The organism is Hydrosulfovibrio ferrireducens (assembly GCF_046883345.1).
Classification (GTDB): domain Bacteria; phylum Desulfobacterota; class Desulfobulbia; order Desulfobulbales; family Desulfurivibrionaceae; genus Thiovibrio; species Thiovibrio ferrireducens.
Genome location: NZ_JALKCW010000024.1, coordinates 1 through 45961 on the forward strand (window position 1 = coordinate 1; position 45961 = coordinate 45961).

Genomic DNA, 45961 nt, shown 5'->3' on the forward strand with positions numbered 1-45961 from the left:
ACTCTAAGATGTTCCCCACACCCGTGGGGATGAACCGGTGCAGCAAGGGTATGACCGCCTGGAGAAAGCATGTTCCCCACACCCGTGGGGATGAACCGCTCTCTGCGGAGTTGGGGCATCGGGTGGAGCGATGTTCCCCACACCCGTGGGGATGAACCGGGACCAGGATGGGGGCGCGGACCTTCAATGATATGTTCCCCACACCCGTGGGGATGAACCGACGCCAGGGGATCGGAGGGAGGCTTGAGCCATATGTTCCCCACACCCGTGGGGATGAACCGGACATGCGCGAAAAGGGCCACAAGGTCGAAGGATGTTCCCCACACCCGTGGGGATGAACCGGCTCAGTTTCTAGCTCAAACCACCAATTAGCAATGTTCCCCACACCCGTGGGGATGAACCGCTATGGTTGATGATATCTATCTCCAGCAGTACAATGTTCCCCACACCCGTGGGGATGAACCGGCATTGTCACGGGAAAAATGCCAGATATATCAATGTTCCCCACACCCGTGGGGATGAACCGCCTGGAGAAATCCATGCTTGTGTGGGCGTATCATGTTCCCCACACCCGTGGGGATGAACCGCGGGGGGGCTTGGTAACACTTAACGCCAAGGCATGTTCCCCACACCCGTGGGGATGAACCGCAAATATCGGTAAGTGAGTTTGGGGAAGAAATATGTTCCCCACACCCGTGGGGATGAACCGATCACTATAGAGGATTACGACAGCGGAACCGTATGTTCCCCACACCCGTGGGGATGAACCGATAGCTGAATATCGCGGTTAGCCTCAATTGACATGTTCCCCACACCCGTGGGGATGAACCGTTTGCCACGGACCAACAGATACACCGGGAACAATGTTCCCCACACCCGTGGGGATGAACCTGGGCGCCGGTGGTGATCTCGTTGAAGATGACCATGTTCCCCACACCCGTGGGGATGAACCGAATTTCTGACGTGCCATACTTACTTGTGGTTAATGTTCCCCACACCCGTGGGGATGAACCGGGGGATGTAGCTGGAAGCCTTAACACTGACGGATGTTCCCCACACCCGTGGGGATGAACCGTTATGGGGTTGATGCCGGTTACGCTGATAGACATGTTCCCCACACCCGTGGGGATGAACCTACGGAACCGGGCGTTGGCCATGCGATGCTCTCATGTTCCCCACACCCGTGGGGATGAACCGCCAGTATGAATCGTTCTATCCGTCCGGTTCTCATGTTCCCCACACCCGTGGGGATGAACCGAGTTCTTGCGCCAAGGAATATTATTATGGGAAATGTTCCCCACACCCGTGGGGATGAACCGAGACACTTGATACATCAAAGAAGCCGCACACCATGTTCCCCACACCCGTGGGGATGAACCGCCATGGTGGAGGTATCTGGTAGCGGTTATTGTATGTTCCCCACACCCGTGGGGATGAACCGGCCGTTTTCTTTGTTGGTGAGGAGCGATATCGATGTTCCCCACACCCGTGGGGATGAACCGATCCTGTTTGGGCTCTTCGATATTTACAGGGAATGTTCCCCACACCCGTGGGGATGAACCTGTTACCGTCCGATTCCGCTACCTGGGGGGGTAATGTTCCCCACACCCGTGGGGATGAACCGTAAACATGGATACGACACGACGATTGCTCGGAATGTTCCCCACACCCGTGGGGATGAACCGCCATTACGCGAATAACAACGTGGTCATCAACTATGTTCCCCACACCCGTGGGGATGAACCGACCAGGACGCTGTTGCGTTGGTTTTCGTCGAGATGTTCCCCACACCCGTGGGGATGAACCGGAGAAACGACCATGAAAGCATTAACCGCACAAATGTTCCCCACACCCGTGGGGATGAACCGTCGAGGTAACTATTTGGACAAATATTGAAGGGATGTTCCCCACACCCGTGGGGATGAACTGGCGGGTCTGCTCAAAAACAAGATCGGCACCCGATTGTCTCTCGTGGATTGAACCGAGCAGTACAGAGGAACAGGCAAGGTGGTGCTGCGGTAGCGGCTGGTCAAGTTGGGGCGACTACTGGACAAGGCCCGGGCGTTACTGGTGACGGCCCAAGCGAAGAACGGGATGCAGGCAGCGTGGTCACTGGTGTCGACGATGAAGTTCGACTACATCAACAAACAGGGGTACTGGAAAGCTTTTGTGGAGAAGAGATGGGGCCGTGAGGCTTCCGCAGCAACCTTGGCGCCCGGTGGCGGTTATCAGGACTGCGGCCCAACCGGAACCATCGTTTGCATAAAATAGCGCAGTTGACGGAGAGTGTCAAATGGTTGGGGCCTATCAGCAACATCAACAAGATTGACGATCGTGTGATCATCGCTGTCCTTGATCGTCTGCATGCAAAGGTTGCCAGGTTTCGTCTTTCAAGAATATATCGGCGAGGAGTTGCTGCGCTCCACCCAGTCGCCCCTCGCACAGGGGTGTGGATGAGGCCGTAAAGCCCCGCTCGGGGATCACTGAGCGCAGAGTTGCTCGAAGATATTATCCTTCATGTCGATGAGGTCGTCCGGCCCCAGATGCAGTTCCTGCAGCACCCCCTCGTTGAGTTCGCTCCATTCCTCCGGATCCCATTCGTTGTCGATGATTCGATCCATCAAGCCGATGGAATAGCCAAAGGTGTAGGCGATGAAGTCGGCGACCTTGATCAGGGCGATGAGCTTGTCCGGCACTGCTCCTTGCCCGGCGAGGTTGGAGGTGTGGTGGTGGATGATGGTCTTGCATACCGCCTCGGGCAGCGACCAGGTCTTGGCCAGCAGCCCCCCCACCACGCAATGGTCCGAACCGACCAGCGCATCTTCCTCCTGGATAATGTCGCGCTTGTGGCTGAGGGCGGCATGGGTGAAGGCCTGGTATGGCGGCGTGCGTTTGAGCAGCATCGGGATGGCGCAGTCGTGGAACAACCCGGCCATGTAGGCCATGTCCGGGGTGATGTCCTCGGCGGTCAGGATGCCGCGCATGGTTTTGGCCAGGGATTCCGCCGCCACGGCGGTGTGCAGGGAATGATCCCAGAAGATTTTATCCGTTGCGGTGCCGCCGCCCAAGGCATCCTGCAGGCAGGCGGTGAGAACCACCTTGCGGAAGTTTTCCAGCCCCATGTAGGTGAGGGCCTTGACAATGGATTCGCACTTGTTGGCCAGGCCGAAAAACGGGGAGTTGATGACGTTGATGACCTTGGCGCTTATCGAGGCGTCCTGGGTCACCAGATTGGCGATGCGCGGAAAATCGGGATGCTCGGTGCGCATTTCCTTGTTGATCTCGATGACGATGGTGGGCTGGGCCGGCAGCTTGATCTTGCTGACGATCTGCTTGGCGTGATCAAGGCGCTGGGCGTTGAAATCAATGGTGGTCAAGTGTGCGCTCCGTTGCAATTGATGGGAAAAGGCATGGGCGGGCGAGCCGATTATGTTATCTCGGCAATGGTAGCATGTTTCAAAAAGGTTACGAAGAAAAAAAATGAGCAGGGCCTAATGGCATAGGCGTCTGCAAGAGGCTCAACCGCCGTCCGGCAGGGCGGTTGCCTGGCTGTTTTTGCGGCGGCGCAGCCATTTGTACCCTTCATGGCTCAGGAGAAGGAGCACGGGAAAGGGCAGCAATATCCAGAGGTCAGAGAGCGGGACATGGGCGGTGTTGAAGACCTTTTGCACCGGGGCCACATTGAGCAGAGCCCAGACCCAAATCAGCTCGGTCGCCATGGCCCAGAGCATCAGGCGGTTGGAGAAAAACCCGAGGCTGAAGGCGGAAAATTCCCAGCTCCGCATGGTCCAGCCATTGAAGATCTGGCAGGTGACGGCGCCCAGCAGGGTCATGGTCATGGCCTGCCGGTGCAGTAACGGATCGGCAAGAACCACGGTCCCGTATTGCCAGCCATGCTGCTGCAGGAAGAAGGCAAAGGCGATCATGGCCGCCATTGCCTCGATAACACCTAATAAAAGATAGCCCCGCAGAAAAACTTCCCGATCGAGGATCTTTTCTTTCCTGCTCACCGGCGGCCGGTTCATGATGTTTTTTTCGGGCCTTTCGCTGCCCAGCGCCACGCCCGGGAGGATGTCCGTGCCGAGATCGATGGAGAGGATCTGGATCACCGAGAGCGGCAGGGGGATTTTTAGGAAGAACTGCAGGATGTAGGGCACGATCTCCGGCGCGTTGGAGGCGAGCACATAGGTGACGAACTTCTTGACGTTGAAATAGACGGTCCTCCCTTCCTCGATGGCGATGACGATGGAGGAGAAGTTGTCATCGAGCAGTACCATGTCCGCCGCCTCCTTGGCGACCTCGGAGCCGGAGATCCCCATGGCGATGCCGATGTCCGCTTTTTTGAGGGCAGGCGCATCGTTGACCCCGTCGCCGGTCATGGCCACCACCTCGCCTGCATTTTGCAGGGCCGTGGCGATGCGCAGTTTCTGGCTGCTGGCCATGCGGGCAAAGAGGACGGTTTCTTTAGCCAGGATTTCCTCCAGTTGCTCATCCCTCATCTCTTCCAGCTCCGGGCCGGTGATAACCCGGTCGTGGGTCAAGCCGATCTGGTTGGCAATGGCTGCGGCGGTGCGCGGGTTGTCGCCGGTAATCATCATGGTCCGTATGCCGGCGGTTTTGCAGGAGGCCACGGCTTCGGACACGCCATGGCGCGGCAAATCCATGATGGCAATGAGCCCCAGCAGGGTCAGGTCCTCTTCTGCCGCTTTTTTGCCGCGAGCAATGAGCAGGACGCGAAAGGCCTGGTTTTCGAAAGTGTCGGCCCGGGTCAGGGCTGCCTGCCGGTCCGCCTCGGTGAGGGGGTGCTCCGTGCCGTCACTGGCCAGGAAGGTTGTGCATTTGGGGAGCAGTGTCTCCACCGCGCCCTTGGCAAAGAGCCAGGTTGTCTCTCCCTCCTGATACACGGAGGACATCATCTTGCGCTCGCTGGTGAAGATGATTTCCTGCACTTTTTTCATCTCCGGAGCTGTAATCCCCTTTTTGCGACCGGCTGCGACAATGGCCAGCTCGGTCGGGTCGCCGCGCAGGCTCTCCTCGTCGATGCTGGCCCGGCAGTTGAGCAGTCCTGCGATGAACATGGCAACGAGGCGGTTCTCGCTGCTTTCATTCTGCTGGTCAAAGGAAAATTCGCCCGGCTCGCGGTACCCTTCTCCTGAAATGCTGATCTCCTCACCGCCCGCAAGCCAGAGCAGCTTGAGGGTCATCTCGTTTTTGGTCAGGGTGCCGGTTTTGTCCGTGCAGATGACCGTGACGCTGCCCAGCGTCTCCACCGAGTCGAGGTTTTTGATCAAGGCATTGCGCCGGGCCATGCGCTGGCTGGCCAAGGAGAGCGACAGGCTGATGGTCGGCAGCAATCCTTCCGGCACGTTGGCGACAATGAGGGCAAGGGCGAAGATCGAGGCGGTCATGATCCCCTTGCCGGAGAACAGGCCCAGGGCGAAAAAGACGCAGCCCATGCCCAGGGCAATAATCGTAAAGGTGCGGGTGATGTGGATGATCTCCCGCTGCATGGGGGTGATGGCCTTGCGCACGTTTTTGGTGAGGCTGGCGATCTTGCCGAATTCCGTGGCATTGCCCGTGGCGCTGGTCACCGCGACCCCGCTGCCGGAAAGAACGGTGGTCCCGGCAAAGACCATGTTTTTGGCGTCCAACGCCCGTTTTGCCTCGCCCGGCAGGAGATCTCGCGCCACCGGGGCTGATTCGCCGTTGAGGGAGGAGAGGTTGAGAAAGAGCGAGGTTGCCTCCAGGAGAATCCCGTCCGCCGCGACCTTGTCCCCTTCTTCCAGAAGCATGATGTCGCCGGGGACAATCTCGTGCGCCATGGCTGCAACGATCTTGCCCTCCCGGCGCAGGGAAACCTTGGTGGGCATCAGCTTGAGCAACTCCTCCATGGCCTTGTCCGCCCGGTATTCCTGCCAGAAGGTGAAGGTGGCGTTGATGATCACCGCAGCGAGGATGGCATAGCCCAGGATATCGCTGCCCTCGTTGGGGGCATAATGATCGGCGACAAAGGAGAGGATGGCGGCCACCTCCAGGACAATGGCGAAAAAATGGATGTACTGGACCAGATAGGCAAGGAGATAATTTTTTTTCGCCGCGGTTGCCAGTTCATTGGCGCCGAATTCCACGAGCCGCCGCGCCACCTGGTCGGAGGAGAGGCCGTTTTCCGAGGTTTTCAGGCGGAGGAAGAGCTCCTTTTGGTTGAGGGCGAAGAGCTGCATCATTCTCTGTCCCTGGCGTAGAAGGCGATGGTGTTGACCGGCGTGTGCCAAAAGAGCCGTTCCATGGGGTTTTCTCGGAAAAATCCGGGAAACGGGGAACCCCTCCGGCCGCCGATGATCATGAGCTGGAAATCATGGCGGGCCAGATGGTGGAGGATTTGGTCGATCTCCCTGCCGGTCAGGGCATGTTTGATGGTCAGGGGAATATCCAGGAGCTTCATGGTATTGACATAGTGGCTCAACCGGGTGTTGATCTTCTGGAACAGCATCTTGGCGGTGCGGGTATCCATGGTGGCCAGCCCGCGCCTGTCCGTGGGGTGAATGCTGTAGATCTCCGTTGCCGCGCCAAAGGCCTTGGCCAGGGAGCTGAAAAAGGCGAATTTCTGGGCGGAGAGCCGGTCCTCCCGGATGGGGAGCAGGATGTTTTCGGTGACGAAAACCGCGTTCACATGGGCGACCCGGACCACGGCCAGATTGGCGGGCAGGGACAACCGGCTCAACTTTTCGCTGAGCGAGTTCTGGAAAAACCGTTTTTTCGTTCTAATTCTGGTGCTGCAGAAGAGGGTGTCGGTTCTGTTTGCGGCAAGATATTCCCGGATGGCGTGGGTCGGTTCCCCGGTCAGGAAAACCCGTTCGGTCTTGACCCGGTAATGGGTGGCCGCCTCCTCGGCCTCTGCCATGCTCAGTTCCACCTCCTCCCTTCGGTCGGCGGGGTTGAGCACATGGAGCAGGCAGAGGGTGTAGTCAAAGAGCGCGGCGTAGCGCAGGGCATAGAGCGCCGCGACATCCGAGGAAACAAGGCCGTTCATCGCGGTAATGACTTTCATGAACGTGTTTCTCCTGGTTGTGGCCGGGGGGCTTTCCTTTGTCGCGGAAAGAGCCGGGTCGGTCATGGGGGAAAAGTACCGGGCTCGACTGGCGCCGGGCCCGGGGGAGGCTTAAGGATCAGGTCAGGGTCTGGAAGATGTTCTTCAACCCGGTGGTGATGAACTCCACGGATATGGCCGCCAAAATAAGCCCCATGATCCGGGTGATGATATTGATCCCGGTTTTGCCGAGTTTTTTGGCGATGTGGGGTGCGGCCAGCAGGGAAAGATAAATTGCCAAGCCGATGAGGAGAATGCCCGCGCTGGTAATCAGATAGGCCAAAGGTCCTTTTGCCTTGTAGGCGTAAACGATAACCGTGCTGATGGCGCCCGGCCCGGAGAGCAGGGGGATGGCCAGGGGCACCACGGCGATGGTTTCGCGGTCTGAAGTCTCCTCGGCCTCGTCGCTGGTGTGCGCGGCGCGGCTGGTCCTGGCCTGGAGCATGGAGATGGCCATGAGCAGAAGGAGGATACCGCCGCCCACCCGGAAGGAGCCGATGGAAATCCCGAAAAAACGGAGGATGAACTCGCCGCTGACCAAGGTGGTCAGGAGAATGGCCACCACGGCCACCGGAGTGATCCGGACGATTCTGGCTCGGTCTTCCAGACTGTAGCCGTCGGTGAGGCTGATATAGATGGGAATGGCGCCGATGGGGTTGACGATGGCCAAGAGGGAGATGATGAATTTTATGTGTTCTGAAAAATCGAACATGGCGCAGAACCTGGGTGGATCGGGTTTTTCAGTCTTCTCCTGCGATGGAGGAAGCCGGGAGGCTTTTTTGTATTGTATAGGGGAAAGCGGTTCAGTGCAAACAGGGAGATGGTTTTACGGGAAAAAGAGGAGCGCGGCGGGAGCTGGAAGGTTCGGCGGGAATTTGGGAAAAGATGGCGTCAGGTTAGAATGTGCATTTCTTCGGCGTCAACGAGTCGCTCCTCACCCTTGCCGGGCTCCATCATTTTTATAGAGCCCCGCAAAGATTTCGCGTAACAGCCGTTCATCGATTTTTGCCATCAACTGTTCTTCGTATTCATCTTTTTCCGGCGCATCCGGCGCCGGTTTTGCCTCGGCGAACGGTTCCGGTTGGAGATGATTTTCCGCTCCTGCCGGAGGCACGGGCATGGAGTCGATTTCGTCCTGATAGTCCCGGTTGTTTTCAATCCAGCGCTGGCAGTCGTCGTGGCTGCCGATGTAGGCAAAGATCAGCCGCCTCTCCCTCTTCAGGGCGATGAGCCGGAATCCGCAGGAAAGATCGTATTTGCGGCAATCATTGAGGCGTAGCTCGCCATGGCGGGTGCGTTTGCATTCCGCTTCCTCGTGCAGGGGATTGGTTTGCAGATCGGCGATAATCCTTTGTGCCCGTTCGGCCACGATGCGCTCATTTTTGCCGGCCTTGGCCATGGCCACCAGCCGTTTGGCAAACCTCCGGGTTTGATGAATCTCCAAGAGAATCTTTTCCATGCTCACATCCCTGCCCCGTGCAGGGCCGCACCCAGGGCGCCGGTGATGTCGGGCAGCTCCGGCACCCGCACCCGCACCCTTGGCAATCTTTTTTCGAGCAGCTCCACCATGCAGGGGTTTCGCGCCACCCCGCCGGAAAAAGCGACTGCCCCGCCATGCCCGAGCCGGGCCAGCATCCCGGCCAGACGGTCGGCCACCGAGGAGTGCACGGCCCTGGCGATTTCTTCCCGGGCAATACCCCGGTTCTTCATGGAGATCACCTCGGACTCGGCAAAGACCGTGCACATGGAGTTGATCTGCACCTCCCGGTCGGTAGCAAGCGCCGCCGCACCGAACTCCTCCAGGGTATAGGCCAGGGACGCGGCCATGATCTCCAGAAACCGCCCGGTGCCCGCGGCGCATTTGTCGTTCATCTGGAAATTGCTTACCCGGCCTGCCGCATCCAGGCTGATCACCTTGGAGTCCTGGCCGCCCACATCAACAATGGTGGCGCAGCCGGGAAACTCATGGAAGATGCCGCGGGCGTGCGCCTTGATCTCGGTGATCACCGCATCGGCGAAATGCTCGGCAGCCAGATGCCTGCCGTAGCCGGTGGCCACCACGACCTTGGCGCGGTAGTCGGCGATCATCTTCTCCGCCTGCCGGTGCGGCTCGAAGCCCGACGGCTCGATCCGGTGCTCAACCAGTCGCTCCCCGTCCCAGACCGCCATCTTGACGGTTCGGGAGCCCAGATCAACTCCGATGTACATGGTTACTCCCCGATCTGCTCAAGGAAGGCCTCGATCCTGGTCTGGAGCTGGCCGACATCCTCGGCGGAATAATCCGATTCGATGAACAGGTAGGGGATTTTCTCCCGCTCACACGCTTGGCGGATGCGGATTTCCTCGATATTGTAGGTGTGGCAAAACTGGAGGGAGTAGTTGATGATGCCCTGAGCCTTGGAGTCACGGAACTCCTTGATCACCTGGGTGATTCGCTCGTCATTGGGGGTGAAGCAGGAGCAGTCGATCTCCTTGTAACGGTCGGTGAGTGCCACGAGCATATTGTCCATGGTGGTGGCGTTCTCGTCGATAAGATCCTTGAAATAACGGGTGCCGATGCACGACTCCTCGTTGACGATCACCGCGCCCGCCCCCTCCACCAGATTGTGGATTTTCCAGTTGGGCAGGGCCATGGGGGTTCCGGCCACCATCACCCGGATGGCGTTTTTCGTTGGCACCGCCACCCCGGCCTTGATCCGTTCCTCCAGCTCGTCGCAGAGCGCGTTGACCTTTTTTGTAAAGCGCACCGGCTCGTCGTAGAAGGCGATCTGCTCGATGAGCAGGCCGTCCTTGCCGGAGATCGGCGCGGGGTTGTGATGGCGCAGGGAGTTGAGGCGCTGGAGCGCCTTGCGCTTGTTGTTCATGATCTTGACGGCGGCGGCCAGATCCGTTTCCGTAATGGTCTTGCCCGCCACTTCCTCCACCTTGGTCTTGAAATCCTTGACCTCGGCCAGCCAGAGATCGAGATCCCGCTGCCTTTTCAGTTGGGGAATCTCCATGACATAGGTGGGCACCATGGTGTCGAGGATCTCCCAGGTCTTTTTCTTGGCGTCGCAGGTGGTCTCGCCGTAGACAAAATCCACCGCCTGGAAATAGGGGCAGATCCTCCCCGCCTTGAAGCCGAAGGCGGATTTGACCATGGGGCAGATATTGCGCGGCAGGATTTTTTCCGCGTCCGGCACCGAGCCCTGGGAGCCGCCGCATAAGCCGACACAGATCCCGCCCGCCGCCAGCACGATCTCCTCGGGGATGTAGACGCAGAAGGTGCCGATCACCGGACGGCCTTCCGCCTTGGCCGCCAGCAGCTCCTTGATGCGGCCGCCGTGGATCTCGGCGATCATGTTATCGAAATAGGCCATGCCGACTGGCCGCTTCTTCTGGGAGAGATAGGTTTTCGCGTACGCCTCGCCCAGCATCAGGCGGGCCTTGTCGAAGCGGGGCACGTCCATGTCGAGGCTGGCCCACAGCTCGGGGTAGGGCTTGATTTCAAACTCGGTTGCCATGGAATAGATCCTCAATGTTTTTATTGTGTTCATGGAAGCGCCATTCGCCGGAGTCTCCCCCCGGCGAATGGCGCTTCAGAGTATGGTTACTGTGGCTACAGCAGAAACCTGACAACCAGAAAGCCGGCCACCGCGGCCGCGATGACATACGGCAACCACTTGCCGGACGGATATCCGCAGGAACAGGAACAGCTTGGCGGTTCGTTCGGATTTTTTTTCATGACAAACCTCCCTGTTCAGCAGCCGCAGGAGCCGGTGGAGCAGGAACCGCCACCGCAGCCGCCACCGCCCAGTTTTTTTTCCGAACTCACGGCAAAACCTCCGCCCCCGCTGCAACCGCAGCCCGAACTTGATTTGACGAAATCGACCTTGATGGTGCCGGTGGTGGCGAACATTCCGCTATCCACGAGAAAGGTGATGCCACCCTCCTCAAACACCTTGTCCGAGTCCTTTTTTTCGTCCAACCCAAGCCCCAGGCTTAGCCCGGCGCAACTGTTCCGCATGACCACCCGGATGGCAGAATCGAGATTGTTTTTTGTCAGATGTTCCTTGAGATTGATGATCGCTGATTCCGTTACTTCAAGCATGTTACTCCTCCTTGTGTGGGTTGAACTGACGGTAGTTTCAAACAAACAGCTCGCTCAGAGACTTGTCGCATTTGTCATGCACCAGCCCGGCAATGGCCGTTCTCGAAAAATCGCCGGTCTTCATCATCTCCCTTCCGGCGTTGATCAGTCCGGTGCGGAGCTTCCGGCCCCGCGCCGCCTCGGCGGCGGCAGCCAGGTTTCGCTGCAGTTCGGCCTGATCCCGGCCCTCGGCCTGGCCCAACGGCCCCAAGGCGCTGATTTTTTTGGTAAAAGCGGTGATGATCTTCACGAAGTTCGGTCCTTCGGCCGCCGAGGCCCAATCGATCAGGAAACGTTCCTTTTCGATGCCGAGCTTGCCCAGCATCGCATGGACCAGGGAGGCCGAGACCAGGGCGTGGTAGTTGCCGTCGATGTAGTGGCACTCGCCGGGATGGCAACCGCCGACAAAGATGCCGTCCGCGCCATGCGCCAATCCTTCCAGGGGAAAGGAGGGGTCGAGCCGGCCGGTGCACATCATGCGGATGACCCGCAGGTTGGGTGGGTACTGGTAGCGACCGACCCCGGCCGAGTCGGCGGCGGTGTAGCAGCACCAGTTGCAAAGAAAACCGAGGATCTTGGGGCTGTATTGTTCAGGCATGGTGTTCTCCGTATGCTTCGCCAAAGGCTTGGATCTGGGCCATGATGCCGTTCAGGGTAAAGCGGCCCATGTCGATGGCCATGGTGGGGCAGCGGGCCGCGCAGACCCCGCATCCCTTGCAGGAGGCGGTGAGGGTGCGTGCCTTCCGCCCCTTGTTTTCCTTGTATATCTCGATGGCCTTGTAGGGGCAGAAGGACTCGCAGGCCCCGCAGCCGATGCACAACTCCGGATCGACTTTCGAGACGATGGGCGCAGGCGTTATGGCGCCGCGCGCCAATGGCTGGCAGGCGCGTCCGGCAGCCGCCTGGGCCTGGGCGATGGTCTCGTCCATGGAGCGTGGCGAATGGGCCAAGCCGCAGACGTAGGTGCCATCCACGGGCAGGTCCACCGGCTGGAGTTTCACGTGTGCTTCGAGAAAGAACTTGTCGGCGGTGACCGGCACTTTGAGCATCCGGGCCAATTGGGTGGGGTCTTCCGGCACGATGCCCACCGAGAGCGCCAGCAGATCGGCGGCAAGCTCGACATCGTCTGAGAGCAGCGGGTCGTGGTAGCGCACCGTCACCGCGCCGGACTTGCCAACGCTCACTTCGGGTTTCTTTTCTTCGTGATAGCGGACAAAGATCACCCCGGCCTCGCGGGCGGCCCGGTAATCGTCCTCCAGAAAGCCGTAGGCCCGCATGTCCCGGTAGAGCACGGTGATGCCCAGCTCCGGCCTGAGTTTCTTGAGACGCAGGCTGTTCTTGAGCGCCTGGCCGCAGCAGACCCGGCTGCAATAGGAAAGATCCTCGCCGCGCGAGCCCACGCACTGGATCATCACCACCTGATTGGCGTTTTTGGCCAGCGGCCGGCTTCCCGCCAGTTTCTTTTCCAGCTCCAATTGGGTGACGATTTTTGGAGATTCGCCGTAATGATACTGCTTCGGCTCGTAGGGCCTGCCGCCGGTGGCCAGCACCGCGACGCCGTGGTTGACCACCACGCTGCCGTTGCCGGTGTCCAGGGTGGAGGTGAAGTTGCCCACATAGCCCGAAACCGCCACCACCGCCGCCTGGGTATGCACGGTGATCTTCGGATGCGCCTTGACCTTGGCGACCAGCTCCGCCACGGCCTTGCGCGGATCAAGGCCAAAACGGTCGGCCGTGAGCAGCATGGCCCTGCCGCCCAGGTTTTTTTCCCTCTCCACCAGAGTTACCTCGAAGCCCTGCTCCGCGATGGTCATGGCGGCGGTCATTCCGGCCAGCCCTCCGCCTACCACCAGGGCGGACGGGGTTACGGGCAACTGTTGTTCGGCAAGGGCGGTGAGGTGCGCGGCCTTGGCCACCGCCATGCGCACTGCGTCCTTGGCCTTTTCCGTGGCCGCCTCGGGCTCGTGCATGTGCACCCAGGAGCATTGGTCCCGGATATTGGCCATCTCGAAAAGGGAGCGGTTGAGCCCTGCCTCGCGCAGGGTGGCCTGGAAGAGCGGCTCGTGGGTGCGCGGGGTGCAGGCCGCCACCACCAGCCGGTTGAGTCGGTGCTTGTGGATGGTTTCCACCAGCAACCGCTGGGTATCCTGGGAACAGGAATAGAGGTTGTCGGTGGCATAGACCACATGGGGCAGGGTTTTGGCATATTCGGCAACGGAAGGCACCTTGACCACTCCGCCGATGTTGATGCCGCAATGGCAGACAAACACGCCGATGCGCACCTCCTCGCCCGCGATATCCCGCTCCTCGGGGAAGCTCGCCTTGATGGTGGCCGTGCCCCGCGCCGGGGCAAGCCGGCCCGCGCAGAGCGCAGCCGCCCCGCCCGCCTGGGTCACCGAATCCGGGATGTCCTTTGGCCCCTGAAAGGCGCCGATCACGTAGACACCGGGCCGGCTGGTGGCCAGCGGGGTGTAAGTATCGATTTGCGCAAACTGGTATCCATTGAGATGTATGCCGGCGGCCCTGGCCAAATCCTCCGCGCCCTCCGGCGCCTCCAAGCCCTGGGAGAGCACCACCAGGTCGAATTTTTCCTTGTGGTGCTTGCCATCCTCGGTGGCCCAGGTGAGCAGCAGGCCTCCACCGAAAACATCCTCCACCCGTGGCGGCCGGGAGTAGATCACCCGGAAATTTCCCTCACGCACCGCCCGCTCACGGGCCGCGTCAAAGCCCTTGCCGTGGGTGCGCACATCCATATAGAAAAGCGTGATCTCGCATTCCGGGTCATGCTCGCGGGCAAGCGTGGCCTGCTTGATCGCGTACATGCAGCAGACCGATGAGCAATAGTTGTTGCCGCAGTTCTCATCGCGGGAGCCGATGCACTGCAAAAAGGCTATCTTCTTGGGGTGCTTGCGGTCGGATATCCGTAAAATCTCGCCGCCGGTCGGGCCGGAGGCGCACATCAGCCGCTCGTGTTCGAAGGCGGTGACCACGTCCTGGAATTGCCCCAGGCCGTAGCGGACCATGACCTCGTCGCTGACCCGGCCGAAGCCGGGGGCCAGAATCACCGCGCCCACCGGAATGTCGATCACCTTTTCCGTGTCGTCGAAGCGAATGGCCTTGGCTTGACATACAGAGGCGCAGAGGCCGCAGGTATCATGGTTGAGTCTGAGGCATGCCTTGGCGTCGATATGGTAGGAGGTGGGCACGGCCTGGGCATAATCGATATGGGCCGCGTGGCTGTGCTCGAGATTCTCGTTGAAATCGTTGCCGATCTGCTTGAGGCAATAGAGGGTGCACTGGCCGCAGCCGGTGCAGATATTCTCGTCGATGTAGCGGGGCTGCTTGCGGACCGTGGCCGTGAAGTTGCCCGGCTCGCCGGTAAGAGCGACGAGTTCGGACAGGGTCAGGATCTCGATGTTGGGATCGCGCCCCGCCTCCACCAGCTTTGGCGCCAGGATGCAGAGGGAGCAGTCGTTGGTGGGAAAGGTCTTGTCCAGCCGGGCCATGACGCCGCCGATGGCGCCGGACTTTTCGACCAGATGGACCTTGAATCCGAGTTCGGTGAGATCAAGGCTGGCCTGGACGCCAGCCACCCCGCCGCCGACCACCAGAACAGAACCGACCGTCCGCGGGGCGGACGGATTGGAAACGGGGGCGTGCATAGTTCCTCCTTCACTGTACGTTGCCGGAAAATCTCATTCCGGAAATGCCGCGGCTCTCTGCAACCGGCGGCGGACAACGTCAGCGAACAAGGAGAGACTACCCGTGTTGACGCCTTGGACCGTGCGAAAGGCAGGAAGAGCCGCAATATCGTTCAGCCCGAACCGGGCCGACCGGCTTACGCCGGAGTATTGCTCAAATGTGTTGCAATATACGTTTCAAAACAGCTCTCCTTGAAAGGGGGATGGAACGTGTGAACTCCAGAACCTAGCGAAGCGCAGGCTTAAAGTCAAATCGAATATTCCGAAGAAACAGACTCCATAATATCCAATTTGTTGATGGAGCCAGCCAGGCGCGAAGAGGGGGGCCGGATATCACATTCCGGCAGCCTCTCCGGTGCTCGGCTGCGTGCCAATGGGATTTCCCCCCATTTTGTCCTGCCGCGCCTCGCAGACGGGGGCGGAAAAGACGCGGGAACTGTTTGAGGGCGAGACCTGAGTTTTTCCGCGTCCCGCCCTCGGCGAGAAGTAAGGGAAGCCCGCAGGGCCAGGACTGGTTGGGGTGCCTTTTTCTTGTTTCTTCTTTTGGGCACGCAAAAGAAGAAAGAGAACACAGCAAAAAGATACTTCTTCCCTGGAAATTCCCGGATGGATCACAAAAAAAGGGCCCCCGCTTTCGCGAGAGCCCTTGGGGTGGTCACATGTTGGAGTGGAACGTTATAGCGGTTCCACGTTGGCCGCGGCAGGGCCTTTCTGGCCGTCTACAATATCGAAGCGGACGCGTTCACCTTCCTGTAATGTTTTGAAACCGGTCTTGTTGATTGCGGAGTAATGCACAAAAACATCCTTGCCATTATCCTGTGCGATAAACCCAAAGCCCTTTGCTTCGTTAAACCACTTCACTGTGCCTTCAAACATGATAATCCTCCGTTCCTTGCTTGGAACCCTAACTTGAAACTCGCAGCATTTTCGGCATGTTAAACAAAAACACCGCACACCCATCCTCGGGTTTGTGCGGTAGACTTTTTAACAGAGCTAAAAAATACTGCACAATACCTACTGATTTTTTGATACCAAAAAGGTTTTGGAATAGCAAATAAATTATTTGGGGCCACAGGCGCCCTTTTTGAGGGCCAGCAGCAGGGTGGTATGCGCTTTGGGGACAAAGGGGGCAAGATCGTAGTCGCCGTAAGCCGCATCCAGGCGAAAACCCTGCGCGGAGAAAATCTCCAGCCATCGCGCAAAATCGTGGCCAAGAATGCGATAGGAATACTCCCAGTCTTCGTTGGGCAACTCTTTCCTGAAGCGCAGGCGGTATCGTTCCGTGATTTCCACTACGTCCGAGTGCGGCGCGGTGCTTTTCAGGATTTCCTTGATAACCTTGGAGCCGTCCTGGCAGTCGAAGATCCGGAACTGGAAGCGTTTTTTGCCTGCCAGGGAGCGGAGGTCTTGGTCCGGGATATAGAGTTGCAGCAGCAGGATGCCGTCTTCGCCAAGAAGGTGGCGGACCTGGTCCAGGCAGGAGCGCAAGGTTTCGGGGTTTGTAAGCAGGTTCAGGGTGTTGTACGGGGCAATGACCGCCGCAAAGGCGGCGCGAAAGGCCAGGGCGGCCATGTCCATGCAGGCGTAGCGCGGCGTAACGGTTGATGCGGCGCGGCCGGCAACGGCAAGCATGGGGAAGGAGAGGTCGATGCCGGTCAGTTGGTGGCCGTCCGCGGCCAGAGCCCGGCTGACCCTCCCGGTGCCGCAGCCCAGCTCCAGAATGGCGCAGGGTTGTTTTGGCAGGTGTTTGCGATAAAAGGGAAGGTCCGCGGAGAAATCTCCCAATTCCAGATCGTAGAGGGCGGTGTAGCGGGCGTGGCCGTAGATGCGGTCGGATTGGAGATCCTGGGACATGTTTTCGGCCTACAGGGCGGCCGAGCCCGGGGTGCGCGGAAAGGGGATCACCTCGCGGATATTGGCCATGCCGCTGACAAACTGGATCAACCGTTCGAACCCCAGGCCGAAACCGGCGTGGGGTACGGTGCCGTACCGCCGCAGGTCCAGGTACCAGTCATAATCTTCCTGGTTGAACCCCATCTCCGCAAGACGACTGACCAGGCGGTCGTAGCGCTCTTCCCGTTGGCTGCCGCCGATGATCTCGCCGATGCCAGGGACCAGGATGTCCATGGCGGCCACGGTGGTGTTGTCGTCATTGACCCGCATGTAGAAGGGCTTGATACTCTTGGGGTAGTCGCTGACGATCAGCGGCCGTTTGAAGAGTTCCTCGCAGAGGTAGCGTTCGTGTTCCGACTGGAGATCCGCGCCCCAGGCCACCGGGAAATTGAACTCTTTGCCGCAGGTCGTGAGCCGGTCGATGGCCTCGGTGTAGGTGATGCGGGCAAAGTCCTGCTCCAGTACCGCAGCCAGCCTGGCCTTGAGCCCCTTGTCCACGAAATTGTTGAAAAGCGCGATCTCCTCCGGGCAATGGTCCAGCACATAGCGCACCAGGTATTTGATGAACGCCTCCGCCACCTGCATGTCCTGGCTGAGGTCGCAGAAGGCCATCTCCGGCTCGACCATCCAGAACTCGGCCAGATGCCTGCTGGTGTTGGAGTTCTCCGCCCGGAAGGTGGGGCCGAAGGTGTAGACGTTGCCCAGGGCCAGGCAGTAGATCTCCGCTTCAAGCTGGCCGCTCACCGTGAGGCTCGCCTGGCGGCCGAAGAAATCCTCGCCAAAATCAGGGTGCCCATTCTTGCGGGGCACATTGTTCAGGTCCAGGGTGGTGACGGTGAACATCTCGCCCGCGCCTTCGCAGTCGCTGGTGGTGATGATCGGGGTGTGGATGTATTGAAAGCCCTGCTCCTGAAAAAACCGGTGCACCGCAAAGGAAAGGGCGCTGCGCACCCGGGCCACCGCGCCCAGGCTGTTGGTGCGCGGGCGCAGATGAGCGATCTCCCGCAAGAACTCGAAGGAATGCCGTTTCTTTTGCAGGGGATAGGTTTCCGGGTCGGCCCAGCCGTACACCTCGACCTCGGTCGCCTTGAGTTCCACCACCTGGCCCTTGGCCGGCGAGGCGGCAAGCAGGCCGCTGATCCGCACCGAGCAGCCGGTGGTGAGGCGGAGGATATCTTCCGCATACCGGGGCAGGCTCTCCTCGGCAATGACCTGGAGGTTGGCCACGCATGAGCCGTCATTGACCTCGAGAAAGGAAAAACCCTTGCTGTCGCGGCGGGTGCGGATCCAGCCTTTGATTTCCACGGATTGACCGAGGGGTTGCGTTTTGAGGATTTGGGCGATGCGGACATGGCTCATGGGATATATTGCTCCGGTGGTTAAATATGCAAGTAGATGATAGCTCTCGCGGCTGAAGCCGCTCCTACAACACCCTCACACTCCGACCTGTAGGAGCGGCTTCAGCCGCGAAAATTCTTTCGATATTTAACCACCGGAGCAATAGTCTCCGGCGGGTGCGCTGAAGAGTTGTTGAGAATTTTTCTAAGTATCGATAAATAATGGTTCTTTGCAATACATTTTTCCAGGTACAAGGAAATACATAGACTGATTCTTGCTTGAGAAAGGAGAAGGCAATGAGCGAAAAACTGTACCGTCTGGCGCCGGAACAATGCGCCCTGTTGGTGGTGGATATCCAGGAGAGGATGATGCAGGCCATCCCGGCCAGGGACGAAGTGGTGAAAAACGCGGTGCTGCTGATGAAGGCGGCCAACATCCTCCAGGTTCCGGTGCTCGCCACCACCCAGTATGCGGCGCGGATCGGCGCAATGCTTCCGGAAATTCAGGCGGAATTGGGCGGGGTTGTCCCGCTGGACAAGCTGGAATTCGGTTGTTTCGACAATGGCGCCATAGCCGAGGCAGCGAAAAAATTACCAAAAACGATCAACACCATCGTGGCCTGCGGGGTGGAAACCCATATCTGCATCTACCAGACGGTGCTGGGCGGCCTCCACCAAGGCTACCGGATGTGGGTGCCCGCCGACGGGGTGGCTTCACGGGCGGAAAAAAACTATCAGACCGGCCTTGCCCGGATCAGCGAGGTGGGCGGCATTGTCGCCAATACGGAGATGATCATCTATGAATGGCTGCACAAGGCAGGGACTCCGGCATTCAAGGCCATTTTGCCCTTTATCAAATGATCTTGCTTCTTTCCGGAAAAAACAGGTAGAACACAATAAATGGCCTTGGTTGATCGGGAATCGCAGTGCAAAGGAAAGGGCACGCCATGATGAAGCAAGAGGATTCCGATGAGGAGCGGCGTCGGGAGGAACGGGTTGCCAAAAACCTGGTTGTCCGTTTCACCAGACTCGAAGATCTCCTGTCCGATATCCCTTATCGGGATGGGCAATTGCTCGATATCAGCGGGGGCGGCCTCTGCTTTTTGACGGACGACGCGCTGTCTTTGGGCAGTCAACTGGTGATGGTTCTGGAGTTTCCCGGCTGGCAGGCGGTGGCGGACGGCAAATGGCTCGCCACTAAGCAGGAGGAGGATGTCGGGGTGCTGCGCGCGGTCGGCATGGTCTCCTGGGTGGCTATCAGCCGGACCAGGCCGGACAAGTATGAAACCGGGGTCTGTTTTTCCGGCAGGGTCAGGTCCTGAGCGGCTATTTTTTTTGATTCGCAAAATATTTAAGAAAATTGACAGGTTGCCGATGGGAAAGGAGTACGCCCCTTGTGGCGCAGGCAGGGAAGCAGGCAACGAACGGCAGCAGGAGGCTGAGCATGTCCACAGCGGGAAAGTCGGAAGTCAATCTTGAAATAAGTGCCGGTTTTTTCAGGATATCCACGGATTCGGTGGTGTATAACATCACCGTCCTTGGCGGTTCGGAAACAGGGGCCACCCAGGTGGTGCGGCATATCCTGGCCGAGGAAAAACCGGCGGTTCCCTCCCTTGCCGCGCCCACGCCGGAAGCTGGAGATTTTGACCTTGCCCGGGTGGCCGGCGAGGCCTTGGATGACGATTACTACAAAAAGGTTTCAACCGATATATTCAATGATATCGGGAAGCTGGCAAAAAGCCTCAGCTCGACCATGGGGGAAATCCCCATGGAAGACCGGCGCATGAAACGGGTGGAACTCGATGAGGCCGGGGAAAAGATCGAGGACGCCAAAAACCAGTTGCACGACATCGTTTCCATGACCGAACGGGCCACCATGGAGATCATGGATCAGGTGGAAAAGGTCCAGAATCAAACCGATGGCGTGAAAGATCTGTTGCTTTCGCTTAAAACCCATAGCGCTTTCCAGGCCGCCGCCGTTGCGGCCGGCGAGGAGGGCGTGCAATCCGCCGCCGTAACCCTGCAGAACCTTCAGGAGAAGATCGGCCAAGCCAACGCCCTGATTGTTGCCCTGCAAGAAGAAGGCGGCGGGGCGGGCGAGGAGGCTGCCGCGGGGGAGGTGCTTGACCTGGCTGAGGCTGCGCCGGAAACGGTGACGCGGACCCGCTACCTTTTTGCCCTCGATACGATTTTTCAGACCATGTACGAGCTGTGCACCAACGAGACCGTGAAAACCCATATCACCGCGGCCCGCAAAAAAGCCGGGGAGATCTTTGATCACAATGGTTTTGTCGATGCCCTGGGAGAGAAGATCAAGGATCTCGTCCCTGACAGCGATAATTTCTTTACCGTGCCCCTGAGCGATGTTCTGTCCGCCCTGCTGGCTTCCTGTTCCGACCAGAAGACCCAGAATCTTTTGAAGAAAATGGACCTTAATCAGGCCGAGATCTTCCTGGACCAAAGCCTGCCCCTGGAGGTGCCGCCCTTTGAAGAGATTGAGGAGGCTGTCCTTGCTCCTGCAGTCGAAGCTCTTGTGTCCGCTCCGGCTGCTCCTGCGCAAGGGATTGACCCGCGAGTTGCCGAAGTTGCGGGCATGCTGGCGGAAAGTGTTGACCTGGCTGGGCAGTTGACGGAGAATCTGGCACAGATGCGTGCCGGGGATGTCCCCGGCATGAGCTTGATGACCATTGAAGACCAGAATGATATCTTCAAGAAGATTGAGGATGCCTTCCAGGTCGCCTCCTCCATCACCGACGATATTTCCCGGATTACCGAGGCCTTGAGTTTTCAGGATCTTTCCGGCCAGCAGATTCTGAAGATCATCAAGCTGCTCACCGATTTCCAGGTGCAGCTCCTGGCCATCGTGGTGTCCTTCGGCTCCCAGTTGAAGATGAAGGAGAAGAACGCCGGGATTACCGTGGAGGAGAGCAAACGGATCGCCCAGGAGGATGTGGACAAGTATCTGAGCTCCATGACCACCGGGGAGGTTGGCGGCGATGGCTCCCTTGATCAGGATGCGGTGAACGATCTCCTGAAGGGGTTGGGTTTTTAGGGGGTGTTGCGGAAGAACCCTCGCCGTGGTGCAACGGCGTAGCGAAAATCGGGAAGAAATGAGATGGAAAAAAGGCTGGCCCTGCGGGGTCGGCCTTTTTTATTGCTGTTCTCCGCACACCGTCTGCAGTCAGAGAAATAGAGTTTATTCATTTGTTCTTTTTCTTTGCTTGCCCAAAGAAAAAGAACGAAAAAGAAAAGGCACCCAGCCACTTGTCCCGCCGTTGGCGGGATACCCTGTGCTCCTCGATGCTGCCGGGAGTTTGCAAACTCGGCTGCGCCTCAAACAGTGCAAACTCCTTTTTCGGCAGCCTCTCCGGTGCTCGGCGGCGTGACAATGGGATTGTTATTTCAGGGAAAGGCCGGAACCGGCAATAAATCCGCCGACAGCCCGGGCCACCTCCTCTTCCCTCCCCAGGAAAAAATGATCCGTCTCCTCAAGGATAATCCGCTGACAGGTGGGAGGCAGGATCAGATCGGCCCGTTCTTTGAGGAGGAGATCCTCCGCCGCGGTGATCAGCAGGCCGGGGAGGGAAAGGGCGGAGAGTCGGGTAAAGTCGCGTTCCGCAAGGGGCGGGGCGATGGCCGTAAAGCTGATGGGCCCTTCGGCTCGTTCGCTGATGAGATTGAGGGCGATGAAGGCGCCGAAAGAGTAGCCCACCAGGTGAACCCGCTGGAAATACCGGCGGCAAAAGGCCAGGACCGCCCGAGTGTCGCTGATCACCGAAGAAAATGCGCCTTCCTGGTCGAGGCGGTGCCAGTATTCAAAAAGCGGCAGGTCCGGCTCCGGCTTGAAGCTCTTGCCCACCCCCCGGTAGTTGAAGAGCAGAACCGGCAGACCCAGCCCGGCGCAGCGGGCGGCCACGGCCTGGACCACGTTGTTCTCCATGTTGCCGGCCAGCAGGGGGTGGGGCGGGCAAAGCAGCACGCCTTCCCCTCCGGGCTCGCCCTCGGTGTACCAGAGATTTCCCTCAAGCACGCCTTCCGGGCCTGGGATGGAAACCTCCAATCGATGATACTCCGGAGCCATCAGTAGACCCCCTCGCTTTTGCTGGAGATCAGCGGGCGGATCGGCTCCACCGCCGTGACAACGCATTGGTCTCCTTCGCCTGTTGGCGCGGCGTAGCAGGCGGTGTCGCGCTCCACCATGTTCAGCAAAAGAAAGGATGGGTCTAAGCGATGGGCCACTACCCGTCCGCGTTGCCCCGGTTTCAGGGTGGCGGCAAGATCGGGGGCGCCGGGTTTGCTGTCTTCCTGGAAAGCAATGAGCTGGAGCCACAGGGCCGGATCGTCGACCATGTAAGTGGAAGACTCGTTGGGCAGCGGGAGAGCATGCTCGAACAGCACCCCCACCAGGGAATTGCCGTAGCCCGGCAGCACTACGGCCTGGGGAAAGAGTTGGTGGCGGATGGTCTCGGAATCGGCCACGGTCAGGGCCATGCCGGCCAAGTGGATGCCCCGGATGCGTTCTCGTTGCGCATCGTTCATCCTGTCGGCCAGGGCCAGGAGCAGGGGCGGGGTGATGAGCAGTACCTCGATGTTCTGGGTGCGGATCACATTCATGGCCTGGTCGAGCACATGGTCGAGGTAGAGGGTGAACCCCAACGAGCCCGTGGCCTGACGTTTGATCCAGCGCACGTCGCAATCCACGGCAAAGGGTTCCAGGCTGCCGAGGCTCCGGGCCATGGCCCTGGCGCTCTGGCCGATGATGTGGGGCCCGGATGGCCCGACAAAGAGCCAGTTGCAGCCTCGTGGGAAATCACGGGCGGTTGCGGCCCGTTTCCACGAATCGACAAAGGCGGCGGAAAATTCGTCTGGCCGGTACACCCTGCGGATCGGCGTGCCGGTGGTGCCGCCGCTCTCGGCCAGGATCATGCTTGGCAATTCGTTATGGAACCGGTTGGGGATGAAATCCAGCAGAGGCCGGGTGCGCAAGGCCTCCGTATCCATGGGCCCGAAGAGATGGAAGGATTCGCAGCCGGTGATCTCCTTTCTCGCCTCAAGGCCGAGCTTTTTTTCCTGTTCCAGCCAAAAGGCAGAGCCGGTGCGCGGATCGAAATGGATGGCGATGATCTCCTCGATCAGGGAGGAGGCAATGGTCATGGTTTTTCTCCTGAGGCGGTCCGGAAGGAGAGGAGCAGAACCGGCAGCAGCACCAGATCGCAGAGGACCGCGAAGAGCAGGGCCAGGCTGATCAACAGGCCGAAATCCCTAAGCGGGATGAAGGGCGAGATGAGAAAGGCCAGGAACCCCGCCCCTGCCACCACCGAGGTGGTGATCATGGCCGGGCCTACCTGGGCCAGGACCGCGCTCAGGCGGGAGAGGGAATCGGTGGTTTTCTGTTTGCCCTGCCAGGCGTGCAGGAAATGGATGGTGTCGTCCACCACGATGCCGTACACCACGCTGGCCACGGTGACCGTGGCCACGCTGAGCGGGATACCGCCGAGCCCCATGGCCCCGAGGATGAAAACCACCGGCACCAGATTGGGGATGACGGCAAACACCGCCAACCGTGCGGAACGCAGGGCCAGGGCCATGATCAGGGAGATGGCGACAAAGGCGGAGGAAAAGCTGGCCAAGAGGGTGGTGAACAGGGCGCGCTGCCCCCGGGTGTAGAGGGGCACCGTGCCGGTGACATAAGGGACTTGTCTGGGGCCGAGCAGGGTTTGCAGCTCCGCTTCGATCTCCTCCACCAGGGCCATGGTCTTTTCCGAGGCCAGGGTGCGGGTCAGGATGGTGATGCGGGTTGGGGCCTTAATTCCCATGCCGGGCAGGAGCGGGGCGTCGAGGGGGGCGCCGCTTGCGGTGGCCATGGGCAGGACAAGGGTGCCGGTGTCGTCGAGGGAGAAGAGGAAATGGGTGATCTCCGGGTGGCGCTCGGCCAGGCGGAGCATACCCTGCTGGATGGCCCGGTTGTCAACGGGTGAGGTATCCAGGTCGATTTCCAGCGGGGTGAGGCCGATGCCCGCCTGTTCGATGGCCCGGTAATCAAGGCTGATGGGGGATTGCGGTTTGAAAAAGGCCAGGATGAAGGAGCCGCGTTCCAGGCGGTTGATGCCCAGGGCCGAGAGAAGGAGCAGACCGCCAAGTCCCGCCAGGACAAGGGCTTTATGGCTGGCCAGCATTCGGGCCCAGCGGCTCCAGAACAGGCGGGGCGCGGATTTTTCGGCTGGCTGCGAGAGGCCTGCCGCACTTCCTGCGAAAGCCGGGACCAAGAGCAGGGGCACGACCACGGCAAGCAAGGCGCCGCAGCCGCCCCAGAGTCCCAATTTTCGCACCGGTTCGTAGCTGCTGACCAGGAGGGAGAGAAAGCCCATCATGTCGGTGAAGGCGGAGAGCAGGCAGGGGACTGCCACCGCCGCGTAGAGGGCCATGGGCTCCTGCCCGGGCTCTTTTTTTAAAAAGTGGATGGCGTGGGCAATGCCCATGATCATGGTAAAGGGCGGCAGGGAGAGGAGCACCATGTTCAGCGGTTCGCGGCTCAGGGCGAGCAGGCCGGTGAGAAACAGGGCCGGCAGCAGGCCGCAGGCCAGGGTCAGCAGGGTGTGGCGCGGGCTGCGGAGCGAGAGATAGACGCCGATGGCGAGGATGGCGACGACTAGGGGAAAGAGGCTCCGGCTGGTGGTGGCGGAAAGGGAGTCCAGGGCGTCGGTCAGGTACCAGACCCCGCCCAGGTGCAGGGGCTGGGCGGGCAGCTCGCTGGCGGCCAGCTCTTTGGTCTCGCGGATGATGGCGGAGAGTTGGGCAGGGGTTGCGCCCGGACGGGGGCTCAGCAGCAGGAGCTGGCCCTGGCTCTGCTCCCCGCCCAGGGCATAGAGGCTCGCCCGGTCGAGGCCGGCCATGCCCCTCGCCTTGGTCAGCACCCGCCGGGCCGCTTCCGGGGAGGCCTGGGGCAGATAGGCAATGAGCGGATTTTCCAGGTGGTGCCGGTCGGCGAATTCCTGAAAGTGCAGCCAATGCGGGTCGTTTTCGGTCTGCCAGACCCCGATGGAGTTGTCCACCGTGGAGCGGGCCGCTGCCAGGCCGAGCAGCAGGGTGACTCCGGCCAGGAGCAGGAGAACGCCGATGCGGTTATTCCGCAGGGCCTGGCCGATGTCGAAAAACAGGCGCTCCATCCCGTACCTCCTAGCGTCCGCCGGTGAGCTTGGCCACCCAGGGGGCCACGAATTTGATGCCGGCAAAGCTCATGGCGTGCTCCACCCGTTTTTTCACCAGCTCCTTGGGCCCATCCTTGAGCACTGCTTCCAGGGAGGCGACGAAGTAATCAAGGTCCGACTCCTCGATGACCAGCGGCGGGTAGACCCGGAGTACGGCCCGGTTGTTGAGCATCAGGGTGCCCAGGATCCCGTGTTTGTGCAGCAGGGCCGAGGCCACCATGCCGGGCAGGTGTTCGCGCAGCACGTTCTTGAGGCCGGGGATGGCCAGGGGCAGGTAGCTTACCTCGTCGATGATGGCTTCCTGGAACTCGATGCCCAGCATCAGTCCGCGCCCCCGCACCTCGGCGAGCCACTCAGGATATTTCTCTTTCAGGGCCACAAGCTGGGATTTGAAGCGTTCGCCCAACCGGGCGGCTCGCTGGGCCAATCCTTCTTCCTGGTACACTTCCAGGGCGGCCAGGGCGGCGGCGCAGGCGATGGTGCGGCCGCCGAAGGTGGTGGTCTGCACCAGGCAGTCGTGGGGGTTGTCGTAGGCCTTTTGGTGCACCGGGGTGCGGGAGATGGTGGCGCCGATGGAGGCGAGCCCCCCGCCCAGGGATTTGGCCAGGGCCAGGATGTCCGGCACCACCCCTTCCGCCTCGCAGGCGAGAAAGGTGCCGGTGCGGCAGAGGCCGGTCTGGATCTCATCGAGGATGAACAGCACCCCGTAGCGCTCGGTGATCTCGCGGACCCGGCGCAGGTAGCCTGCAGGCGGCACAATCACCCCGGCCTCGCCCTGGATCGGTTCGAGGATCACCCCGGCGATGGCCCCCTCGCCCTCCTGGGGCGCGGTTTTCAGCAGCATTTCAATGGCCTCGGCATCGCCGTAGGGCACGGCGTAGTTCGGGAGTAGCGGAAAATAACGGCGCAGCCGTTCGTTGCCGGTGACCGACAGCGCCCCCAGGGTCTTGCCGTGCAGGGATTCCTTGGTGTAGATAAAGCGTTGCCGCTTGCCCTGGAAATAGCGGCTGGCCAGCTTGAGCGCCGCTTCCACCGCCTCGGTGCCGGAGTTGCAGAGATAGACCTGATCGAGATCGCCGGGGCAAAGCAGGCTTAAGTTATGGGCCAGCACCGCCACGTGGCGGGAGAGGAGTTCCTTGGAAAGATCCACCTTTCTGCCGGTCAGCACCTCGATCATGGCCTGTCTGACGCGCGGGTGGTTGTGGCCGAGGTTCAAGGCGCCGTAGGAAGAGACAAAATCGAGAATCCTTTTGCCCTGGGCGTCGATGATCACCGCGCCCTCGGCCTCCTGGGGGTCGATGGCCGTGTATTCTCCCATCTCCAGCAGGGTGACGAGGCCGGGGTTCACATGCTTGCGGAAGAGGGCGACTGCTTCACCGTAAGGGCGTTTGCCCACCTCGCTCAAGGGAATCCAATCCGGGTGCATATCAACCCTCCATTGTTGTTTCAGGATAAGGGTAGCGCTGGAAGAATTCCTCCAGGGCCGTGGCGGTGCGTAACGCCTCGTAAAAATTGCCCGAGATCTTGGTCTTGCCGGTGAAAAAGCTCTTCTGGGGCGAGAGGGTATTTTGTGCCACGGCAAGAAAGGTCTCGCTGTCGAGGCGAAAGCCGAAGGCGCCGGCCTGTACCCCTTGGGTTACCTTGGTGAGGATACCTTTTTCAATGGTCAGCGACCAGCAACCCTGGTCAACGATCTCGATCCAGAAGGTGGCCGACAGGCTCAAAAGATTTTTGATCAGCGGCTGGCCCATAAAGCCCGGCAGGTACTGGTTGAAATAGTGTTGGATCGCCGCTTCGCTCTTCATGCCCTGCTCCGTTGGCTCCGGGCGGCAAGAAAGGCCCGGAAGGCCTGGGTCAGCTCCGCCAGCTTCGGGGTGGGTAGCGTCTCGGCTCCGGCGAGGGTGTCGAGGTTCCGCCGGGTGAAGCGGACGCTCAGATCCAGGTAAGCGGCATAGGGCGTGGTTTTTCTGGCCAGCAGGGCTTCCAGGCTGTTCGCGGGCTGGTGGGCGAACGCCTCCTCTCCGGCGAGGTGGGCAGCGGGCTGACCAAAGGCCTCGTTAAAGGCATCCTCCAGAAGATCGTTGCCCACCGGTTGCGGGGCTACGAGCTGGAAGACCTGTCCGCCGCTCTCCGGTTGCGCGGCCAGACGAACCAAGGCCTCGGCCACCGCATCGTCAAAAACCAGGGGCAGATGCGCTTGGCGATTGCCCTGCACCCGCAAAACCGGCAGCTCGGCAACCCCTTTCGCTTCGGCGGAATCCCGCATCCGGGCCACGGCATCGAGAAAGAGAAAAGGGCCGAAGGTCTTGCCCGAAGCGGCTGAAGGATTGCGCTCCACCACGATTCCCGGCCGATGGATGGTGATGGGCACGGAAGCGGCGGCCATTGCTCCATGCAGAAACGATTCGCCCAGGAATTTGCTCTCCTCATAGCCGTTGCGGAAATGCTGGCCAAGGTCGAGATCACCCTCCCGGAACTCGCCGGCCCAATCGCCGCAGACAAAGGCGGTGCTCACCTGATGCAGGGGTGCCTTGGCTTCCTGCGCCAGGGCCAGGACATGTTTCACCCCCTCCAGGTTCACCGGCAGGTAGCTGGCAGCGGTCCCATCCTTAAAATCGGTGCGGGCGGCCAGATGGAAGACGATCTGCGCCTTGGCGCAGACCTCGGCGTATGTCTCCGGGGCCAGGCCAAGGCGGGGCAGGCTGACATCACCCCAATGCCAGGAGAGCAGCGGGTGGGAGGCAGGATCAAGGCCGGGCAGCATCGGAGGCTTGCGCGACAGGGCGATGACCGGGCGTCCCTGGCCCAGATAGTTGCGCAGTAGCGCCCGGCCGACCAGGCCGCTGGCTCCGGTGACGACAATGTGCTCTTTCATTGGTCCAGCATCTGGTTGTCTGCCTGTTCCTGCCATTGTTTCTGCAGGGCCGCGTCTTCCTCGGGGGTGGAGAGATGGTTGGTCAGCTCGTGTAAATTGCGGCGCATATTGTCGATATAGCGGTCGAGCAGTTCCTGGGAATTCACCGTCAGCACCCGTTTGGCCCAGGCGGAACAATGCTCGCACCCCTTGCAGCCCAGGCGGCATTCCGGCAGCTTTTCGTAGAAGAAATCAAGAAAACCGGTGAGCGCCTCGTTGGGCAGGTGGATTTCCAGAGGCGGCAGCAGGCTGCCGTCTCCATTTTTGCGGAAGCTCTGCCAGTGCGGCCAGCCCAAGAGATCCAGGAGATCGCCCTCGAAACAGCCGGAAAGATAGGCGCGGCTCAGGGAAAGAATCTGTGTTTCCGGCATGCCCCGGCCGGCGAGTTTGAAGAAACGGATGCCCGCCTTTTCCCAGAGCGGCAGATCCTCGGGCCGGATCCACGGGCTTTTCAGAAATTCGCCGGGGCTGGCGAGCTTTTTCAAAAAGCACCAGTTCAGGTAGAAACCGTTGTAGGGAAAGCCAGGCACGCCGCTGCCGGATGGCTTTTGCGAGCCGTGGGCCGCCACGCAGTAATGGTTGTACTTGTAGTGGCACTGGGAGATGCAGACCGGGTTGGCGATCAACTCCAGCGGCACCGGGCTTTCCAGCGAGGCGCGTTTCAGGAAGCGGAAATCGCGGTTGGCCTCCACATCCAGAACGATGCGTTTGGCCCCGGCTTCGAGCCATTGATCGATGCCGCGCATGGCCCCGACATAGCCGATGGTCGAGGTCACCACCTCCAAGGAGGGATAGCGGTCGGCAATGATCCGAGCCATATAGGGCACGGCCACGGTTACCGAACGCACCCCGCAATCGACCAGCAGGGCAAGGAGTTCCTCCAGCTCGGCGCGGCCTTGGCTGGTGTACTCGTAATTGGCGTAGCTCGGCGCGTTGAGCAGATAGTTGAAGCCGATGTCGTTGTCTGCCAGTGTCCGGATATGCGTACGGAACTGGGCCAGGGTCGGGGAGGGCAGGTATTTGGCCGGCCGGGCCGAGTTGAAGGGTCCGTTTTGCAGGGAGCCGTAGACTTCATGCACCCTGCGGTTGCGTGCCGCATATTCCCGGTTGAGTTGGGTCAGGCTTTCGGCGCAGGAGGGGGTAAAGGTGGTGGGGACGGTGAGATTCAGCATGATCAGGCAGGCCTTTGGCGAGATTGTCAGGGAACTGTGTTCCGTGCAACGGTGGCGACGGAAGGCGCATAGTAGGGATTTGGCGGCGGAATGTCAAGACGGATTTATGGTGCGTGGGGCAGGGGGAATTCGTTGGTGGCAAGGGTCATTCCTGCCTGGTTTCCGAGGGGGGCAAGCCGGAGTTCCAAGGTCAGCAGGCTGCCGGTCGGCGGTGCCTGCGCCGGAGCAAGGCGAATGACGATTTGGCGCTGTTCTCCGGTCTGGAGCGGCTCCAGATTTTCTCCGGTCAGGGGGACGAGATTTTTTGCCAGCAGGGTGCGGTCCGGGCTGTAAAGGCACACAAGCAGATGGACCTGGCGGGAACGGAAGGAGCCGGTGGGCAGGGCATGGGACAAGGTGTTGGTGAAGGAGAGTTGCAGGAGATTGAGCGGCGCGGGCTGCCAGCCCGTCACCTCCATGCGCATCGCGCCCTCCAGCCCGGCAAGATGGGCCAGGCCGAAGGTGTGCCTTCGGGTGGGACGGCTCTCTTCAAAGGCGACCAAGGCGTTGGAGAAGAGGTTGCTGCCCTTGGTGGCCGTGCGGACCACTTGGGGCATGTGGCATTCCTGGCAGGTAGGTGTGGCGGGTCGGGCAGCGCGGCTTGCCTGCCAATCGCTGAAGGTCTCCGTGTGGCAGGTCCCGCAGAGGGAGCTGTTGCGGAAGAATTCCGGCTCCACCGAGACCGGATGCGGGGCGAACAACCCTGATTCCGGTTCCGGTCCGATCATTGTTCCCTGGCTCAGATGGCAGGCAACGCAGGAAACTCCATCTTCGCGCTGATAGCTCCGGGGGGCAGGGGGGGTGCCGTTGGTGCGGACCGAATCCGGCACATGGCAGCCAAGACAGGAATCATCGCCCTCTTCGGTTAAGGCAGCCTGGAATCTGGGGTTGACAAAGGCCTGGGCATGGGCCGAATGCTGCCATTCGTCGAATTGTTCGATATGGCATTGGCCGCACTCCGCAGCCTTGGGGCCGTGTGCCGCGCCGAGGGTATTGTCGGCCTCGGTCAGATGGGCGAAGGGGGAGCAGGCGGCAAGGCAGAGCAGGGCTGCAAGACACAGAGCGGCGGGGAAGGTGTTTTTTTCAGGCATGGCGAGCACCGGTTTGAGATGACTGGACAGAGGACGACGCAATCACTATAATGGATCCGCCTTGTATTCTGCAGCAGATTTGTGGGCGCAATCGGGAAGACAATATCCCATCTGCGCCGACTGAGGCGATCTCGCCTTTCGGTCTTGTCATATCCCTTCCTGTTCCCCTTCCAGTCCGTACCGTTTCATCTTGCGCCAGAGCGTGGTTTTGTTGATCCCCAAAAGCCGCGCCGCTTCCAACTTTCTTCCGCGGCAGGAGCGCAGAACCCGCAGGATGTGGTCCCGCTCGGCCTCCTCCATGCGGAGTGGTTCCTCCTCCGTCGATCCCGCCGTGGTTCCCCCCCTTACCAGCAGACTCTGGGGGGTGAGCTGTTCCGAGGTTTCCAGGATCATGGCCCGTTCGATGATGTTCTCCAGTTCGCGGACATTGCCGGGATAGTCATAGCCTTCCAGTAGCCGCCGACCCGCCTCGGATATGCCGCTGACCCGGGGATTGATCTGGCCATAGCGGCGCATGAAATGCTCGACCAGGAGCGGGATATCCTCCGGCCGTTCGCGCAGGGGAGGAATCACCAGAGTGACGACGCTCAGCCGGTAATAGAGATCGTTGCGAAAGGTGCCGCGCCGGATTGCCTCCTCCAGGTTCTGGTTGGTGGCGGCGAGGATGCGGGTATCAATCTCGATGGGCGTGCCGCTGCCGACCCGGGTCACGGTGCGGTCCTGCAGGACACGCAACAGCTTGACCTGGAAAGGGTTGCCGGTGGTGCCGATCTCGTCGAGAAACAGGGTGCCATGGTTGGCCAGTTCAAAGTAGCCCGCCCGTCGAGTCACGGCGCCGGTGAAGGCGCCACGTTCATGGCCGAACAGCTCGCTTTCCAGCACTCCTTCCGCCAGGGCGCCGCAGTTGACCGGAACAAAGGGCTGGTCGCGCCGCAGGGAACAATGGTGGATCATCCGTGCCACCAGTTCCTTGCCGACCCCGGTTTCCCCCTGGATTAAAACGCTGCTGTCGCTGCGCGCGGCCCGGCGGCCCAATTCCAAGACCTCTTTCATGCAGCGGCTGCCGGTGAGCGGGACATGGCGTTCCTGTTCCAGCTCCCGTTCCTGGCGATAGAGGGCCACTGTCTCCTCCAACCGCCGCTCTTTGAGGGCTCGGTTGATCCGTACCAGGACATCGTCCGGGTCAAAGGGTTTGGCGATGTAGTCGTATGCCCCGTTCTTTACCGCCGCCACCGCGCCGTCCAGGGAGGAGTACCCGGTGATGATGAAGACCGGGACCTCGGGGTTGATCTCCTTTACCCTGGCCAGCAGCTCCATTCCGCCCAGGCGCGGCATCTTCAGATCGCTGAGTACGATCTCCGCGCCGTATTGGCGGAAATGGGCCAGGGCCTCCTCGCCGTTGCCAAAGGCAACAACCTGATGGTCCGGCCCCAGCATCCGCGTAAGGATGCGACAAGCCAGCGGATCATCGTCCACCACAATCACTCGGCTCATGCTTCTCTCTCCTCTGTCGCCGGCAGGAAGACCGTGAAGCAGGCGCCCTCGCCGGGTTGCGACTCCACCGTGATGCTTCCGCCCATGGCGTTGATCATGCCGTAGCTCACCGAAAGGCCGAGGCCGGTCCCCTGGCCCACCTCCTTGGTGGTGAAAAACGGGTCGAAAATCCGACCCAGGTGTTCCGCGGCGATGCCGCTGCCGTTGTCCCGGAAATCGATCCGCACCCCACCCTCCTGCTGATGGAGCGTCACGCTTACTTTTCCGCCCGGCGCGGCATCGATTCCGTTCAACAGGATGTTGACAAAGATCTGGCGCAACTGATCGCCGTCGACCAGTAGGGGCGGGAGCAGGCCGGGGTCGTTGCAGATGAGCCCCACCGCTCTCTTTTCGGCCCGTAGCCGGACTAGGGCCATGGCCTCTCCCATGAGGCTTGCCGGATCTTGAGGCGTCGGTCTTGCCTCGGAGCGCCGGGCAAAGCTCAGCAACCCAGTGATGATGTCACTGCACTTCCCGGCCTGATCGACGATGTCGTCCAGATCGCCGGTGAGTCCTTGCCGGTCGCACTCGCCCCGTTCGATCCCCTTCCTGGCCAGGATCGCCAGGGCTTTGATGTTGCCGAGTGGGGTATTCAACTCGTGGGCCAATCCGGCTGCCATCTCCCCGATGGAGGCCAGTTTTTCCGTATCCCGGATGTGTTCCTCCACCCGCAACTGCTCTTCGGCGTTGTGTTGGATGGCATCGGCCATCCGGTTGATTTCCCCGGCCAGAAAACCGATTTCGTCCTGCGATTCTTCCGGTATCCGTTCGGCCGTGTTTTTTTCCATTCTGCGGATGCCCTCCACTACGTCCTGGATCGGGCGGGTGAGGGAGCGGGCGAAAAAGAGGGAGGCCGCCAGGGCGAGGATCAGCACCACCACGGCCCAGAGCGCGGTCCGGCGACCGATGGTGGTCAATGGCCCCAGGAAGAAGTCTCGCCGGGCATTGACCACCACCACCCAGCCTCGGTCAGGCAGTCCGTAGGGTGAATAGTAGGCATGGGCCAGAATATCCTTGGTGCGCGGGTCGCTGGCGATGCCGCGGTCGTGGTTGAGCCAGGCGCTGGTAATTTCGCGGGGATAATCGTCGAAGATAGTGCGGCGGCTGCCGGTCTGGTTGCCGAACTCGCATGTCTCGTCCCGATGGAAGAGATAAATGCCGTTGCGCTGAGGGTCCGCGGGATTGCGTTCGACCAGGAAGGCGCTGCCCTCGGCCTCGGCGATCAGACGGTTGATCAACTGTCCGGTCTGCTCGCCCCAGACGTTGACCACCAGCACCCCGACCCGGACGTTGTCCGGTCCGATCAGCGGCGTGGCAAAACGTACCATGGCCGGGCAGAAAGCCTCCTCTTCCTCGGTCTTGCCCCGTTCCAGATTGGAGATGAGCACGCCATGCCGGGGCAGCCGGAGCGCGGCCTGGAAAAAATCGCGGCCTGCCACCGAATGAACCGCAGGCAGGGCAAAGGGAGGACGGGCCGGGCCGGTGGCAGGCACGAGTTTTCCTTCCTTGATCTTGACCAGGACGTTGCCGGCTGGGTCGATCAGGCGGATCGCCTGGATGGTCGTGTCCAGCTTCTGCCAGCCGAGGAAGGTGCGTTCCAGGCTTTGGAGTGCATCGGCCAGACGGACATGGTCGCCCGAGGTCAGCGCGGTCAGGTAATCGCCCACCTCCGGAGAGGCCGCCATGGTCGTCAAGGTGGCCTGCGAACGGCCCACCATCTCCGCCAGGCTGGTTGCCGACCGCTCTGCCAGTGAACTGACCTGGCGGGAGGCGTTCTGCTGGAGGATGAGAGCGGTGGAGGCGATGATCAGTGCCGAAAAGGCGAGCAGCGACGGAACCGCCACCCCCAGCAGAGTAACTAGCGTCTTGCGGCGTATACCCAGACGTTTCATGACGACCTCACGGTGCATTTTGCACCAATCCGGATGACCAATGCACCCATGTGCGGTGCAAAATGCACCAGATATCACCGTACGCCGCTGAGTGCCGTGGGTCAACCTGTTTTTATTATTAGCTGTTTTTGTCTTGGCACGGTTTGTGTAGTGATATACTGGCTGAAGACGGGCATGTGCGCCCGGGACAGGCAAAAGGAGGACGCCATGAAGAGTGTGATTACGGTTGTGCTGTTGCTGTTAACGGCTGGAACGGCCTGGGGTTTTGACCCCGAGTCGGGCTGTGTTGCCTGTCACGGCAACCAGGGGAAGATGAAGGAGCTGGGGGCGGAGGCGATGTACCTGGACCCGGCCCGGGTGGACCAGGAGGTGAACATGCAGGGCAAGCCTACTTGCGTGGACTGCCATTTGGGCGACCCCAAGGCCCAGGACAAGGAGGCGGCCCACCAGGGGGTCTTGCGTCCATTTTTGGTCGGGGCGGGCAAGAAGCTGAAGGGCGAGGCGCTTTCCCGTGAGGCGGCAGGCGCCCTGCAACCCTTGAAGCCCAAGGGGGAGGGCATGAACAGCATGCTTCCCAAGGGCGATCCGCAAAAACTGGAACAGGCCGGGGTTAAAAAAATCGTCGGCATGGAGTGGCACGACCGTGACCGGGAAACCATGGCCTATGCCCCGCAGGTGGCGGAGAAAACCTGCGGCCGTTGTCATGCCAAGGAGGTCAAGGATTACAACCGCTCGGCCAAGGGGCTGATGAAGCACCAGCGGGCCTACCGCGATTGGAGCGAAAAGCTTCCTGGGCCGCAGAACTGCGGGATGTGGTTCGGTCAGAACGAAGAAGCCCTTAAGAATGGCACCGCCGTGCCCTACAGCCCGGCGCAGAATGCGGCTTCCGACCGGTCCTGCAATATGTGCCACGCCACCTGCAACGACTGCCACTTCAAGCCGGTGGCCAACAAGGGGACGCATGCCTTCGGCAAACCCGATACCCCCAGTTGCTACGGCGGCGGCCGGGCGAGCATTTGCCATGCCGGACCCATGGACCGCCGGCGCGGCGCAGGCTACATGCGGGGTGAGTATGCCTTCCCAGCCAATCTCCCGCAGGGCGCCCACGTCAAGGCCGGACTCCAGTGCCTTGACTGCCACAAGCCGGTCAACCACCAGTTCGGCCACCTCGCCGCCGACGATGCGCGCAAGTCCTGCGCCGAGTGCCACGGCGAGATCGTCAAGGCGGTCAACAGCTCGCCCCACGGCAAGGTGGACTGCACCTCTTGCCACATCACCGTCTCCGGCGCCTACCAGTACACCTTCTGGGGCCAGGGGAACGTCTTCGGGATGGAGACCCCCTACGGCAAGCACAAGGAATACTACGGCACCCGCGACCTGCCCACCATCATCAAAAATGCCTCGGGTCGCTGGATTCCGGTTAAGCCCTACCCCATGGCGGTCATGAACCAGACCAAGGAGCTGAAGCCGACCGGGCTGCTCTTCCGCTCCATTCCCAAACGCAAGATCCCCGGCAACCCGCGGATCGGCGAACCGCTCACCTTCGAGGTGGCGCGCAAGGCCACCGACGTGAACGACGCCTTCATCGTGGTCGGCACCCGTAGCGATCTTCCCTCGGGCAACAAGGCGATCCTCTGGGTTCAGATGGACAAGCTGAGCCACGCCATGGGCAAGCCGCGCGATTGCGGGAGCTGCCACGATTCCCATGCCCAGGTGGGCAAGTCGGAATGGAGCTATTTTGAAGACAAGGATGTGACCAAATCGTTTGCGGGGAGCTACACCATCACCGCCGACAAGAACGGCCTCCGTTTCAGCGATCTGGTCTGGGAGGAGCCCGCCCTGGCCGCCAATCGCAAGGTGGAGGATATTGCTCCCTTTGCGGTGCTCCCCAAGGATGCCTGGGATGTCAAGGGAGTCGATCTCTCCATCCCCTTTAACGACAAGAAGACCGCCAAGGCCCGCACGGAACTGGAACGTTTTCTGGCTGAACTGGATAAGCAGCCGGAGAATCCGAATGCCGGCAAGATCCGGGTGATTGCCTATCACAATCTGGCCATGGCCAGGAAGATGCTGCAAAAGAAATAACCGCCTTTATTGAAAGGGGCGTGGAACAAGCAAGGATGGCCGTCCCCATGGGCGGCCATCCTTTTTTAATTGTGCAGGCGGGCAATTCCTGCCTGGGCCGGGGCGGGATGTCTGATTCCGGTTGACAGCGCCGGGGCGATTCTCCATGATGTTGTTGAGGGTAGGGGTTGCACCATGGATTCCCGATGGTTGTGCCGGGAATGGTTCGCGCAGCAGCCCGTAACGAGGTGTCCCCCTGTAGTTCCCGAATCGGGAATGAATACACTGGTCGTGTCCCATGGTCCAGAACAGCGACGAAAAACAATGGCAGCTCGATACGCGCCGCATGGGCGACGATCTGCTGGAGGTGTCGTGCGCCGGCCGCTGGTGCATGGACCAGGATCTGCCCCCGGCCGAGGAAGTCGTGTCCGAGCTGGGAAACACCCTTCGCCTTTCCTTCAACACCGCGCAGCTCTCCGCCTGGGACACCGGGTTTCTCGCCTTTCTCCGAGCCGTGCTCAGGCTCTGCGAAGAACGCGGCGTCGATGTCGACCAGGAGGGATTGCCCAAGGGGGTTCGCCACCTCCTGGCCATGGCCGCCGCCGTTCCCGAACAGAAGGCGGCCAAGCGGGACAGCGATGGGCAGAATCTGTTTTTTCAGGTGGGCGCGGCAACGATCGCCTTTTTTCGCGGTGCTCCCGAGATGCTGCGTTTTCTTGGCGAGATCACCCTTTCCTTCGGCAGGCTGTTCCGCGGGCAGGCCCACTTCCGCTTAAGCGATCTCTGGTGGGAGATCGAGGAGGTCGGCCCTCGGGCCCTGGTCATCGTCTCGGTGATCAGCTTTCTCGTCGGGCTGATCCTTGCCTATCTGGGTGCGGATCAGCTCCGGTTGGTCGGGGCCCAGATCTTCATTGCCGATCTGGTGGCCATCGGCATGGTCCGTGAGATTGGCGCCCTGATGACCGGGATCATCATCGCCGGCCGCACCGGTGCTGCCTTCGCGGCCCAGCTCGGCACCATGCAGGTCAACGAGGAAATCGACGCCTTCAAGACCCTCGGGATCTCGCCGATTGATTTTCTAGTGCTGCCCCGGATGCTGGCCCTGATGCTGATGGTGCCGCTCCTTACCCTGTACGCGGGCTTTGTCGGCATGCTGGCCGGAATGCTGGTTTCGGCTGCCATCTTTGATATCGGCACATTCGAGTACTACATCGAAACCCTGCGGGCCTTGGAGCTGAAGCATTTTCTGGTGGGGCTTTCCAAGGGCAGCGTCTACGGGGCCATGGTCGCCTATGCCGGATGCCTGCGCGGAATGCAGTGCGGCAGAAGCGCTGAGTCCGTGGGCGAGGCGGCAACCTCGGCGGTGGTCACCGGCATCCTGCTGATCACCATCTCGGCCTCGATCATGACCATCATCTTCTACCGGTTGGGGATCTAAGTCATGGATACCGCGCCCCAGATAGAGGTCCGCGACCTGACCATGGCCTATGGCGAGTTTGTCATCCAGCGCGACCTTAATTTCGTGGTCAACAAGGGGGATATCTTTGTCATCATGGGCGGGAGCGGCTGCGGCAAGACGACGGTGATGCGGGCCCTGATCGGGTTGCAACGCCCGGCCAAGGGTGCTGTTTTTTACGGCGGCGAGGATTTTTGGAGTGTCGAGCATGAGGAGCAGGAGCGGCTCAAGCGGCGGCTGGGCATCATGTTCCAGGGCGGCGCTCTGTGGAGTTCCATGACCTTGGGGGAAAACATCGCCTTGCCGCTCAAGGAGTACACCGCGCTTTCGTCGCGTCACCTTGCCGAGATCGTTTCCTTCAAGCTGGCCCTGGTGGGGTTGGCCGGGTTCGAGGAGTTTTACCCCTCTGAGCTGAGCGGCGGCATGAAAAAACGGGCAGGCTTAGCCAGGGCCATGGCCCTGGACCCGGATATCCTGGTGATCGACGAACCCTCTTCCGGTCTTGATCCCCCCACTGCCCGACGCCTCGACGATCTGATCCTCGAACTGCGGGACAGCCTGGAGACGACCATCGTGGTTATATCCCACGATTTGGCCAGCATACTTGCCATCGGCACCAACTCGATTTTTCTGGACGCCGAGACCCACACCATGATCAACACCGGTAAACCCAAGGAGGCGGTCGCCTCCGGAGATCCGAAAGTGCGTCATTTTCTCACCAGGGGGGCGGAATGAGCAAGCAAGCAAACCCAACGCTTATCGGGGCCTTTGTCCTTGGCGCCATCATCCTCGGAGCAGTGACCACCATGCTTCTGGCCGGGGGGCAGTTGTTTCAGGAACGACGCCGGCATGTTCTCTATTTTGAAGGCGCGGCCCAAGGGCTGCAAGTAGGGGCGCCGGTGGTTTTTCTCGGGGTAAAGGTGGGCACGGTCAAGCGCATCCAGCTCGGGTTGGATGCGGAAAACCGCCGTTTCATGGTGCCGGTCATCATCGAGGTCGAAGCCGACATGGTCCAATCCCTCCGTGGTGATCAGGTCGATCTGCAGGACCGCGACATCCTCCGGCAGTTGGTGGAGCAGGGGTTGCGCGCCCAGCTCAAGATGCAGAGCCTGCTCACCGGTCAGCTCTACGTCGATTTGGATTTTCATCCCGACAAACCGGCCCGCTTCATCGGCGGCGACTCGGAGGAGAGCGAAATTCCCACCATTCCGACAACGGTGGAAGAGTTTGCCACCACGCTGGAGGGGTTTCCCATGGAGGAGTTCCTCACCGATCTTGCCGCTATCAGCCAATCGCTTAATGCCCTTCTTTCTTCGGAGGAAACGAAGATGATTCCGGTGCGGTTGGAGGCGACGCTGACGCATCTGCAATCCTTAAGCGCCAAGCTCGACCGCGATGGCGACCCGGTGCTTACCGAGATGCGCGCGGCGCTTGAGGCGACACAGGCGGCGATGGTCAAGATCGGCGAGGTGGCCGAGGCCGGTTCCCCCGTGGTTGCGAGCTTGGGCAAGGCCAGCGAGGAATTGGCCAAGACGGCGCAGGCATTGCAAAAACTGACCGGGGAAGAGTCGCCCACCGTACAGCATCTTGACACGGCGCTCCGGGAAATCAGCCGTGCGGCCCGCGCCCTGCGGCTTTTGGCGGAAACCCTGGAGCAACAGCCCGAGGCTATTGTGCAGGGAAAACGGATTCAAGGGGAAGGAAAATGAAAAATATACCCGGCACATGGAAGGGCGCTCTCCTGATCTTTTTAGCAGGCACCGTGCTGCTGGCGGGCTGCGTCCTTACGACCGCCCCGGTCAGTTATTACCATCTCTCTGCCCTGGACGCCGCTCGCACACCCCCGGTCAGTGCCGAGGCGGGCACAATGGTGCTCGGCATCGGCCCGGTACGGCTGCCGGAATACCTTGACCGGCCTCAGTTGGTCACCCGAATGACGCCCAACCGGCTGCACCTGTCAGACAGCCACCGTTGGGCCGAGCCGCTCGGTGAAAATATCCCCAGGGTGGTGGGGGAAAACCTCTCGGCCCTGCTGGGTACCGACCGTATCCTGCTCCACCCCTGGCCTGTTTCCAGAACCACGGATTACCAGGTTATGGTTCAAGTGCTTCACTTTGAGAACGAAAGCGACGGAGCCGCCCGGCTGGTTGCCCTCTGGTCAATCAAGGGAAAGGACGGCGCAATCGTGCTGCCGGAAAAAAGGAGCAGCCATTCGGCTCCGGCGGCAAGCCGGGATCAGGAAGGACAGGTTGCCGCCCTGAACGCGGCGTTGGGGAGTTTTTGCCGGGAGATTGCCCAGGCACTGATGCCGGAGCTGGGGAAGGGATCTGGGTCAGGGGTGTGAGAGTCCTGGCCGAGCGCGAGGTGGATTACTCCTTTTTTCTGCTGTTTTTTTAGGTATAATTTTGGTATATTTTTTATATGAAATTCGAGTTTGACGAAAAGAAAAGCTCTGTCAACAAAGAGAAGCATGGTCTTGATTTTTTCGAGGCGCAAGCCTTGTGGTATGACCCCGATGTTTTGGAAATTCCGGCCAAAACCACGGATGAACCCCGATTTTTGCTAATCGGCAGAATCGAGGGGAAATATTGGTCGGCAGTCATTACATACCGAAAGGATACAATCCGTATTATCTCTGTGCGCCGGGCCAGAGTCGAGGAGGTTGCACTATATGAAAGCTAAGGATTTTGAAAAAAAGTTTGAGACAGGCGAGGATATCACCGCCCATCTCGACTTGAGTCAGGCGCGCCGTCCGGAGCAGGATTCAAAACGCGTAAACATTGATTTTCCGGTATGGGTGGTTCAAAAGGTTGACAAGGAAGCCAGACGCCTTGGTGTGAGCAGGCAGGCTCTTTTAAAGGTTTGGGTTGCGGAACGCCTCGAGGCGGGGGCGCAATAGGTTCTTTTTTACTCCAAGCAACGCTCTCTGAATGTCTTGGAGTTTCCCTTCGTAGGCGTCACTCCGGTGAAAACCGGGGTCCAGTCTCGCTCCATCCGTTCTATCCGCTGAAGTGTCCAACAAGCCGTTTTAGCCGGACCTGGGCCGCCGCGATCTCGGCGAGCCCGGCAAAGGCCCTAACCGTCTCGGCGTTGCCCGGATCAAAACCGCCGCGCAGGGGCTGACGGCCCATGAGTCCGGCGACAAAGGCGCGTTCCAACCGGTCCGCCGGTTCATCCGACTGTTCGGTGTCCGCCAGATTGTACCAGGCGGCGAAGCCGGGCTCGGCCAAGGCCTGCCGCACCGCTTCCTGCAAGACCATGGTCGCGCCGTAGCCGTGCCGGAACAGATCGGTCATGGGCCAGATCTCCAGCAGCTCGGCTGCCTTGGCCGCAGCCCCTGCCTCGTCGGGCTGGCATGGGGGTTCTGCTTGCGCCAGCAAGGACTCCAACCCCAGGGAGATGGTGTCCCGTACCCGGGTGACAATGGCGGTGATGTGTTCGATATCTTGCGGCTTTTCCCCGTAGGCCATGATCGCGCTGTTGATGGTCCAGACCAGCTCCTGCTGCAGGCGGGAGAGGCTTTTCGGGTCAATAACCAGGGAGAGGGCTTGCTGCAGCAGGGTGGTTTCGAGCAAGGGCGCGGCATACACCGAGGGCAAGCGGGTGACCGCGCTGTCCAGCGGGTCCTGGGGTCTGGGCAAAGGTTGACGGCTGGGTGGTTTGGAAAAAAGCGCGGTCGCCTCGACCGGGGTGGCAAAGCCCAGATCCTCCATGCGGCCGCTGCGAAAGCGCAGGGCTTCCTCCTCGATCTGGGTGGGCAGGTCCACGCGGACCTCGCTCAGCAGCCGGTGCGTTGCGGTGGGGTCGTATTGGTACATGGCATCCAGCAGGGCAAAGGGGTGGACCTTGTATGCCTGGTCGGGATTTTTCAGCTCAAGCAGGTAGAAGCCGTCCGGGGTCATGGCCCGGGCCGTGGTCTCGCGCTCCTCGTCCTCCGGCGGTACTTGATCCGTGTCTGGATCGTACACCGTGACGCTCTGGGTCAGGAAGAGGAGCTGGAGCACATAATCCAGGGAGAGGAAGGTCTGGGCCAGGGTTTCCGCATCGACACCCGCAAAGGGCGCCAGCCATTCCTCAAGATTTTCGGCGGAGAAATCGTAGCGGTTCCAGCAATCCAGATCCAGGCAGGCCTGCATCTGTTCGTGGTCCAGCTCCCGGAGGATGGGCAGGGCTTGATCCATTCCCAACTCCCGGATAATGTAGTATGCCTCCAAGGGTTCCAGGGCCGCGACCTCTTCGGCCAGATCGGTGGCCGCGAGAAGCCGTTCTCCCCGCCGGGTCAGGGCGCGGGCCAGATCGGCGCGGAAGGGGGTGAGTTCGATGATGTTGCTGTCGGTCATGTGTCTGTGTCCGTTGAGGGTAAGCGTAAGGGCCTTGCCGCAGGGGAAGCGTGCATCGCAAGGCTGGATTGAGGATGGGTATCATACCGTAATAACGGCCATCCGGGTATTTTATTTCTGATTGCCAGGCAATCTGGCAGCGAGAGGAATGCGTTTTTTTCTTCTGTTCATTTCTTTGCTTGCCCAAAGAAACGAACCAAAGAAAGGGCACCCGTGTCCCTTGTCCCGCCGAAGGCGGGATGCCCTGTGCTCCTCGATGCTGCCGGGGCTTTGCAAACTCGGCTAACGCCTCAGACAGTGCAAAGCCCTTTTCGGCAGCCTCTCCGGTGCTCGGCGGCGGGCCAATGGGATTTTAACTGCGTAAGAGCATAGGGAAATCTATTAATTTTCCAACGGTTATTCTAGAATGGTCGCACAGGGAGGCGCATGAAAAAAGTTCTGCTCGCATCATTACAGGCCTGGATCGATCATCGCGGCGCCAGCAAGGGCGCGGCCCTGGCCTTTTACGCTCTGTTCTCCATGGCCCCCATCCTGATGCTGGCCATCGCGGTGGCCGGGTATTTCTTCGGTGCCGAAGCGGCCCAGGGCGAAATTATCGCCCAGCTTCCGAGAACGGTGGGCCCCAATGGCACCCGGGCGATTCAGGCGTTTTTGTCCGCGGCCCGGGATCCTGCTTCCGGGCTGCTTGCAAGCATTGCGGCCAGTTTTATTCTGCTGGTCGTCGCCACCAGCGTCTTTGCCGAACTCAAAGAGAGCTTGGATGAAATATGGGGTGCGCCGCCGCCGCAGCATCCCGTTTTTGTGGTTCTCCTGCGCTCCAGATTGCTCGCCTTCGGCTTGGTGATGGTTCTCACCTTTCTACTGCTTGCCTCCCTCCTCGGCGGTGCGGCGCTTGCCGTGCTTGCCAATTTCGTGGGGGGGGTCTGGAGCAGGTCCGCCCCGGTTTTTTCCCTCTTGACCTCGCTCTTTTCCTTCTGCATCACTGCCTCGCTGTTCGCGGTGATCTACAAGATGTTGCCGGAAGCGCCCCCCTCCTGGCGCGATGTCTGGGTCGGCGCGGTGGCCACGGCGGTTTTGTTCGGCCTTGGCAAGTACGCGGTCGGTCTGTATCTGAGCAAGACCGGCGTGGCTTCAAGCTTTGGCGCGGCCGGATCGTTGATCGCCCTGCTGCTTTGGGTCTATTATTCGGCGCAGATTTTTTTTCTGGGCGCGGAGTTTATCCGGCAATATGCCTTGGCTTTTGGGAGTCTCAAGCCCGAGCCCCCTGTTGTCGAGGAAAAGAACGGCGAGGAGAGAGGATGAGGAGTGCTGGGGGTGCGTGTAATGAGGGGAGCATGTCTTCTCGTTTTTGCCGCGCCTTGCCTCTTGTTTCATGAAATCAGTCAGTTAACCATAACTTTCCGGGAAAGGTGTTGTGATGGAACTACGGTTTTTGCCCCTCTTGTTTTTCGTTGTCTTCGTGTTGGGTGGCTGCGCCGGAAGCAAGGCAGGCCTTCTCGGCAGCGACAGGGATGCCCATGGCTGTATCGGTTCGGCGGGGTATACCTGGTGCGAAGCAAAGCAAAAATGCATCCGGGCATGGGAAGAACCGTGTCCCCCAGAGAAGACGATCACGGCCTGCTATGACTGTTCCGGGCTCGGAAAAATCATGGTCGAGTACTACCCCGGCAATGGTGCGTCCATTGTGGCGCAAGGCAAAAAGTACCGCCTGGAGCAGGCTCTTTCCGCCTCCGGCGCCAAATATGAAGGGGAAAACATCATGATCTGGGACAAGGGCGGCAAGGCGCGCCTTGTCTTGGAGGGCAGGGAATATTCCTGCCTGGTGGGCAACTGCGAATAGGTTCGACCATTGGCGGCGGTAGCCCTTTCAGGGCTGAAGAGCGTGAAAACCGGGCTCCGTCGCCATTTCCCGCGCGTCAAGAAATTATACAAAGTGCAAGCCACGGCACAAGGTTGAGCAGGATTATGCCAATCTTGTACATAGCAAGACCCGCATAATGAATAGCGTCAAAGGTCTCAACCGAAAGCTTGAACCAACGGCCATGCAAGGTGTACATCCAGTCATGGGCAAAGATGAAGGCCCCGGACCAGAGGAGTAGAACTGCGTAGTTGAGCCCTGCGCACCAGAGAAGAACGTCTTTGGTCTCGATTATGGTCATAAAACATCTCCATGGCATGCGGCGATTACAGGCAATTTTTTTCTCAAGCCACTCACAAGAAATCGGGCTCCGTTGCCCAGATCTCCATTATTCTTTAATTATTTGCAATAAAGCCATAATTGCCGGATAAATAGACATTTAATTTATGATTTTTGCCAGTTACTTCTTCCAAAGAAGGAGTCGAGACCTCAGATACAATTAGCCGCATTAGTATTTCCTTGGGGATCTGTTCGATGATGCTGAGTGTCACCTCTGTCATTTTTTTAGAGTAACTGCACCATGATGATATAGGGGTCGCTGCATTTCCGTTAATTACCTGATTGTTAAAAAAACATCCGGAAGAGCAAGCAAATCTATTCCAGCAAATTTTACATGAAGAACAATCTGCCTGTGCAATCGGATGCCGTGAATGATCATACCCGTTGTGTACGTCTCCAATCGCAAAGTCGTTCATACCCGTGAAACGGTGGCATGCGTAGAATCGACCGTTAGGTGCCACTGAGGTGATTCTGTCTCCTGCCCCGCATCCGTCTGGTGGCACACCTGCTCCACTAAAGATACGCCTGATCCTGTCGAGAAACTGTGAATGACCAATATAGCCATGTTGGAGCAGAAATTCTAAGACATCCTCCTTAAGTTCCTCAATCTGAGAACAGAGACGTGAAAACCCAACGGTATCCAGATGCAGGAAATCTGGGGCAGTATCGACTGTATGAAACCCCATCCTGAAAAGGTCCCGGTAGACTTGGTACAGTGGGTAGTCAAGATCAATATAGGTTGCACGAGCAGCAGATTGCGTCACTTTTGTGAAGAAATAGGACAGGTTCTGTTTAAGCAGATGAAACGACGGTTTCCCATCACGCAAAGGTCTCTGCCGGTCGTGCAGATCCTTTTCCCCGTCAATACTTACTACAACATCTATTTTATGCTTCACGAAAAAGTTAACCTTTTCTTTGGTGAGGAGTGTCCCATTCGTAACCACATGATGCCGAATCTGTTTTCCCGTAGATTCTGCTTCTTGTGATGCGAAGGCAAATGCCTTGGTAAGTGTCTCCCATGCAAGCAATGGCTCGCCGCCAAAGTAAATCAGATATGCAACTGTATCTGGCGGAACAATCTCTAAAAAACGTTTTATTGCTTTTTGGGCCGTTGGATATGCCATAAGTTCTTCTGGCTCCCCATATGTCCCTGATTGTGCAAAGCAGTAAACACAATGCAAATTGCAGGTGGTGGCTAGATTTAGATACAGAGCATACCGGTATTGTCTCGGAACGTGTCCTGATGTGTATGGGTTTTTGAAGGCAGAAAGATACTCGAGCACATCGAGTCTTCTTCTGACCGATGACGGTGAGCGGTCATTGAGAATGTCAACATCCTCTCGGTTAAGACGATAGGCTTGCCTATCTCCAGGAGAATATACGTAACTGGCTTGTCCTACACTAAAAGCATGGTAGTTCATCATTTTATTCCTGCCGCTTCTTGACGGATGATCTGTCTGCATTAAGCGCGAGAGGTTTTCTTGAGTGCAGAGCCCCTCTCGCTATAGAACCAAAAAAACTTGCTACGATTTCACTTTGCTGTCGGCCAACCATCATCGGTGCCGCAGCCAGCATAGTAGCAGCGAGGCGCAATTTTATCAGCAACCTGCTTTGCCTCTTCGTCAAGGAAAGATTTTACAGTAATGCCGGGAGTGGATTCGTGATACAGGTCTAACATCCCGCGTATAAAGCGGATAGCGATGCCCATTGGAAGAGCAGCACCATCAGGGACAGTTAACATTAACTCGTTGTGGACAAGGCCTTCGTGGAGGGTGTAAAAAGGATTGTGTAAATGGCCATTCCGGGGGTAGAAAAGTTCGCCCCCAACCAAGGAGAGAGATATGGCCATTTCCAAAGAAGTGCTTGACCAACTGATTGCCGATTACAAAAAGCCGGAAGACCTGATCG

The 45961-nt window shown here is 59.7% G+C and carries 40 protein-coding genes and 1 CRISPR repeat array; of the genes, 12 read left to right on the forward strand and 28 right to left on the reverse strand.

Translation table 11 applies throughout. The annotated features are described in order from the left end of the window. The first annotated feature begins 8 nt into the window (after positions 1–8). A CRISPR array of direct repeats spans positions 9–1929; the repeat unit is 29 nt; unit sequence ATGTTCCCCACACCCGTGGGGATGAACCG. Between the two features lie 551 nt (positions 1930–2480). The 14 genes from MWR57_RS11955 to asnS all read right to left on the reverse strand — a co-directional run bounded on the left by MWR57_RS11955 (position 2481) and on the right by asnS (position 18169). Next, positions 2481–3377, reverse strand: coding sequence for an HDOD domain-containing protein (locus tag MWR57_RS11955; protein WP_423125051.1), 897 nt, complete (start codon positions 3375–3377; stop codon positions 2481–2483). A 141-nt stretch (positions 3378–3518) separates the two neighbouring features. Continuing rightward, on the reverse strand, positions 3519–6224 hold the full coding sequence (locus tag MWR57_RS11960; RefSeq protein WP_423125052.1) for a cation-translocating P-type ATPase: 2706 nt from the start codon (positions 6222–6224) through the stop codon (positions 3519–3521). After that, on the reverse strand, positions 6221–7048 hold the full coding sequence (locus tag MWR57_RS11965; protein WP_423125053.1) for a universal stress protein: 828 nt from the start codon (positions 7046–7048) through the stop codon (positions 6221–6223). The genes MWR57_RS11960 and MWR57_RS11965 overlap by 4 nt, the downstream gene beginning before the upstream one ends. 118 nt (positions 7049–7166) lie before the next feature. Further along, a complete protein-coding gene (locus tag MWR57_RS11970) occupies positions 7167–7799 on the reverse strand; it encodes a YchE family NAAT transporter (protein WP_423125054.1) in 633 nt (210 codons plus the stop codon). A gap of 222 nt (positions 7800–8021) precedes the next feature. After that, complete coding sequence (locus MWR57_RS11975) at positions 8022–8546, reverse strand: hypothetical protein (RefSeq protein ID WP_423125055.1); 525 nt, start codon at positions 8544–8546, stop codon at positions 8022–8024. A 2-nt stretch (positions 8547–8548) separates the two neighbouring features. Then, positions 8549–9295 (reverse strand): acyl-CoA dehydratase activase, encoded by a 747-nt coding sequence (locus MWR57_RS11980; RefSeq protein WP_423125056.1) that lies wholly within the window; start codon positions 9293–9295, stop codon positions 8549–8551. A 2-nt stretch (positions 9296–9297) separates the two neighbouring features. Next, a complete protein-coding gene (locus MWR57_RS11985; protein ID WP_423125057.1) occupies positions 9298–10590 on the reverse strand; it encodes a double-cubane-cluster-containing anaerobic reductase in 1293 nt (430 codons plus the stop codon). Between the two features lie 95 nt (positions 10591–10685). After that, on the reverse strand, positions 10686–10811 hold the full coding sequence (locus MWR57_RS11990) for a hypothetical protein (RefSeq protein ID WP_423125058.1): 126 nt from the start codon (positions 10809–10811) through the stop codon (positions 10686–10688). Between the two features lie 15 nt (positions 10812–10826). After that, positions 10827–11177: an IscA/HesB family protein gene (locus tag MWR57_RS11995; protein ID WP_423125059.1), complete on the reverse strand. Its 351-nt coding sequence runs from the start codon at positions 11175–11177 to the stop codon at positions 10827–10829. A 37-nt stretch (positions 11178–11214) separates the two neighbouring features. Further along, entirely contained in the window at positions 11215–11814 is a 600-nt protein-coding gene (locus MWR57_RS12000) for a hydrogenase iron-sulfur subunit (RefSeq protein WP_423125060.1), read from the reverse strand. After that, complete coding sequence (locus MWR57_RS12005) at positions 11807–14878, reverse strand: FAD-dependent oxidoreductase (protein WP_423125061.1); 3072 nt, start codon at positions 14876–14878, stop codon at positions 11807–11809. Before MWR57_RS12005 ends, MWR57_RS12000 begins: the two co-directional genes overlap by 8 nt. Positions 14879–15592: 714 nt before the next feature. Beyond that, complete coding sequence (locus MWR57_RS12010; RefSeq protein ID WP_423125062.1) at positions 15593–15793, reverse strand: cold-shock protein; 201 nt, start codon at positions 15791–15793, stop codon at positions 15593–15595. A gap of 183 nt (positions 15794–15976) precedes the next feature. Next, complete coding sequence (locus tag MWR57_RS12015) at positions 15977–16771, reverse strand: class I SAM-dependent methyltransferase (RefSeq protein ID WP_423125063.1); 795 nt, start codon at positions 16769–16771, stop codon at positions 15977–15979. A gap of 9 nt (positions 16772–16780) precedes the next feature. Then, positions 16781–18169, reverse strand: a complete 1389-nt coding sequence (gene asnS, locus MWR57_RS12020; RefSeq protein ID WP_423125064.1) for an asparagine--tRNA ligase — start codon at positions 18167–18169, stop codon at positions 16781–16783. 275 nt (positions 18170–18444) lie between these two features. Between asnS and MWR57_RS12025 the strand changes: the two genes are divergently transcribed. From MWR57_RS12025 to MWR57_RS12035, 3 genes are all read left to right on the forward strand, one after another. After that, positions 18445–19008, forward strand: a complete 564-nt coding sequence (locus tag MWR57_RS12025) for an isochorismatase family protein (protein WP_423125065.1) — start codon at positions 18445–18447, stop codon at positions 19006–19008. Between the two features lie 86 nt (positions 19009–19094). Continuing rightward, positions 19095–19469: a PilZ domain-containing protein gene (locus MWR57_RS12030; RefSeq protein ID WP_423125066.1), complete on the forward strand. Its 375-nt coding sequence runs from the start codon at positions 19095–19097 to the stop codon at positions 19467–19469. A gap of 122 nt (positions 19470–19591) precedes the next feature. Beyond that, on the forward strand, positions 19592–21199 hold the full coding sequence (locus tag MWR57_RS12035; RefSeq protein WP_423125067.1) for a protein phosphatase CheZ: 1608 nt from the start codon (positions 19592–19594) through the stop codon (positions 21197–21199). A gap of 345 nt (positions 21200–21544) precedes the next feature. On the opposite strand, the gene MWR57_RS12040 is transcribed toward MWR57_RS12035, so the two are convergent. The 10 genes from MWR57_RS12040 to MWR57_RS12085 all read right to left on the reverse strand — a co-directional run bounded on the left by MWR57_RS12040 (position 21545) and on the right by MWR57_RS12085 (position 33996). Further along, positions 21545–22228 carry an alpha/beta hydrolase gene (locus tag MWR57_RS12040; RefSeq protein WP_423125068.1) on the reverse strand — a complete coding sequence of 228 codons (684 nt, stop codon included), beginning with the start codon at positions 22226–22228 and terminating at the stop codon, positions 21545–21547. Next, positions 22228–23301 (reverse strand): hypothetical protein, encoded by a 1074-nt coding sequence (locus tag MWR57_RS12045; RefSeq protein WP_423125069.1) that lies wholly within the window; start codon positions 23299–23301, stop codon positions 22228–22230. Before MWR57_RS12045 ends, MWR57_RS12040 begins: the two co-directional genes overlap by 1 nt. Beyond that, positions 23298–25313 carry an efflux RND transporter permease subunit gene (locus MWR57_RS12050; protein ID WP_423125070.1) on the reverse strand — a complete coding sequence of 672 codons (2016 nt, stop codon included), beginning with the start codon at positions 25311–25313 and terminating at the stop codon, positions 23298–23300. Before MWR57_RS12050 ends, MWR57_RS12045 begins: the two co-directional genes overlap by 4 nt. A 10-nt stretch (positions 25314–25323) precedes the next feature. Beyond that, positions 25324–26781, reverse strand: a complete 1458-nt coding sequence (locus tag MWR57_RS12055) for an aspartate aminotransferase family protein (protein WP_423125071.1) — start codon at positions 26779–26781, stop codon at positions 25324–25326. A 1-nt stretch (position 26782) separates the two neighbouring features. Continuing rightward, positions 26783–27160 (reverse strand): SCP2 sterol-binding domain-containing protein, encoded by a 378-nt coding sequence (locus MWR57_RS12060; protein ID WP_423125072.1) that lies wholly within the window; start codon positions 27158–27160, stop codon positions 26783–26785. Continuing rightward, a complete protein-coding gene (locus MWR57_RS12065) occupies positions 27157–28230 on the reverse strand; it encodes an SDR family oxidoreductase (RefSeq protein ID WP_423125073.1) in 1074 nt (357 codons plus the stop codon). The genes MWR57_RS12060 and MWR57_RS12065 overlap by 4 nt, the downstream gene beginning before the upstream one ends. After that, positions 28227–29441 (reverse strand): U32 family peptidase, encoded by a 1215-nt coding sequence (locus tag MWR57_RS12070; protein ID WP_423125074.1) that lies wholly within the window; start codon positions 29439–29441, stop codon positions 28227–28229. Before MWR57_RS12070 ends, MWR57_RS12065 begins: the two co-directional genes overlap by 4 nt. Before the next feature lie 104 nt (positions 29442–29545). Next, a complete protein-coding gene (locus MWR57_RS12075; protein ID WP_423125075.1) occupies positions 29546–30571 on the reverse strand; it encodes a multiheme c-type cytochrome in 1026 nt (341 codons plus the stop codon). 147 nt (positions 30572–30718) lie between these two features. Beyond that, positions 30719–32065 (reverse strand): sigma-54-dependent transcriptional regulator, encoded by a 1347-nt coding sequence (locus MWR57_RS12080; RefSeq protein WP_423125076.1) that lies wholly within the window; start codon positions 32063–32065, stop codon positions 30719–30721. Then, the gene (locus MWR57_RS12085) at positions 32062–33996 is read right to left on the reverse strand and encodes a sensor histidine kinase (protein ID WP_423125077.1); all 1935 of its coding nucleotides are present in this window, start codon (positions 33994–33996) and stop codon (positions 32062–32064) included. The genes MWR57_RS12080 and MWR57_RS12085 overlap by 4 nt, the downstream gene beginning before the upstream one ends. Positions 33997–34203: 207 nt before the next feature. Between MWR57_RS12085 and MWR57_RS12090 the strand changes: the two genes are divergently transcribed. The 7 genes from MWR57_RS12090 (at position 34204) to brnA (ending at position 40415) form a co-directional block, all read left to right on the forward strand. Next, entirely contained in the window at positions 34204–36081 is a 1878-nt protein-coding gene (locus MWR57_RS12090; protein ID WP_423125078.1) for a cytochrome c3 family protein, read from the forward strand. A gap of 277 nt (positions 36082–36358) precedes the next feature. After that, on the forward strand, positions 36359–37498 hold the full coding sequence (locus tag MWR57_RS12095) for an MlaE family ABC transporter permease (RefSeq protein WP_423125079.1): 1140 nt from the start codon (positions 36359–36361) through the stop codon (positions 37496–37498). Between the two features lie 3 nt (positions 37499–37501). After that, positions 37502–38251: an ABC transporter ATP-binding protein gene (locus MWR57_RS12100; RefSeq protein WP_423125080.1), complete on the forward strand. Its 750-nt coding sequence runs from the start codon at positions 37502–37504 to the stop codon at positions 38249–38251. Next, the gene (locus MWR57_RS12105) at positions 38248–39225 is read left to right on the forward strand and encodes an MlaD family protein (RefSeq protein WP_423125081.1); all 978 of its coding nucleotides are present in this window, start codon (positions 38248–38250) and stop codon (positions 39223–39225) included. Before MWR57_RS12100 ends, MWR57_RS12105 begins: the two co-directional genes overlap by 4 nt. After that, positions 39222–39860 carry a PqiC family protein gene (locus tag MWR57_RS12110; protein WP_423125082.1) on the forward strand — a complete coding sequence of 213 codons (639 nt, stop codon included), beginning with the start codon at positions 39222–39224 and terminating at the stop codon, positions 39858–39860. Before MWR57_RS12105 ends, MWR57_RS12110 begins: the two co-directional genes overlap by 4 nt. A gap of 77 nt (positions 39861–39937) precedes the next feature. Continuing rightward, positions 39938–40198 (forward strand): BrnT family toxin, encoded by a 261-nt coding sequence (locus MWR57_RS12115; RefSeq protein ID WP_423125083.1) that lies wholly within the window; start codon positions 39938–39940, stop codon positions 40196–40198. Continuing rightward, positions 40188–40415, forward strand: coding sequence for a type II toxin-antitoxin system BrnA family antitoxin (gene brnA, locus MWR57_RS12120; protein WP_423125084.1), 228 nt, complete (start codon positions 40188–40190; stop codon positions 40413–40415). Before MWR57_RS12115 ends, brnA begins: the two co-directional genes overlap by 11 nt. A 100-nt stretch (positions 40416–40515) precedes the next feature. On the opposite strand, the gene MWR57_RS12125 is transcribed toward brnA, so the two are convergent. Beyond that, positions 40516–41856, reverse strand: a complete 1341-nt coding sequence (locus tag MWR57_RS12125; RefSeq protein WP_423125085.1) for a DUF6178 family protein — start codon at positions 41854–41856, stop codon at positions 40516–40518. Positions 41857–42282: 426 nt separating this feature from the next. On the opposite strand from MWR57_RS12125, the gene MWR57_RS12130 reads away from it, so the two are divergent. Together MWR57_RS12130 and MWR57_RS14455 are read left to right on the forward strand one after the other, a co-directional pair. Further along, the gene (locus MWR57_RS12130; protein ID WP_423125086.1) at positions 42283–43158 is read left to right on the forward strand and encodes a YihY/virulence factor BrkB family protein; all 876 of its coding nucleotides are present in this window, start codon (positions 42283–42285) and stop codon (positions 43156–43158) included. A gap of 307 nt (positions 43159–43465) precedes the next feature. Continuing rightward, entirely contained in the window at positions 43466–43696 is a 231-nt protein-coding gene (locus tag MWR57_RS14455; protein ID WP_479723973.1) for an MliC family protein, read from the forward strand. Positions 43697–43772: 76 nt separating this feature from the next. On the opposite strand, the gene MWR57_RS12140 is transcribed toward MWR57_RS14455, so the two are convergent. The 3 genes from MWR57_RS12140 to MWR57_RS12150 form a co-directional block, all read right to left on the reverse strand. Then, on the reverse strand, positions 43773–44015 hold the full coding sequence (locus MWR57_RS12140) for a DUF6868 family protein (RefSeq protein ID WP_423125088.1): 243 nt from the start codon (positions 44013–44015) through the stop codon (positions 43773–43775). 94 nt (positions 44016–44109) lie between these two features. Next, the gene (locus MWR57_RS12145) at positions 44110–45477 is read right to left on the reverse strand and encodes a radical SAM protein (protein ID WP_423125089.1); all 1368 of its coding nucleotides are present in this window, start codon (positions 45475–45477) and stop codon (positions 44110–44112) included. Between the two features lie 107 nt (positions 45478–45584). Then, on the reverse strand, positions 45585–45902 hold the full coding sequence (locus MWR57_RS12150) for a hypothetical protein (RefSeq protein ID WP_423125090.1): 318 nt from the start codon (positions 45900–45902) through the stop codon (positions 45585–45587). Positions 45903–45961 lie beyond the last annotated feature (59 nt).

Coding starts and splice junctions, on each gene's coding strand:
- MWR57_RS11960 (WP_423125052.1), bottom strand. CDS start 6,224: ATGATGCAGCTCTTCGCCCTCAACCAAAAGGAGCTCTTCCTCCGCCTG.
- MWR57_RS11965 (WP_423125053.1), bottom strand. CDS start 7,048: ATGAAAGTCATTACCGCGATGAACGGCCTTGTTTCCTCGGATGTCGCG.
- MWR57_RS11970 (WP_423125054.1), bottom strand. CDS start 7,799: ATGTTCGATTTTTCAGAACACATAAAATTCATCATCTCCCTCTTGGCC.
- MWR57_RS11975 (WP_423125055.1), bottom strand. CDS start 8,546: ATGGAAAAGATTCTCTTGGAGATTCATCAAACCCGGAGGTTTGCCAAA.
- MWR57_RS11980 (WP_423125056.1), bottom strand. CDS start 9,295: ATGTACATCGGAGTTGATCTGGGCTCCCGAACCGTCAAGATGGCGGTC.
- MWR57_RS11985 (WP_423125057.1), bottom strand. CDS start 10,590: ATGGCAACCGAGTTTGAAATCAAGCCCTACCCCGAGCTGTGGGCCAGC.
- MWR57_RS11990 (WP_423125058.1), bottom strand. CDS start 10,811: ATGAAAAAAAATCCGAACGAACCGCCAAGCTGTTCCTGTTCCTGCGGA.
- MWR57_RS11995 (WP_423125059.1), bottom strand. CDS start 11,177: ATGCTTGAAGTAACGGAATCAGCGATCATCAATCTCAAGGAACATCTG.
- MWR57_RS12000 (WP_423125060.1), bottom strand. CDS start 11,814: ATGCCTGAACAATACAGCCCCAAGATCCTCGGTTTTCTTTGCAACTGG.
- MWR57_RS12005 (WP_423125061.1), bottom strand. CDS start 14,878: ATGCACGCCCCCGTTTCCAATCCGTCCGCCCCGCGGACGGTCGGTTCT.
- MWR57_RS12010 (WP_423125062.1), bottom strand. CDS start 15,793: ATGTTTGAAGGCACAGTGAAGTGGTTTAACGAAGCAAAGGGCTTTGGG.
- MWR57_RS12015 (WP_423125063.1), bottom strand. CDS start 16,771: ATGTCCCAGGATCTCCAATCCGACCGCATCTACGGCCACGCCCGCTAC.
- asnS (WP_423125064.1), bottom strand. CDS start 18,169: ATGAGCCATGTCCGCATCGCCCAAATCCTCAAAACGCAACCCCTCGGT.
- MWR57_RS12025 (WP_423125065.1), top strand. CDS start 18,445: ATGAGCGAAAAACTGTACCGTCTGGCGCCGGAACAATGCGCCCTGTTG.
- MWR57_RS12030 (WP_423125066.1), top strand. CDS start 19,095: ATGATGAAGCAAGAGGATTCCGATGAGGAGCGGCGTCGGGAGGAACGG.
- MWR57_RS12035 (WP_423125067.1), top strand. CDS start 19,592: ATGTCCACAGCGGGAAAGTCGGAAGTCAATCTTGAAATAAGTGCCGGT.
- MWR57_RS12040 (WP_423125068.1), bottom strand. CDS start 22,228: ATGGCTCCGGAGTATCATCGATTGGAGGTTTCCATCCCAGGCCCGGAA.
- MWR57_RS12045 (WP_423125069.1), bottom strand. CDS start 23,301: ATGACCATTGCCTCCTCCCTGATCGAGGAGATCATCGCCATCCATTTC.
- MWR57_RS12050 (WP_423125070.1), bottom strand. CDS start 25,313: ATGGAGCGCCTGTTTTTCGACATCGGCCAGGCCCTGCGGAATAACCGC.
- MWR57_RS12055 (WP_423125071.1), bottom strand. CDS start 26,781: ATGCACCCGGATTGGATTCCCTTGAGCGAGGTGGGCAAACGCCCTTAC.
- MWR57_RS12060 (WP_423125072.1), bottom strand. CDS start 27,160: ATGAAGAGCGAAGCGGCGATCCAACACTATTTCAACCAGTACCTGCCG.
- MWR57_RS12065 (WP_423125073.1), bottom strand. CDS start 28,230: ATGAAAGAGCACATTGTCGTCACCGGAGCCAGCGGCCTGGTCGGCCGG.
- MWR57_RS12070 (WP_423125074.1), bottom strand. CDS start 29,441: ATGCTGAATCTCACCGTCCCCACCACCTTTACCCCCTCCTGCGCCGAA.
- MWR57_RS12075 (WP_423125075.1), bottom strand. CDS start 30,571: ATGCCTGAAAAAAACACCTTCCCCGCCGCTCTGTGTCTTGCAGCCCTG.
- MWR57_RS12080 (WP_423125076.1), bottom strand. CDS start 32,065: ATGAGCCGAGTGATTGTGGTGGACGATGATCCGCTGGCTTGTCGCATC.
- MWR57_RS12085 (WP_423125077.1), bottom strand. CDS start 33,996: ATGAAACGTCTGGGTATACGCCGCAAGACGCTAGTTACTCTGCTGGGG.
- MWR57_RS12090 (WP_423125078.1), top strand. CDS start 34,204: ATGAAGAGTGTGATTACGGTTGTGCTGTTGCTGTTAACGGCTGGAACG.
- MWR57_RS12095 (WP_423125079.1), top strand. CDS start 36,359: ATGGTCCAGAACAGCGACGAAAAACAATGGCAGCTCGATACGCGCCGC.
- MWR57_RS12100 (WP_423125080.1), top strand. CDS start 37,502: ATGGATACCGCGCCCCAGATAGAGGTCCGCGACCTGACCATGGCCTAT.
- MWR57_RS12105 (WP_423125081.1), top strand. CDS start 38,248: ATGAGCAAGCAAGCAAACCCAACGCTTATCGGGGCCTTTGTCCTTGGC.
- MWR57_RS12110 (WP_423125082.1), top strand. CDS start 39,222: ATGAAAAATATACCCGGCACATGGAAGGGCGCTCTCCTGATCTTTTTA.
- MWR57_RS12115 (WP_423125083.1), top strand. CDS start 39,938: ATGAAATTCGAGTTTGACGAAAAGAAAAGCTCTGTCAACAAAGAGAAG.
- brnA (WP_423125084.1), top strand. CDS start 40,188: ATGAAAGCTAAGGATTTTGAAAAAAAGTTTGAGACAGGCGAGGATATC.
- MWR57_RS12125 (WP_423125085.1), bottom strand. CDS start 41,856: ATGACCGACAGCAACATCATCGAACTCACCCCCTTCCGCGCCGATCTG.
- MWR57_RS12130 (WP_423125086.1), top strand. CDS start 42,283: ATGAAAAAAGTTCTGCTCGCATCATTACAGGCCTGGATCGATCATCGC.
- MWR57_RS12140 (WP_423125088.1), bottom strand. CDS start 44,015: ATGACCATAATCGAGACCAAAGACGTTCTTCTCTGGTGCGCAGGGCTC.
- MWR57_RS12145 (WP_423125089.1), bottom strand. CDS start 45,477: ATGATGAACTACCATGCTTTTAGTGTAGGACAAGCCAGTTACGTATAT.
- MWR57_RS12150 (WP_423125090.1), bottom strand. CDS start 45,902: ATGGCCATATCTCTCTCCTTGGTTGGGGGCGAACTTTTCTACCCCCGG.